The sequence below is a fragment of the Alicyclobacillus pomorum DSM 14955 genome (assembly GCF_000472905.1).
GTDB lineage: Bacteria > Bacillota > Bacilli > Alicyclobacillales > Alicyclobacillaceae > Alicyclobacillus_A > Alicyclobacillus_A pomorum.
Genome location: NZ_AXAR01000010.1, coordinates 1 through 57,671, shown reverse-complemented (window position 1 = coordinate 57,671; position 57,671 = coordinate 1). Strand labels below are relative to the sequence as shown.

The window sequence follows — 57,671 nt, the reverse complement described above, 5'->3', positions numbered from 1 at the left end:
GGACCCGGCTGGAACAACTCACGACGCAGTACGAGAGGGCCGAGGCCGCGCTGGCGGAAAAACTGCAGGAGCACCAGTTCGTCACGGTGGCGGAAGCGGAAGACGCGATGTTGGATGATGCAGAGTTCGAAGAACGGCAGGCGCGGGTACAGGCGTACGCCAATGGGATGAAGCGGTTAGAAGCGCAGAGAGAGCCACTGTTGGCCCAGCTTGGCGACACGAGAATCCAACCGGAGGAATGGCAGCAGGTACAGGAGCGGCTCGCAGATGCAGACAGGCGGTGGAAGGACGCCGTATCGGCAGTGGGGGCGGCGCAGGAGGCGCTCACAGACGTCTGCAAGCGGCACGAGTCGTGGAAGAAGCTTGAAGCGAGGCGCGTACAGTGCGCCGAGTTGGTCGGGCAGCTGACCACATTGCGCCAGGTGTTGAGCGGGAACCGCTTTGTGGAATTCGTGGCGGAAGAGCAGTTGGAGTTTGTGGCGCAGCACGCGTCGGAACGGCTGAAACAGCTCACGCGCAACCGCTACGCATTGGAACTCTCAGCCGACGGGCGATTCGTGATGCGCGACGACTTTAACGGAGGCGTGCGGAGACCGGCCACCACATTATCTGGTGGTGAGACGTTCCTCACGTCGTTGTCACTCGCATTGGCCCTGTCCACGCAAATTCAGTTGCAAGGCCAATATCCGCTGGAATTTTTCTTCCTGGACGAAGGATTTGGTACGTTGGATCCGGAACTGCTGGACGTGGTGATGAACACGCTCGAAAAGCTGCACATGGAGAACATGACCATTGGTGTCATCAGCCACGTGCCAGAACTTCGACAGCGACTGCAGCGGCGCTTGGTGGTGCACCCAGCGGAACCCGCGGGGCGGGGGACACGCGTCTCTGTGGAACGGGCTTGAGGTATAAAGCGCAAGCACGGTGATAGTCGAGCAACTTGAAAATACCACGATGCATGAAGGGAGGTGCCAGATGGTGCCTCCCTTCGTTGTGTAATTTACACCAGGGTTGGGAATCTATAAGCGTGCGACGAGCTGATCATTCAATTCTCAGGGAGCACATGTCACTTGAAAACGACGCAGCAGCTTTTAAAGAGCATAGATCCGTCATTTGACGTCGTGGTGCGACCGATACCAAATGCCCGCATGGATGTCGTATTCATTTCCACCATTGTTGACCTAACAAGGGTAGAGGAACGGTTATTGGGGCCGCTCACTCACATACCTCGCCAGCGGCGGGGCGATGTGTCGGATTGGTTGGACAATACGTTGCGATTGTCAGATATCAAACGGGTCTCGAACGTCGATGACGCTGTGAAGGCTCTGTTTGCCAATTACGCTGTCTTGTGCTTGCAAAGAGAGTACATCATCGTGGGGGTGCAAGGGCTCAGTCGAAGACAGCCTCAGGAACCATCGACGGATATCGCCATACGCGGTCCTCGAGATGGGTTCACGGAATCCATTGATACCAATGTGTCTCTTCTGCGTACGAGGCTTAAGGATCCAAAACTCATCTTCGACAAATTTATTATCGGAGAACGGACGCGAACCACGGTGCTGTTGGCGTATGTACGTGACTTGGCCCATCCAGACATTGTTCGAGAAGCGACTGAGCGCATCCAGCGGGTGAAAATTGATGGTCTGCTCGAAAATGGTGTTTTGGAGCAGTGGATTGAAGATAATCCCTGGAGCCCGTATCCACAGATACAATCAACAGAGCGCCCGGACAAAACAGTAGCCGCCTTGCTGGAGGGGAGAATCGCCATTTTAGCGGACGGGACGCCTTTTGTGCTGTTAGCTCCCGCCGTCATGGTCTCGTTTTTTCAAACGACAGATGATTACTCACAACGATGGTGGTCAGGCACAGTACTCCGTCTGATTCGGATATTTGCCTTGATGGTATCTATTTTTGCTCCATCTTTGTACATCGCGCTCACCATGTATAATCCTGAGTTGATTCCGTTGACCATGGTGCTGCAGTTGGCCGCAACGCGGGAAGGAATTCCTTTACCGATTGTGATGGAAGCTCTGTTTATGGAGCTCATGGTGGAGTTGGTTCGCGAAGCAGGCAATCGAATGCCTCATCAAATGGGACAATCCTATGCGATTGTCGGTGGCTTAGTGATTGGCAATATTGCGGTGCAAGCCGGCATTGTCAGTCCGATGATGGTCATCGCTGTCGCTCTGACGGCGCTCGGTGCATTTGCCATTCCGAACTACGAAGCCGCTTTTGTTACTCGAATGATACGTTTTCCCATGTTGATGGCCACGTCGTTGTTTGGAATTATTGGCACTTTGGGGTTTGCACTCATCTTGTGTGCCCATTTGTCGACGTTGAAATCCTTTGGCGTACCGTATTTGACACCCTTTTCACAAATGAATGTTCCGGACTTGAAAGACACGCTGGTTCGACCCCCTGTTCAGGTCACGACCTCCCGACCCGCTACGTACTGGAGTCCTCGTAGTTGGTTGCGGAGAGCCACGTATCGAACGAAGAGGAGTAAAGCATGATGAAGCAAGTCAACCGGAACGTATTGGCCATTCTGCTATTTGAATGTTTATTGGGAACGGGTACGGCAGAATGGATCCCCTCTTGGACTGAGGAGCTCCACTCGGCGGTATGGGCTCTGTTTACTTTGTATGTGCTGCTCATGTTTGGGGTTGGTTTGCTGATGATTCGTCTGATGCAAAGCATGCCGAAGGAATTCGCTGGCTGCACCATGTTTGATTATTTTTTCGGTCAAAAGGTTGGCGCCGTTCTCAATGTGTCCCTGATAGGCACTTTGTTAACTTATACTGGAAAATCTCTTTTGTTGGGTGTGTCATTGATTCATTACGCAGCGCTGCCCTACACTCCCACCGTGGCGTTGGTTCTGTTGAGCCTTTTCGTCTCGGTTCAACTGCTGAGTGCAGGATTCGAGGCCATGCTCCGATTTCAGATTGTACTGTTTTGGCCTGCTTTCATTTTGGCCACCATCTTGCTGTTGATTTCCTTTCGAACTTCGGATTTTTCAAATTTACTACCTGCTGTACCAACGACTTGGAAGCCTGTCGTTCACTCCGCGCCGAGAGTCATGCAGCTTTTACCCGGTCTGATTCTTCTTGTCGTATATCTTCCTATTTTTAAAAAATTTGGCATGTCTGCTGACAATTCAAATCGTAGCTTTGTTTACGCGAGCATCGGCATTGTCTTGTTGCATGCATTGAACTTACTCGCCGTGTTGGCTGTTTTGGGACCGTTCGAAGCTTCCTCGTTACAGTGGCCTGTGTTAGAGATGATTCGAATTCAAAAATTGACAGGTCCATTCCTGGAACGATTGGATTTGATTTTCCTGCTACCCGTATTGATTTCGGTCGTATCCGCGGTGAATCTATATGCGTACGGAGCCTACTATGTATTGTCTCATTACACGAAACCATATCAGCGACAAGCACTGATCTTCATATTTACGACTGTGTTATTGCTTACCACCCTACCGAGTAATAGCGAACGATTCAATGATGTTTACGGAGTCATTGTTACAGCATTTGAGTTGATGTTCTTTAGTCTCATGCCTTTCATGTGGCTCAGAAGCTACATGAGGGTAAGAGAAAGGCGTATTGCAAAATGAAGAATCGCCTGTGGACATTGCTGCTTTGCACCATTCTGACTTGTTTGTTGCCCGGTTGTTGGGATGGTGTTGAATTACAGAAGCGAGCCGTGGTGTTGATGATGGGAATCGACCCCAGTGACCAAGATGACCATGGTGTCAAAGTGAGTTTGCAACTGGCACGGCCACAAAGTTTCAGTCGATCACCACAAGGCTCAACGAGTTCAAGAGAGGACAATACCGCCGTAATTACCAAGAGCGGGACAGAGGTAACCGATGCTTTACGCAAAATTCAGCTTTCGATTGACCGCAACTTGTTTTTTGGTCATGTTCGAGCAGTTGTAATCAATCAAGTCATCGCTCAGCGTGGGATGCTGCCCGTGGTGAGTCCGGTGTTGCAGTCTCGTATCACACCGAGAGAATCTTGGCTGTTTGTTTCCTCGAGTCCTGCTCGGGAAGTTCTGGAGTACACGCCAGCACTAGATGCCATTCCGTCCACGTACTTTACGAACTATTTTGAAAACCGGTTATTACTCAATCGCCCATATGAAGTCACTTTAGGCGGCTTTCATCAAAGATTGGTGACGCCTGGAATACAGCCCTTTGCCATCTGGATTGGACGAGGAAATGACGGACTCTCTGCACCTCGGATTGAGGGGATTGCGGCCTTTTCGGCGGATGAGTTTGTCGGTGGACTCAATACGCAGCAGGCTCTCGGTTGGCTGTTCATCCAAAATCAGTTTCCAAAGTCGCCGTTGTCATTTCAATGTCCCACCAAAAAAGATGGACAGTTTGTTGTGAATGTAAAATCCGTCAAAAGCACCTTGCGTATGATTCACCTCAAATCGAATGAACCACAAGCCATCGTCCACCTGCGTTTGAAAGGATGGGTTGAAGGTGGAGCTTGTGTGATTGAGACCAACCAAATGGAACTAGAGCAGTTAAGGCAACAGGTGAAGAACGAGGTGAAAAACGTGGTGGAAACCAGTATCCAACAGTGTCAAGCAATGAACACAGACATATTTGGAATGGGTCGAAACGTGTACCGTTATTCACCTCGGGATTGGCATGGAGACAACGAATGGGATCAAACGTTTCGAAAGGTAAAGACAACCGTGCAAGTTGACGTTCAACTCGACTTTTTACAGGCATATAAAAAGTCAGCCTTGCCGCTGGTACGTCAGTGAGCGATTTGTACGGTGCAGGGTTCGGTATTGTTTTCGTTGACAAAATAGGGCTGTCCTCTTCCCATTTTACGATGGGATTTGGGACAGCCTCATAATCCTAAACGACGATGTAGCTCGGAGCGAAACTGGGGCGTCTCGCTCCTTGTACCGTCAATCCGTTACAGAACGACGATGTACGCCTCAATCCGCGATTCGTCCGGGAATTGCAACTGAATGTTCAGCTCTTGTGGGTTAAAGTTGTGGTACTGCGCCAGGTACTCGGCAATGGCGTCGACCATCTGTTGTTCGGACAACTGGACGGTGCTCCAGCCGATATTCGCATCGGCGCCGAAACCGCGGCCGGGTTCGAACCACAACTCGACTCGCACATCCTCTGGCCGCCGCCCGTGGTGGTTGGCCGCATAGACGCAGCATGCGTCCACGACGTCTTGCTCCGACATATGAAGTTGCACTCGTTCACACACCCCTTGTTCTCATTATCTCCGGAAGAACAGCCTGCGGACAATGCGATACACCACGTACAGAAGCAACAAGTCAATCAACAGACCGAAGATGGAGAATCCGTGGTAACCGTATCCGCCCCCCCAGCCGTAGTAGCCGCCGAAGGGATGAAACAAGTGGCCCATCAAACCGCCAAGCAGCATGCCGGACCCGAACGAAAACAAGTGCGATCCAAACCCACCCAAACCGGTACGGGTTGTCGCACCTCCGTACGGAGTACCGTAGGTGCCACTATATCGCGAATAGGAGCCGCCGACGCGGGACGATGGTGCCCTCGAACCGGAGCGATACGAACGAGCGTACACATCGTTCGTCGCTAGCCCTTGTGACGTCCCTGTCGTAGCCACGCTATGAGAAGCCGTGGGGACCGGAGCCCTGTGCGTAACTGCCGTTGACGTGGAAGCGGACGCCGACACCGGTGTCAGCAGAAGCATCAACGATGTTACCATCGCCACAACTTTTTTCAATTATTTTCCCTCCATATCGATAACACCTGTGGATGTGGATTTGCGGGCCAAACGGTTTTCGTTTGGTACTTCAGACTCCTTGTCGTTTGTGCTCGCGCATCATCCGCAGGCTTATGATAACTGTATTCCGGTTTCCGCCTGACTGCAACGTGCGCAAAAGTCACTGGAAGTATACGTAAGCGCTGCAGGTGAACGGGGCGTACACCGGCAAGTGCTATCTCCTTCGCACTCACTCGCGCGCCTTCAATCTCGTGATTTCACAAAGGCGTTCCAATCACGGCGCAGTAAGGGGCTGTCACCGGACTGGTCATCGGCCAGCAGGTGAAGCCCCTCTGTTACGTGATGGTCGGCACGCGGGTTGTCGTGCCCTTCGTGGTAGCAGATCCGTCGCTGATCAGAACCTTGTACGCAACAATGAGTCCAATCAGCCCCAGACCGGCGCTGATGACACTGAGCGATTGCGCGAACAGGATGATTTTCGCGGACGTCCTCTGCGCGGCGGATAATGGCGAAGTGGAGTTTGATGTCGCCATGGTACTCCCCTCCTATCCTGCAGTAGATGCCCTTCCATAGGGTGGCGACATGGACAGGAGGACAAAAGCGAATAGACGATTTGCAATATCTCTGATATGTAAAGTTTCCGTTTGTTCTGCGAATTATGCAGGTTTTTCTGATATAATGGCGGCGAAATGGTATAAGCTTCCGCTTTACAACTTTCGTCGCGAAAGATGCTACTGCGGCGCGAAAAAGGGGCGTTTCGACGGACCCATGATTGAGTTTCAAAGCGTCTCGAAAGTGTATCCCAACGGGACCGTCGGCTTGAAGGACATTCAGTTGACGATTTATCCCGGAGAGTTTGTCGTGATTGTCGGACTGTCGGGTGCCGGCAAGTCCACGTTGCTTCGCTCCATCAATCGGCTGCATGAAATCACCCACGGTGAAATCCTCATCGACGGCAAGTCCATTACGGCTGCACGCGGCAAACCGTTGCGAATGCTTCGCCGCGACATTGGAATGATCTTTCAAAATTTTAATCTCGTAAAACGATCCACGGTCCTTCGCAACGTCCTTTCTGGACGCGTCGCCTATCATTCCACGCTGCGCACGCTGCTCGGGCTGTTCCCGAGGGAGGATGTGGAACTTGCTCTGAAAGCGCTGGAACGCGTCAACATTCGCGACAAGGCGTTCGTGCGCGCGGACCAACTGTCAGGCGGTCAGCAGCAGCGCGTATCGATTGCGCGGGCATTGGCGCAAGGCGCGAAGATCATTCTGGCAGACGAGCCCGTGGCGTCCTTGGATCCACTCACAACGAAACAGGTGATGGATGACCTCAAGCGGATCAACCAGGAAAGTGGCATTACGACGATGGTCAACTTGCACTTTGTGGATCTCGCCCGAGAATATGCCACCCGTATCATTGGATTGCGCGCGGGGCAACTGGTCTTCGACGGACCAGTGGAAGCAGCCACGGATGAAGCGTTCGCCGAAATCTACGGTCGTCCCATTGACAAGGACGAGCTGCTTGGGAGGAACGGCGCATGATGACGGTTCCGTCCAAAGTGGCCACGCGAAGCAAATCGGCGCTGACCACGGTCATCCTCTTCCTCCTTCTGTGGGGAAGTGCAGTCCGCACGCACACGGACCTCGGACACCTGGTTTCCGGTATTGGCAACATGGGGGATTTATTTGCCGAGATGGTCCCACCGCACTCGAAATATGCTCAGAAGATTGTGAACCCACTCGTGCAAACGTTGCAGATGGCGATTCTCGGCACATCACTCGGTGGGATTGTGGCTTTGCCCTTTGTATTGCTGGCGGCGCGAAACGTTACTCGGGCGCCCTGGTTGTCCTGGCCTGCACGGATTGTCCTGAACCTCATCCGAACCATTCCCGACTTGTTGCTGGCCTCCATCTTCGTCGCGATTTTCGGAATCGGCGCATTCTCCGGCGTGCTCTCTCTCGCGGTCTTATCCTTTGGCATCATTTCTAAGTTGTGGTACGAGTCGGCAGAGGCTATCGATGACGGGCCGCTGGAAGCCATGACCGCCGTCGGTGCCAACAAATTGCAGTGGATTGCGTTCGGCGTGGTGCCCCAGGTGCTGCCCATTTTCACTGCCCACTTGCTGTACACCTTTGAAATCAACGTCCGCGCGGCGACCATTCTCGGACTCGTCGGCGCTGGCGGTATCGGGCTGTACCTGAACAACACACTGGGTCTCTTCCAATATCAGAACACGTCTGTCATTGTCATTGCGATGTTGATGATTGTGTTCGTGATTGACTTTACCAGTACGAAGCTTCGGGAGCGACTGTTATGACCACACAGACTGCGTTGCAAACGCCTGTCAACCGATACGGGAAGTGGTATAAGGTTGGCGTCCTGGTGTTGTTGGTTGCACTGTACGCCTGGGCTGTGTCTGGTATTCCCTTCACGGGGATACAGTCGACAGCGGGGGAAGTCGCGAGGTCCATTCTCTACGGCATGTTCCACCCCGACTGGGGATTCGTCTACCAGCCGGGTGGCGAAGACCTTTTACGCGGTCTGCTCGATACCTTGTCCATCGCGTTTTTGGGTACGTCGGTGGCAGCCATCCTTGCGGTGCCGTTTGCGTTCTGGTCTGCACAGAACTTGCACAAGTACAAGACGGTCAGTGGCTCTGGCAAGGCCATCTTGAGTTTGATTCGGACCTTCCCAGAAGTGGTGGTCGCACTGCTCTTCATTAAGGCGGTCGGGCCTGGATCGTTTGCCGGTGTATTGGCGCTCGGTCTGCACTTTGTGGGTATGCTCGGCAAGTGGTTCGCGGAGGCGATGGAGAGCATAGATCTTGGGCCGATGGAGGCGCTCACGGCCAGTGGGGCAAATCGCCTGCAGGCGTTGTGGTTCGCCGTGGTGCCGCAGGTGATGCCGCACTTTACGTCGCTGACGCTGTACGGTTTTGAAATCAGCGTTCGGTCGGCCACCATTCTTGGCATCATCGGTGCTGGCGGCATCGGCACACCGCTCATCTTTGCCCTGCAATCGCGGTCGTGGAGCCGCGTAGGCATTATTTTGCTGGGCATCATCGTCATGGTGACCCTCATCGACTACCTCTCTGGTTTTCTGCGCAAGAAGCTGGTGTGAGGATTGGAAAATGGCGTCGAATAATAATTTTGCAAAACGAAGGGAGTTTGTTCACGGTGTCAAAAATCACAACGTTTCTCATGTTCGATGGCAAGGCTGAAGAAGCAATGAAATTTTATACCTCTTTATTTGACCAATCAGAAATACATCGTGTTGTTCATCATGAAGATGGAACAGTATTACATGCTACATTCACATTAAAAGGACAAACGTTCATGTGCATAGACAGTAGAGTGAAGCATGAGTTTACGTTTACTCCTTCAATCTCACTGTTTGTATCGTGCGATACAGAGAAAGAAATTGATGAACTTTTTGAGAAGTTATCACAAGATGGACAAGTTCTCATGCCGTTAGCCCCTTCTCCAGTGAGTAAAAAATTTGGGTGGGTTACAGATCGATACGGTGTTTCTTGGCAACTAGACCTCGCAAACAACCAGTAAGAAATAAACATAACAATAAAGACAAAAGAGCGGCCTCGCCATACATTGGCGAGGTCACCTGCATCGATGCTTTCAAGGACTGCGAGGCTGTCAAGGGAACCTGGGGTAGCTGCAAATCGATGGGATGATTACTGGTTGTCGAGTTCCTTTTGATACGCGCGTGCGATGTCAAACACGTGATCATCTGCCACTTGATAGCCTTCGTGCGTGTAAATGGACTCAATCATCTTGTGGCCTTCCGGGTTCTTCTTCGCGTCCGCAATGTCCATGAACGCTTGTTGTATCTTCCTCACCCACGTTGGATCCATGTCGGGACGCACACAGATGGTGTCGTTCGGAATCGGTGCCGTGTAGTACAGTGGGGTGGTGATGTCGAAGATGTTCGGAATGTCTTTCTTGACGATGTTTCGGGCATCGTCGAACACGGCAGCAGCGTCCACTTGTTTGTTGACCAGTGCTTGAATCGCTGCACCGTGGCCTTGCATCACATCGCCTTGGACATCAGTCACCGGATCTACACCCGCCTTCTTCATTTCAACGGCCGGCCACACGTATCCAGCGGGTGACGTCGGGTCTTGCCATGCAATCTTCTTGCCCTTCAGGTCTTTCAGCGATTTGATGCCGGAGTCTTTGCGCACGAGGATCATCGCTTGGTACGTGGTGACCAGTTGATGGGTTGGCTTTCCATCAGGGTGATGTACGCCATAGCGCTCAGCCTGCAGGATAATGTTGGCGGCGTGCTTTTGGTCATGAGCAATGATGTATCCAGAAGCGGGGATGAAGCCGATGTCTATTTGCTTGGAAGCCATAGCTTCAATGATAGAGTTGTACGTGGTAGAGACCGACACGTGAACGGGGATGCCCAACTTGTCTGAAAGCAACTGTTCCAGTGGGTGACTCTTGGCTTGCAAGTCTGATGCGTCGTTCTGTGAAGGCACAAACTGCACGTTCAACTCCTTCGGGACGTACGTCGCCGCCGCCTTAGAGCCCGTGTTGTCGTTGCCGGTGTTATGGCCCGATCCGCACCCTGCCAACACGGTGCCTGCCAATGCGAGAGACAGCCCCATTCCAGCGAGTTTCTTCAACATGAAGCGCTTCGACCCCCATATGAATGACGTCGTTTGGCATCACTATAGCATAGGTATATGCCTAGATTTCTAAATTTTTATAGATATCAGATGAATTTGCGGTTAAGATCAAGTGAGAGGAGCGATGTGCAACATCTCGCTCGAATGGTTCAGCACGCGCAGATGTTGCCTGTGTTTTGCAAATCTCTAGTAATGGAAGACACACAAATGGGTGGAATCCGAGATGACCTCAAGCGGTGAGCAAGTTTCGCTGACCATTCTCTATACAAGCGACGTTCACGGGAACGTCTTGCCTTTGCGTTACGCGGACAACCAGCCGATGGATCTGGGATTGGCGAAGATTGCCACGCTCATTCAGGACTTTCGCCATCGGTCGGAGAATGTGCTCCTGATTGACAACGGTGACGTGATTCAGGGAACACCGTTGACTTACCATCACGCGAGGATAACACCGGATTTGCCCAATCCGATAGTTCAGGTCATGAACGAGTTAACATACGATGCTGCAGTGTTTGGGAACCACGAGTTCAACTACGGCTCGCAAATCTTGCAACGAGTGGTGCACGAATCCAAGTTTCCTTGGCTGTCTGCAAACATTGTCAAAACGGGGACGGACATTCCGTACTTCGGTACGCCGTATCTCGTTCGAGCACTGAAGAGTGGGGTGCGCGTGGCTGTCCTCGGGTTGACGACCCAGTACATTCCGAACTGGGAAAATCCAGCGCATATTGAGGAGATGGACTTCCTAGACGCGGTCGATACATGTCAGCGATGGGTGGCGAAAATCCGCAGGGAGTCGGGTCCGGATGTGATGGTTGTGGCTTACCACGGCGGCTTCGAGAGGGATCTGGACACCGGTCAGCTGACGGAGCGGTATACAGGGGAGAACCAGGGGTACCGGTTGTGCTCGGAAGTGAAAGGGATAGACGTGCTGCTCACGGGACATCAGCATCGGGCGCTGTCGGGCACGGTGTGTGGTGTCACGGTCATCCAACCCGGATGTAACGCGGCGTGGTTGGGAAAAGTTGACGTGTTGTTGGAACGGACGGGAAAAAAGTGGAACATTGTGTCGACAAGCGCGGAGTTGGTCGACGTAGCTGGGACAGCCCCGGACCCGAAGGTGGTTGAAGTCATCCGACCGTATGAGGAGCAGACCCAAGTTTGGCTGGACCAGCCGATAGGGCGGATTCTCGGTGATATGACCGTCAAGGACCCGATGGCCCTGCGCCTACGTGACAATCCACTGATTGAATTCGTCAACAAAGTACAGATGGAGACAGCGGGGGTGTCCATTTCGAATGCGGCTCTGTTTGATAACCAGTGTCCCGGGTTCCCAGAAGACGTCACTGTGCGCGACGTGGTGGCCAACTACATTTACCCGAACACACTTCGCATCTTGCGCGTGAAAGGGCAGGACATTAAGGACGCTCTGGAGCGGTCTGCGGCGTATTTTGCACCGTACGATGGGTCGGACATTCAAGTGAATCCCGCGTTCACAGCACCGAAGCCTCAGCATTACAACTACGATATGTGGGAAGGCATTGAGTACAAGATCAACATTTCACGACCACTCGGAGCACGCGTGGTCGAGCTCTTGTACGAAGGGCAACCCTTGGATATGGAAGCGGATTACGACGTCGTGATGAACAACTACAGGGCGGCAGGTGGCGGCGACTACGAAATGTACAAAGGGAAGCCGGTGGTGCAGGACATCCCAACGGAAGTACCGGAACTGATTGTCAGTTACATTATGGAAAGAAAAATTATCCCTGCTACGGTGAACCACAACTGGGAAGTGATCCACGACGAGAAGTCATTCACTTAGGACTGGGAACTATTGTAAGCAGAGGGGTACACAGAGCCCCTCTGTTTGCGTTACTTCTTCGCCATGGCAATGACTGAGGTCAGAAATTTACGGTTGACATCCCGTCAGCGCATCTGTAGATTGTTTGTGGAAAATTATTTTCTATAATGTGCGGATGGAAGAGCATCAAGGTTGCCTGCCGGACCGTGGGCAAACCATAGCGAGGAGGCCACGAGGTGCTTTCAGTGGGGTTGACACTGGTATTATGTATCGCTGCAGCGTTTGCTGACGTCATCGGCGGGGCGATTATCGTGCTGCGTCGATTGACAGAACGGCAAATATTATGGACGACAGCACTCGGGGCCGGATTTCTCATTGGTGCAACATTTTTGGACCGGTTGCCGGACGCCGTCTCCGAACTGCCCACTACGGCTCCGTTGTACTTGGTGATAGGGTACCTAGCGATGTTGCTATTACATCAGTTTGGAGCTGGACACGCCCATGAAAATCACGCCTCGGTCGCCGTCAGCCAGTCGGGGGCCGGGGATGTTCTCCATGCACCAGCGGATGGACCGATTTCGTTGAGCAGGAAGACGGAAGTTGTCACGTTTGTTGGCATGATTGTGCACACCTTTATGGACGGTGTCATCGTCGCGGGTGCGTTCGACGTGAACTTGGGCACAGGCGTGCTTATGTTTTTGGCCATTACGTTGCACAAAATTCCAGAGGGCTTCAGTATGGCGACCATCAGCCTGGCCGCTGGGGAATCTAGAAAGACGGCGTTGGCCGCAGCGAGTGGACTGGCCGTGTCGACGCTGGTTGGAGCTGCGCTGACACTGTGGGCCGGGAAGTTTGACATGTCCTTGGTCAAGGTGATTATGGCGTTGGCCACGGGAACGTTCATCTTTATCTCCACCACTGGCATTGTACCTTCGCTGAAGGCCTCCGGTGAGCGTAGGGTCGTGTACGTTGTTATATTGGGGGTCGTGTTGTTTTACTTATCGCTTCGCTTCGTACAAGCGATAGGGCTGCAGTGACGTGTATATGTTTGACTGTCAAAGCGGCGGGGACAAGTCCCCGTCGCTTTGACGTTTTCGTGCACCATTCACAAACGCCCAGAATATTCATGTTCTATCACAAGCCGCCCCGGCCTGTGGCGAGTCGTGTCAGCGTGGCGGTGTCCGCGCTGTCCGAGCCACGGGAAGGGGCGTGTCCGCGTGCAGACCTCACCGTCCGCCGTGTGAATGTAAACTTCATGGATACGGGGTGTGAACGATTGGAACACGGAACAATGTACGACCAACGTCAACTCTCGAGTCTCGCCGAGGAATACGAGTGCAGGTCGGCGCAAGACATCTTGCGAGGGGCGTTTGAGCGAGCTCCGAATATTACGTTTGCCTGCAGTTTCGGCGCCGAGGATATGGTGCTGCTAGACATGATTATGAAAATTCGCCCGGAAACTCACGTGTTCTACCTGGACACCGATGTTTTGTTTTCAGAGACTTATCAACTCATTGAACAATCCGTCGCCCGATACGGTATTGCGCACCTCATTCGAGTGAAGTCGGACTTGACCTTAGCGGAACAAGCAATGCACCACGGAGAGGAACTGTGGAAGCGGGATCCGAATCTGTGCTGCAACCTTCGCAAGGTCCAACCGTTGAAGCGCACCCTGAGTGGATATGACGCGTGGATTACCGGTATTCGGAGAGAACAGACACCCATGCGCAAACACGCAAAGCCGGTGGAATGGGACGCCAAGTTTCATCTGTTGAAAGTCAATCCCTTGGTTCGTTGGTCGCACGAAGACGTGTGGACCTACTTGCACGCGCACGGCGTCCCCTACAATCCGCTGCATGACGTCGGATATCCGAGCATTGGTTGCAGGCACTGCACCGCACCCGTAACATCGGGAGGCAATCCACGCAGTGGCCGCTGGGCTGGATTTGAAAAGATAGAGTGCGGATTGCACAAATGAGCGGTCTGTACCGCAGATGATGCCGCGGCAGCTCGCTGTGGTGTCTTGGCTTGCGCATTTTGCTATGGGAAGGGGAAATCGTCATGTCGGATCTGATTGCCGCTCACGGCGGGACATTGGTGCAGCGACAACTAACGGGCGCACTGCGGCGCGCTGCACTCGAGGACGCTGTTTACTATAAGAAGATTCCGTTGGACAACTGGTCGCTGTCAGACTTAGAGTTGATTGGCGTTGGTGCCTTTTCGCCGTTGACTGGCTTTGTGGGGAAAAAGGACTGGGAGAGCATTCTCGAGCGAATGCGCCTCGTCAGCGGAGAAATATGGACGATTCCAGTGACCTTGCCCATCACCGAGGAACAGGCACAGCAGATTGCACTGCACGAACGAGTGGCTTTGACCGGGCAGGATGGCGCTGTCTACGGGATCATGGAGGTGGAGGAGGTCTTTCGGTACGACAAGACCTGGGAGGCGCAAGCCGTGTTTGGCACCACAGACGAGGCGCATCCTGGGGTGCAACGACTTCTCTCCCGTCCTCCCTATTACGCGGCTGGCCCCATCTGGCTCGTCAATCGCGTGGAACCGGCAGAGTTTGCAACGTACTACCTGGATCCTGTTCATACGCGTATTGCGTTTTCAGCGCGCGGCTGGCGAACCGTTGTCGGTTTTCAGACGCGCAACCCCGTACATCGCGCACATGAGTATATTCAGAAGTCCGCGCTGGAAATCGTCGATGGACTGTTTCTGAACCCGCTGGTGGGCGAGACGAAACCGGACGACATCCCTGCGACCGTACGGATGAAAAGTTACCAGGTTCTGTTGAAACACTACTATCCGGTGAACCGGGTGTTTTTTGCTGTGTACCCCGGAGCCATGCGGTACGCAGGGCCTCGGGAGGCGGTTTTCCACGCACTGGTCCGCAAGAACTACGGTTGCACGCATTTCATTGTCGGACGCGACCACGCGGGCGTGGGCAACTACTACGCTACGTACGATGCCCAGAAGATATTCAGCCACTTTTCGCCGCAGGAGCTCGGCATTACACCGCTGTTCTTCGAAAACAGCTTCTACTGTCACAAGTGTGACGGCATGGCGTCCGAGAAAACGTGTCCCCATCGTGCTGAGGATAGGTACATTTTGTCTGGTACGAACGTACGCGCCATTCTACGCGCAGGCGATAAGCCATCCACAAAATTCACGAGGCCGGAAGTTGCAGAGGTTCTGGTACAGGGCTTGGCGGAAGAGAGCACAAGTGTCCCGACCAGCTCTGCCCGGTAGGTTCCCCTGTACGCACAAGCATACAGAGACAATCCCAGTGTCATCATGGATACACTGGGATTGTCTCTGTCCACGTTTCTGTTTTCTCATTGAGGTGACAAAAAGACCACCGTGCAGGTGATCATTGATTTGCCTTCAGTATGTGAATCTCTTCTTCTAGAAATGTGAACTTCTGGCGATGTAGGTCTAACCGTTGTTTAACATCACGTATCTCAGACAGCAATTGTTCGTTGGTGTCGAGTACGGCCTGCTGGGTGATCTTGATTTCATTGCGTAACTCAATTAGTTCTCGGTCAATACGGTCAAGACGGGACTCCATTTGATTCAGACGGGAATCCATCTGGTCAAACCGAGAATTCATTTGTTCTTGCATTTCTTTTAGAGCCGCCAGAATTGCATCCATAAAACGACCCCCAGAACATGGATGACTCAAGGATACCACGAAACCATGTACATCGTAACAGCTCATCCGAAAGAAGTATGATAGGATGCAAATGTGTGTGGGAGTTTAGAGACATGGGGTGGAGCAGTTGCAAATGAAGACGCTTCTTGCAGTGGCGGTGACGTTGGTATTCTGGTCTTCGGCGTTCGCTGGCATCCGTGCCGGCTTGTTCGGAGGCTATTCTCCTGGGCATCTCGTTTTGTTGCGCTTTCTCAGTGCGTCACTGGTGTTTGTGGTGTACGCGCTGGTACGCAAGGTGAAAGTTCCCGAACGCAAAGATTGGCCGCGGGTGATTGGGCTCGGTGTTTGCGGCATTTCGATTTACCACATTGCCTTGACGTTTGGCGAGATGACGGTCCCTTCCGGGACGGCGAGCCTCCTGATTGCGGCGGCCCCGGCAATCACAGCGCTCATTGCGGCCGTTGTGCTCGGAGAGCGCTTGAGTGGAACGGGATGGTTCGGGATTTTACTCGGCTTTGCAGGCATTGCTTTGATTACGTTTGGATCCGGGGAACATCCAGGATTTACGAAAGGTGCGCTGCTGATTTTGTTGTCTGCGCTTGCGACTTCTATGTTTTTTGTATTTCAAAAGCCGTTGTTTGCGCGCTATTCGGCGATTGACCTGACCGCGTACTTTACCTGGACTGGCACAGTGCCAATGCTCGTCTTTTTACCTGGGTTTTGGCACGATGTGACGCACGCAACTGCTGCCGCGACCTGGTCCGGCATCTACATCGGCGTGTTCCCGGCAGCGATTGCCTACGTGGCGTGGGCGATTGCCCTGTCCAGTGGGAAGACCGCAGGGGTCACCAGCTCCTTGTACATCACTCCTGTTCTCGCCATTCTGATTGGTTGGATCTGGCTTGGTGAAATCCCCACCGCGCTCTCTATCGTTGGTGGCATGGTCGCACTGGTCGGTGTCATCATCGTGAACTTGTGGGGGAGTCGCAAGGCTGTAGGGACAGCCAAGCCAAACGCTGACATGCCGCAGGTGTGTACTTCATATCCATCTCAAGGAACGGAGGGATGAGACGTGAAGTTGACGGAAAGTGAAATTGCTCAGGAACTGGCCAAGGTCGCCGATTGGACCCTGGATCAGAAGAGCATTGTCCGGCGTTACCGGTTCGAGTCGTTTCGCAATGCGATGGCGTTTGCCAATGCGGTGGCTGACATTGCTGAAGTCAAGAATCATCATCCATTCATCGCGATTGACTACAAGTTTGTAACCTTGCGCCTGACCACGTGGCACCAGGGTGGGCTGACCAAAGCCGACTTTGAGGAAGCGACTCTGTTTGATGAAATCTACGCAAGCATGTCCTCTGGCGCGTAATGTGATAAACGAGCGCTTTGTATTGTGCTGAATCCGTTGTTTGTCGTTATATTTGAAAATTACTGAAACAAATCAGGTGAGACAAAAGCCGACCACGGGATGCCCCATGGTCGGCTTGTCACGTGAATCGGCTCACTGCAAACAGCAGTACACACAAAAGTAGGCTCAGTCCTGCCACGGTTACGTCTCGGCGTTTCCACGGCATGGTGGCAGGGCGCGTGTGACTGCGCTCGGACGCCGCATATCCGCGGGCTTCCATGGCGGTGGCCAAGGTATCTCCCATCTGGACGACGGACAGGAGCAGCGGTACCACAATCGCTGGGACATCCCGCAAGCGAATCCGTCCAAACCGCGCAGAGGACTTGGCTCGCGCTCGAACAATGCGGGAGAATCGCTGCCACTCTCCCCACATCAGAGGGATGAAGCGCAACGTCAGTGCCGCGCCGAGTGTGATGGCTTCCACGATGGCGGGCCTCCACTTCCACCCCCAGAGCCGCTCCAGACCTTGTTTGATTTCCAGCGTCGTTGTGGTGGTGGTCAGTGGCACGCTGAGTATAAGGATCAACAGAATTTTATAGAACGCGAGGAACGTGTGTAGCCCTCTAGACCAAGCGTAACCAATCCCGAACCCGCCTGCTCCATCACCGAATCGCAGCCCGGACAGTGCGACGGAAAAGGACAACATCACGAGAAATGGGAGCGCGATGCGGTACTGCTGCAAGGAGACGCCAGACGTTGCGACAACGCCGATGATCAGCGCGGCGCCGAGCAGATACCCGGGTACCGAGTGCTGCGCGAGAATGGCCACGGACACCACCAGGTACGATAGCCATTTTGCGCGAACATCGGTTTGTTGCAGCCATGTCTTGCGTCCAGAACCGCCCGATGGAAGTACGTCGTCGAAGAATGCCGTATCAGGGAACTGAACGGAGTGATTGGAAGCCACTCCATGCGCTGACCCATCGCCGACTGGACTCATCGCGGGTTCCTGCGTCACGTGTACCGCGGCCGTTTGACGGCGAATTTGTTTCGAGATTCCTTGTGTCAGAGCAGGTCCACCAACGCCCGCCATGACCGGTTGCGGTTGCACTACTTCGAGCAGCGCGTGCGCAAAGTCGGCTGGGTTGGTTGGAACCGCAGGCAGTCGTATTCCACGCTGGCGCAGCGCTTCAGCAACGGCCATCGCGCTCGGTAGTCCAACACCGCTCTCCAGCAGGATGTCCGGTTTCTGATAGAGCTCTTGCGGCGTGCACACGGCTGTCACTGTTCCTTGCTTGAGAATCAGCACCTGATCCGCAATGGGCAACAGGGCGTCCAAATCGTGTGTGGCGACGACAATGCAACCGTGCTCTTTTCGCTCATCCCGCTGTTGAACCAGGTAGTCGACCAGGTGTCGGGTGGCCTGCGGATCGAGCCCTGCGGTCGGTTCATCGAGGAACAACCAGGCGGGCTCGGTCACCCAAGTCGAGGCGAGCGCAACCCGGCGCTTCTGTCCACCACTCAGGACCAGCGGGAACTTGGGCAACACGTCGCGGGACAGTTGAACATCCATTAGGGATTGCTCCATTCGCTGCTTTGCATCGGCATGGGACATCTTGTAAGGGTGCAGTGAGTAACGCAACTCTTTGTCCACGGTCTCCGCGAACAACTGTGCCTCTGGGTGTTGAAAAACTACGCCGATATCAAAGAGAACTGTGCCATTGACCTTGCTGCCCGTCCACAGCGGTGTTCCGTCGTACAGAATGTTGCCCGAGGCCAGAGGAAGCAGGCCGGAGATGGCTTGTAACAAAGTCGATTTTCCGGAGCCTGGCTCGCCTATCACCAGGATAATCTGACCATCCGCAAACGTGGCGGACAGGTTTTGTAGGATGAGCCGTTGGTGTGCTCCTGTGGCAGCCACCGACAGGTTTTGCAGGGTGATGGTCATCGCGCCATCACCGCCTTGGCCAGCGCCTCTGGCGTCAGGGGCAGGTCTGTCAGTTCCATACCAGCGTTTCGCAACTCGTCGGCGACTTCCACGACGAATGGTCGAGAAAATCCGAGTAGTTCACAAGCGCTCGGCTGGCCGTGCATCCGCTCGAAGAACGCGCGCACCGGCCCGTCATAGACTTTGTGGCCGCGGTCGAGCGCAATCACTCGGTCAGCGTAGGCCAGCTCGTCAAGCCATTGCGTGACCCAGAGGACAGTGACACCTTCGTCTCGCAGGCGCTTGGCAACTTGTAATAACGCCAAGCGAATGCGGGGACTTTGCATGGCAGTCACCTCGTCAAAGACAATGCCTGTCGGGCGCATGGCCAGCGTTGCCGCCACGCAGAGCAGTTGTTTCTGCCCTCCGGACAAAGTTTCCACGGGCGTATCCGGAGAGACCCGCAGTCCAACCGCCGATAAAGCAGCCGCCACGCGGTTCGGGATGTCGTGCGGAGGGGTTCCGATGTTCTCCAGGCCAAACGCGATGTCCTCAGACACCGTTTGACCGACGATTTGCGCATTCGGGTCTTGAAACACCAAGCCCACTTTCGAATGACCCTGGTCGCTTGGAGAAATCACGACGTCCCCGCGGGAAATCGGGCATAATCCGGAGAGTACGCGGCCCAACGTGGATTTACCGCTTCCGTTGGTGCCGACAACAGCCACCCATTGGCCGCGTGGAATCGCCACGGTGAAATCCCGCAAGGCGTACTCGACCTGGCCATCGCGGGCGTAAGCGACGCTGACGTCCTTGCACGAGATATGAATCGACATACGTCCTCCTATTGCCTTTTGCATCTGCAGTGTGTATTCTATCAACGAAATTGTTAACTTGATTATGAATACAAGTTAACAAAGAGGAAGGAGATACGCAATGAAGACACGTGGCATTGTCTTAAGTGCACTGTTTGCGGCATTATTGGCGGTTTTCAGCTTTGTGCAGATTCCAATTCCATGGAGCCCAGTACCGGTCGTTCTTGAAAACATTGTACCGATGCTGGCAGGGGCGCTGCTCGGACCTTTGTACGGGTTTTTCAGTATTTTCCTGGTGATTCTGTTGACAGCCATCGGCGTGCCCATGCTTGGCGGATCCGGTGGTATTTCTCACCTGCTCGGTCCCACTGGTGGGTACATCATCGCTTGGCCGTTCAATGCGTTGTTGACCGGCTTGGTCCTTTCGCGACTGAAAGCTAAGAACACCGTTCTGAACTTCATTCTTTCATTTGTCGTCATCACCGTATTCGGTGCTTTGTTCACATATGTGATTGGCGTGCCATGGCTGGCAGCGGTGGCGAAGATGTCCATGTCCAAGGCGATGGTGGCGGGTTGCTATCCATTCCTCCCTGGGGACATTGCCAAAGCGTTTGTGACCGCCGTGATTGCCACAGCCGTTCGGCGCGCGTATCCCGCAGGCATCATTGGCTCTTCTTCAAGCGGTGTTGTCAAACTCGGTGCCTAATCACTTGAAGGGTCAACGTCACTGCATAACTTTGGACGCTTTGGGAGACATTGATTGTCGAGTTCGCGATATTGCAAGGGAGGCTCGACAAAGTGAAAGCAGTCGCTGTAGAACGTGGATTGGAACCTGTGAAACAATACCTGGAGCAGCAGGGTTGTCAAGTGTTAGATGTTGACAATGACGGCAGCGCGGTCGCGCAACAGGCGGCCTGCATGTGCATCACCGGTGCGGATAAAAACATCATGGGTATGGAGGACATCATTGCGGACATTCCTATCGTGTCCTGCGACGGACTCTCGCCGGAGCAAGTCTACCAACGTGTGAAGAACTACCTCCAGTGACCGGGACCCACCATCCACAAGCATCACCGGAGCGGACCTCCGGCAAAGCGGATGGTGAGACGCCACCCCGTTTGTGAACACCGCATTTCCCGATGGCCAGAGTGTCGGAAAACGGCACTACTGGTCATTTTTTGTTCGTGGTTTGAACATCGCGACGAACGATGTGAGCGGAATGTTGCAAATGGCCCGTCGAGAATCCCGTGACTCGTGGCCGTTCATGGTAGACTAACTGTGATGGCGTTGGAGCAGGGGGCGTTACCATGAACATCGTTTGCTTTGGAGACAGTGTCACACGCGGGATTTCGTACGTGAAAGGACGGCTGCGGATTGTCCGCGAAAACTACCCAGCTTTGTTGCAAAAGGCGCTTGGGTCCTGGGCGGAGGTCGTAAACCAGGGGGTTTTCAACGACAACTCGGACTTGTTGGTCGCCCGACTGGAGAAAGACGTGCTGAGCCATCATCCGGATTGCGTGCTGATTGCAATCGGCGGAAACGACTGTAACTTCCGCTGGGAAGAGGTCGCAGAGCGTCCGAATGACGAACATGAGACCATTGTTCCGCTCCCGCGGTACTTGGACAACCTGGCTCATTTGGCGGAAAAGATCCGCGATGCGGGGGCTGTTCCAGTGTTTTTGAACCTGATCCCACTGGATCCTGCGAGGTATTATCGAATGTTGGCGAAGCAGTACGGTTCGGCCATTGCGCACTGGATTGCGCTGTGTGGCGGCATTAAACACTGGCACGGACTCTACAACCGAGCGCTGCAGCAGTTGGCGGAAAGCTTGGACGTGTTGATGATTGACGTTCGTTCCGCATTCAAAGAAGCAGGGGACCTGGATGGACTGCTCAGTGAGGACGGAATTCATCCGACCGCAGAAGGGTACCACGTTCTCAGCCGGACAGTGGCGGAAAACCTTCAAGGCGTTTTCCCCTCCCTTCAGTTTGCAGAGTGTTGACGCGCTGACCCTCCTGCGTGCCTGTCACTGATGTCTGCTATCAGCGATTTGCAAAACGCGGGCAACATCTCGTCGCGCTGAACCGCTCAAGAGGAATGTTGCAAATCGCTCGCTATCACAAATTGGAGGTGCCACGTCATGCAAAACGCCATTACGCTCATCCACAACGGTTTGACATTACGGGGAATGGAGCACATCCCTGACACACCGTCGCAGGAGCCTGTTCCTGCTGCCATCCTGTTCCACGGATTCACAGGGACCAAGTTGGAGCCACACCGAATGTTTCTCAAAATCTCTCGTGCGTTGGAGCGCCTTGGAATTGCCAGCTTTCGCTACGATTTTTCTGGCAGCGGCGAAAGTGACGGGGATTTTGAAAACATGACCCTCTCGGGAGAAGTGGCGGAAGCGCACGCGATTTTAGACAGCGTCCAAGCAGACCCGCGGGTAGATGCGTCCCGCATCAGCTTGATTGGCCTCAGCATGGGTGGGTTGGTCGCAAGCCTCGTCGCTGCGGAGAGACCGGATGATGTACATAGGCTGGTGCTGCTGGCTCCAGCGGGAAGTATGCCACAGTACGTGCGCGCCATGGCATCCCACCCTGATGTCGATGTCTCGCGGGGGTATTTCGATTACGCCGGGAACCTCGTCGGCTTCAACTTCGCGGCCGACATCGCCGCAGTGGACCCGTTTGAGAGAGCCAAACCGTATACCGGACACGTGCTCATTGTGCATGGAACCGGTGACGAAACGGTTCCGTATCAGGTGTCGCAGAACTACAAAGACCAGGTGTACGGTGACCGTGCGGAACTACGGCTGTTGGAAGGGGCGGATCACACCTTCAACAAGATGGAGTGGGAGCAGGAAGTGATTCAGTCCATTTGCTCCTTCTTGGCACCTGGGTCGTGATACAGATGTCACGGCGTCTCACGGTGCGACGTGTTCCCAGCCATGAGCTGAACGGCATGTCTCAACACCGGGAGTACGACATCTAAACATTCTGCCACCGCCTTGGGACTACCGGGCAGGTTGACAATGAGCGTGCGGTTGCACACCCCTGCGACTTGTCGAGACAACATCGCGAACGGCGTCTTTTTCAAACTCTCCGCCCGCATGGCCTCCGCAATGCCAGGAAGCGATTTGTCAATCACGTCGAGCGTGGCTTCGGGTGTGACGTCCCTTGGTCCAATCCCCGTCCCGCCGGTCGTGATGACGCAGGAGATGTCTTCCAACGCGCACAGCCGACGCAGGGTCTGTGCAATGACGAAACGCTCATCGGGTACCACTTCTCGAACGGCGACAGTGAACCCTGCGCCCTCAAGCATCTGTTGTGCCGTGTCTCCGCTGACATCGACGGTTCGAGCCCCGTTGCTCGCCGAATCACTGACCGTGACCACCGCAATTCTCACGCCCATGACTGTCCCACCTTTATGACATTGCATACGTTGTACTGATACTTTCGACAATACACGATTTTGTCGTGATCTGCGAGGCAGGAGCCGCCGCCACGGGGGATCGTGACGGCGGCTGATGTGTGGAAGGTCTGTGCGGATGTCACGCGGTTGACGGCGACAACATGGCGACAACCCGACTGACATCCAACAGATTTACGGCGACCAGGCGACGGCCTTTACGATACACGCTTCGCCGGACGAAACCTGCGTGTTGCCAGGGTCGGCGGCAGTCCTATCCTTGCCGCGCGCCGCTGCAACTTGGCCAGGTTGTCGAGGCCCATCACACATTGGATGAGGACGGCCACGTCCGGTGGGAGTGTCAGTCGCTTGTCGGGGGCGAAGAACCATTGCCCGTTGAACACGTACTCGTACAGAGATACTTGGAACGCACACTCAATGTCTCCCACGGTACCAGACACGTCCACCACAAGGTGGCTGTCGTACGTATGGGTTATGACGAAGCCGTTCAGCGTCAAGAACTCTGTCACAGCGTGGTACTGTTCCGCCGTGGGCCCGAACCGCAGCGAAAATTCGGCTTGCTTCGGGAAGTGGCGAAAATCCGGCGACGACGAATCGTACAAGCTTTGCACGAACTGCTTCATGTCTTCTGTGTCGCGCAGTTTCAGTGCGACCACAAAGTTCATCCGCAGCTCCGTGGCAAGGTGCCCGACCTGCTTCGCGTGAACGGGGATACCAGGTGGCCGGTGCACCTTCGACGATTGAGACTGGACGGCGGCCAATGACGGGGATTCAACGAATGCAACGTCAGCAACACGGGCGGCGGTAGAGATGTCGTGCTTCGTGAATTTCAATGGTATCGCCTCCATTCAAGGGATTGGCTGAGTACGGTCGCGATCCGCATTCAGCACTGGGAAGTTTTCTGCGCGCGCTCCACGGCGGGTTCCAGGATTGTGGATGGATCTCGCCGGTGTACTTCCTTCCCACTGGAGACATTCGCTGCTCACGTGGCACGTCCTTGCGCCAGAGATATGATGAATGCAGGCGCTGACGGCGTCGTTCGAGGAGCCCAGGAGGCGGCTGACCCACGGATTGGGCCGTGTTATGAGTCATAAAACGGTGTGCCTTGGCAGGTGCTGGATGATGCCCTTGAACATGGAGTTCTTCTCAATGTAGTCGCGGTATGACTGCAGCGCAACCTTTTGGTAATGTATCGCTTCGCTCTTCACGTTTTGCCGTTCGTAGATTTGCGCGAGAACTTCTGCAGCCAAAGCGTGTTCAATGTGCAGATTGGTGCCCGCCGTGATTTCGTACGCCTGTTTCGCCGCCTGCAACCGCTCGTCTTCGTCCGGCAGGTACAGTGCCGCAATCAGTTGGGATTGGGCGATTTGGTGGCGGTCGTTGGTCAGTTCTGCCGCGTGGACTGACTTGTGAATGGCGTCTACGACCAGTTTCACGTCTCCTTCATGTTGATAAATCTGCACGAAGGCCAAATACATTGTGCACTGCGTGCGAATGTCTCCCGACGACGCGGATGTGTGCTTGGCTCGATCCGCCCAAGCCTTGGCAAGTTCGTACTGCTCCAGGTGAGCAAGGATACCAGCCAACGTCGCTTCAATGCGGCCACGGTCCACCTCAGAAATCCCCCACTTTCCCGAGATTTCGTAGCACAGTTCCAATGTGTCACGGGCATCTTCGAGCCGCCCAAGCCGGCCTTGAATACAACCCAAAAGTCCCAGAGACTTGCTATATCGGCCGAAGTCGAGGTTTCGATGAAACGTTTCTACCGCGTTTTTCGCGTACCACAGGGCGAGTCCCTGCTCGTCGTTTTCCGTATACAAGTAACCAAGGTTGTAAAACAGTCGTCCGCGTACGTCTTCACGCAGGGCATCCGCCCTTCTCTCCGCATCCCGCAGGGCCGCCTCCGCCTGTTGGTATTCCTGAACAAACAGCAGACTACTGCCTAGCAAAAACGAGGCTTCCGCGTAAAAGGGGACGTGGTCGGGCAAATGCTCGCGGATCATGATAGATAACTCTCGTGCTATTTCGAACATTTGGTTCGTATAGTAGTGGTAACAGAGATGAAGCGCGACCTGTCCATGGGTTTCGTTCCAACGTCCGCGACGGGTCCGGAGCACGTCGAGTAGGATAGAGTGGTTTGATGCGGAGACGTCTGCGATGGTTATCCGTCCAGACTGAAGGGCTGGCACATATTCTGCTAACAATGGTTCCTCCAGTCTATCGACGAGGATGGACAACACGTCCGCCGGCGGCAGTTGCTTTCCACTCTCTATCAGGCTGATCATGGACTGGCTGCCCAATCCCTGCCCGAGTTCACTTTGTGACATGTGCTTGCGGATGCGGGCTTCGCGGACTCGGTAGCCGATAATCAGTGCGAATAACTCTCGTTCTGTCTCGAACACCATGGGCGTCGCCTCCATCCCAATACGTAGAAAGGTGTGGTGCCTGATGAAATGGACAAAGAGAGTTTTAGGGCTTGTGGCATTTGCGACGTTGTTCGCGACTTCATTTGCAGTCGTTGCGGAAGCTGGTATATTCATCCCTACTGTTCCCGAGCCAATGGTGGGATATCAAACAACCCACTTGCCGTAGGACTGCCTCCGCCTAAGCACCGCAGGCCACTCGCTTGCGGTGTCTTATTTTGATCACGTACGCCACTCTACTACCGCTACGATTCGCGTCTCTCCTCTCCAATCCTGCTGCCCGTCAAGCTTCGTCACGCGTCGACACCCGCCGTGTCTTCCCAGGTGGAACCCCGCCTTCTCATCAATTTCTAGCCAGGGTTCATAGGAATTTTTCATTCCATGTGTAATTCAATAGAGAGTTTGCAACGAAGTTTCTACATCTGCCGGTCGCGGTGGATCAGACCTTGGAGGAAGTACATGATGAAGATTGCGAAAAAGACGTTCACGGCCATTGCGTTGTCCGGCGCCCTGGCGACCGCAGGAGGGGCTGCATGGACCCCGGCGACAGCGTGGGCGGTGACGTCCACCATGAGGTCGGGTCCTGTATACGTGGACAACAAAGTATGGCGAACGGTGCCGTACGTGACTGCGAATCAAACGACGTTTTTTGGCATTTGGTACTTGCAACAACTATTGAAAGTGTACGGGATAGGCACAACGTGGGACGGAAAGACGTTGTCTGTGGATGCACTGCCGCACATCGACGGATTGTCAACCTTTACGGTGAACGGCAAACGGCAGAGCGCTTGCCCCACCATGACATACAACGGCGCCACTTACGTCAATGTATCGTCACTGGCGTCTTCCACCGGAGCCAAACTGTCTTACGACGGAACATGGAAGTCTTTGAACCTCACACTCCCGGCCGACGTGAAAAGACAAACACTCACCGTCGACCTCAAACCAGGTTCCAGTACGTCGTCTACGGTGCACTTGGCTACCGTGTATCCTGCGTCAACGCAGGCATCCATGGGCACAGGATACGTCAAAGAAAACGGGCGCCTGTGGAAATCGGTTCCCATATTGCGCCGCGATGGAACGACGTTTTTTGGCGTGTACTACCTGCAACAGTTTCTGAATGCCCACGGGATAGGGAACACGTGGAACGGGAAAGCGTTGTTTATCCAGCAACTTCCCCGCATTGTCTCAGGCGCCTCGCTGCAGATTGGGTCAGCTTCGCAGCCGACCACGCTCGTGCAGTGGGGGAGTGCGTGGTATGCCTCTGCGGATGCCCTCAAGGCGCTGGGTATCACCGTGCAGACACAGAGCGCGACGCACGACGTAGCTGTCACAGTTCCGGCCTCCGCGTTTGTCGATGTAGACGGCCAACTGGAGGGTGCCGATGGCCAGCCGATGGTTGGCAAGGTCGCCATTGAAGATGCGTCCGGCGCCGTGCACGTCGTGGATACAGACAGCAACGGGCGATTTGATGCATTTCTGCAAGCTGTCGGCGGGTATTTGATTGGCGTGGAGACCCCCTTCGATGGTTGGACGGGACAGTCCATCGCACTGGGGGGCCAAAGCCCTGTGACGGCAACCGATGTGCAGAAAACGAGTGTCATTCAAGGGAAATTGTCCTTCACGGGGCCATCGTACCCCGTTTCGGAGGTGTCCCTGCGCAATGTCATTACGCATGCACACTACTACGCAAAAGTCGGGTCCAACGGGACCTTCTCGGTCACTGTGCCGGAAGGTGCATACGAAGTATACGCGGTTGTCACTGCGTCGGACACGCTGTACCTTGTGCAGCCATTTGTCACCACAGGGGAGACGACGTCTCTCACCGTAAAAGTTCCGGCATTGGCGACCGCTGAGAAGGTAGAATCTGCCCACGCGATTGTCACCGCAGCGGATTCCAGTGTGACCAAGGAAGAACTCCAGTCCGTGGCGGATCTGTTTGAACGCATTTATCCGCTGGATGTGTCGAGGACGGGGTTGAAGCCGTCGGAAAAGATGAACATTGTCCTTTACGGAAATGCCAGCTCTTACGAAAACCACTTCATCAGCGAAGGGTACTCGGCGGACGAAGCCAAGCAGATTGCCGAAGAGTCGGTCGCGGCGGAGGAAGGAACCAACAAGATCAGCGTGTTGATGCCCTCGTACGAATCGGTGGACGGAATGAACATCTTGGCGCACGAGTTCACCCATTCGCTGATTGCCACCGTGTCCAACAAGATAGAGAGCTGGGCCAACGAAGGCGTGGCCTGGGCCGACGGGATTGCTGGTGAACTCGACCAGAGCCCCGACGAGCTGTTGCTGGACGGTGAACAGTGGTACGAGTGGGTGGACATTGTCGCACACCAACAAAAGGGCGATCTTTTGAAGCTGGGTGCCGCCAATCCGCTCGATGGTAACTACAACGTAGAGGACCAGGACTATTTCGCCGTACAGCAGTTGATCAATCGCTTTGGCATGAACAAATTTATGCAGTATGTGAAGGCCATCGATTCGGATCCAGACGCGTTCCAGCATACGTTCAGTGAATCATTTCAGCAGTTCTCGGATGAAGTGACCCAGAAACTGAAGCAGTTGGCAAGTCAGAGCGACTCCTCGTTCACGATGCGACTGAAGGTCTTGCCGGGAGGGCCGAGTCAGATCTACGTCATTAACAGTCAAGGACAGACAGTGACCATCTCCGGACTGCAGGAAGGGAAAGTCTACTCCATTGTTTGCAACAGCGACGGGACGGTCACTGTCCCTAGTGGACTGACCGAGAAGCCGTCTTCCAGTCTGTCTGTTGTCTACGATGGAGACTGGTACATCGGCACAGGGAACGATGGAACGTTGCCGCGGCAGGAGTTTGAGGTCGCCTATGAGTACGGGCATCCGTTCTTGGTACAAGCGTTGCTGTACTCGAGTGCTGGAGACTTGGAACACGCCTATCCGGCGACGGCGGTTCCGGACGGCATCCAGTTGATTGGGTTGGACGCCGCTGCCAATTCGTGATGTGATTTGCTACAATCAAAGATATTGCGAGGGAGTCTGCCGAAGGGCAGGCTCCCGTTCTTGGGGGAAACAACGTGCAGACATACAATGCGCAGAAGAAGTACATGGAATGGCTGACATATCCGGAGCATCCAGAGGACATCGCGTCCGAACTCGCCGCGCTTCAAGGCCACCCGGAAGACCTGGAAGACAGGTTTTACCGGGAACTTGCCTTTGGCACCGGTGGCTTGCGGGGGATTTTGGGCGCTGGAACGAATCGCATGAACATCTATACGGTGCGCCGTGCCACATGGGGGCTGGCTCAACACATCCTCGCACGCGGTGGGGCTGACCGAGGTGTAGCCGTCGGATACGACTGTCGGAGGTATTCTGCCGAGTTTGCGCTGGAGGTTGGCTTGGTGTTGGCCGCAGCCGGGATCAAGGCGTACGTGTTTGAACACCTGTGCCCAACTCCTGAGTTGTCGTTCGCAGTTCGCCACCTTCAGGCTGCTGGCGGTGTCATGATTACGGCTAGCCACAACCCGCCGGAGTACAACGGCTACAAGGTGTACGATGAAACCGGTTGTCAGATTCTCGAATCCGATGCCTCGGCCATCATGCAGCAGATTGACCGCGTGGAAGACTGGTTTTCCGTGCCTGTGATGGACCGTGCGAAGGCGGAAGCAGCTGGGTTGTTACAGTGGATTGGCCGCGCTGTGGACGATGCGTACGTTCAGACTGTCCTCGACACATTGACGCTGCCGACCGTGTCGAAAGAGGCCAGAGCGGCCCTCCATGTCGTGTACTCACCCTTGCACGGAACGGGTAACGTCCCAGTTCAATCCGTTTTAGCGAGGTCGGGATTTACACAGGTTGCGGTCGTGTCCTCACAGGAACAGCCGGATGGGGCCTTCCCGACCGTCAAGAGTCCCAACCCAGAGGAGAGGTCGGCATTCAAAGAGGCACTGGCGCTCGCGGAATCGCAGGCGGCCGACATTGCCCTCGCGACGGACCCCGATGTGGATAGAGTCGGTGTTGCCGTCCGCGGAAAGGATGGCCAATACACGTTGCTCACGGGGAATCAAGTCGGTGGGCTGCTCGTGAACTTCTGGCTGTCTCAGAAGGAACAGTTGGGCACCTTGCCAGGGAACGGGATTGTGTTTAAAACCATCGTGACGTCCGAGTTTGGCGCCGAAATCGCGCGGCGGTTCGGGGCGACGGTGGAGGATACCCTGACGGGGTTCAAGTACATCGGGGATCGGATTGCGCATTATCAACAGGATGGTTCCCACGCGTTCCTCTTCGGCTACGAGGAGAGCTACGGTTACCTCGCCGCAGACTTCGTGCGGGATAAGGATGCGGTGCAAATCTGTTTTCTCGTCTGTCAAATGGCTGCCTTCTACAAAGCGCAAGGCAAGACGTTGTTGGACGTGCTGGGAGAGTTGTTCGAAGAAGTCGGGTACTTTGCGGAGGCACTGATCAGCGAGACGCTGCCTGGAGTGGATGGCATGGAGAAAATGGCCCGTATCATGGATACGGTCCGGAAGCACGGGGTCTCCGTGGATGGCCTCTCGCTGGTCGCGAAGGAAGACTACAAGACGTCTGAACGCTTCGTCTATGAACCCGGCGGTAACGCACCCAAGCAGGTAGAGCGTCTGACGCTGCCTAAGTCGGACGTGTTGAAGTTCACGTTTGCGGGCGGCGCCTGGTTGGCCATTCGGCCGTCGGGGACGGAACCGAAGATCAAGATATACCTTGGTGCGCGAGCAGACACCGAGCCAGCGTGCACGGAAGTGCTCAACCACTTGCGCAGTGCGGCGGACGCCATTCTAAAACTTGCGTAGGACATGGAGAGGCGTGTGCCACGCCTCTAGACACTTGTGGGTCGCTGCGTTTCGCACCGGTTGGAGACTCGTAAGCGTGCCCGCCTCCTTGACTGTGAGGCGGGCTGTTTTTGTATTGTCGGCCGCATGGTGACGTGTCAATGGTGATTCCGGGAAGCGGCGAAGGCGTCCGCGAGCTTGGCGATGTCAGGAATCCCCAACCCTGTCGCTTGGTTGTAGACGGTACCCGGCTTGCCGGTGTAGAAACCGTTGTCGTTGGTGGGGCCGGTGGTGTTGAGCGGCGTGAACGGCGATGTTTTCTGCAAGGCAAACCGGTAGATTTGCGGGTTCCAGAAACCGACGCGCGTTTGGTCGCTGCTGTTGATGAGTGCGGACAGGCCACACAGTTGCGGCGCGACAAAGCTGGTGCCGCCGTAGGTGGCGAATCCTGCGTTTGTTCCGGGCGCTCCTGGATCGCTAAAGTAAACCAAATATCCCGTGTAAGGGTCTGCGTTCATGGAGAGGTCGGGCAGGTTCCGCCCCTGGCCAGTGCCTGTTACAATGGTCGGTTGCGCGTCTCTCGTCAGGGAGGACCCATCCGCAGTCGGCGTAAACTGCTTCACGCCGGTATAGCGATTGACGCCGGGTACCCCTCTCTGGTAGTCCGGGGTTGCGAAAAACTGGCTGAAGCCACCGCCGCCGCCCACCAGGTAACGGTTGACCCAGTCGTTGGGGTCATTCAGTCCGCGCGCGTCGAAGTACTGCCAGAGGTAATCCCATCCCCAGGCACGTTCGGCATCATTGCGCACGTCCAACCCTGTAGAACTGGAGTGGAAGTGGAACGGCAGCGTTGTGCCTCCTGCCGCCGTGATGTACGGGCTGTCCGCAGGATTGTCGACCGACAGGGAGGCGGCGCCTGGAATGCCTGACGACAGGCCGAACTCGCGCACCGCGTCGTAGGCCCCTTCATCTCCAGCTGCCGCGAACATGGAGATGCCCTGCGCAGCGGCCTGCATGTAGAGTTGGTTGAACACCTCTGCATATTCTGGCGTCTCGAGCTGCTGCTGGACGAGATAACTGATGGCCGTCTCACTTTCTCCCCAGCTGACGGAAATTTGTTGCGCCTGGTTGTCGTTGATAGCCTTCGCGAAGCCGTCGACAAATCCTGTGTCGCTGTTGGGAGCAACGTATACGCGAATATTTGCTTGAGGTGCGAGAGCACCGGATTGTTCCACGTCCAGCGAGGTTTCATCATAGCCATTCCAATCCGATCCGCCGTCGACGTTGACTTTGGTGATTCGGCTTGGCTTGACGTGGATGCCCATCTGGTTCCAGAAGTCGTATGCGTCTTGCTCGTTAAAATCTGCGAGCGTGACAATACCGATGGTCTGTCCGGCGCCGGTTGCTCCCTTATCGTACAATGGCTGCACGTGGTAGTGGCTGACGAGATCTTGCGGTGTCAGGTTCAGCGGGCCGGTGGGGGTGGAGGTGTCGCCGTTGTCCATGCGCTTGATGGCATTCGAATGAAAGTCAGAGTAGTTGCTGAGGCCGAGGATGCACAGAATGTCATTCGCGATGTTTGACGGGGCCTTCGGCGCCTGCGGCGTCGCGTGGAATCGCTTGCCGTGGTACGTCGCGTTCTTCAGCACAATGCTGAACGCTTTGTTGAACTGGCCTGCGGTCCCGCTCGCAGTGACGATGAGATGGTCCGGATAAACGGTAGATTGGATACCGAACGCCTTGAGATAGCCGACGATGGCGAGAACTTGGGCGTCACTTGGGGCGTACTGGCGAGCAAAGTCTGTTGGGCTGAGATAATGGCGGAAATTCCGGCTGTTCGGATCTGTGGTCTGATTGATGAATTGGGCCAGCGCGTTTTTGTTCTGCAACTTCATCACGATATCGATAGTGACTGGTGTGTTGGGGTCGAGATCTCCGAAATAGTTTGTGTTGTTCAACACGCCCGAGCCAACGCCCTGCGGAATGGATTGATTCGTGTCGGCTGCAGCAAACGTGGGAATTGCGGTGAGGCTCATCGCACTCGCCAACCCGATGATGGCCAGACTGCGGGTGAGTTTGGTCATACGAGCTCTCCTCTTTTCTGATGAGTTCTGCGTGGCAATGTGTTGCAGCGTCTACAAGTACAAATGTACATGGACACGTCAGAAAAGTATGTCTTTTTCTGTCGAGAGCACGTGTCTTCAGATGGCGGTTCCGCAATGCGCGTTGTGCAAAACTCCACTACAGTGGTCGTCGATCCGTCAATTCGCTGCAAAGGTCTCTACAAGTGCGCAAAAAAACGCCCCAGAGACTGGGGCGTCGTTTTGTTATTTTTCTTTAAAACTTACAGACGGGTAACGTTAGCCGCTTGCGGACCACGTTGACCATCGACGATGTCGAATTCAACACGTTGGCCTTCTTCCAGAGTACGGAATCCTTCTCCCAAAATCGCGGTGTAGTGTACGAACACGTCGTTCGCACCTTCAACCTGAATGAAACCATAACCCTTTTCTGCGTTGAACCACTTAACTGTACCTTGCACTAAAAATGCCTCCTACTGCAAGTACCATGTACTGGCACTGTCCCCGGTACCATTCCGTACTCTTGCCAAGTTCATTGTACTCGTAGAAATTTTTACTTCGATCCCAACATAACACGAATGCCATTGTAAAGTCAATCAAAAATTGTGAATCAAGTTCCGAAAACACGCACGTTTCAATCTGTATGCATTCCGGCTACACTACAAGTATCGACGATGGCCTCAGAATGGGGGAAAGACATGGCCCGCCGCTCGGATAAATGGTTTCATCTTACCATTTCAGCTTTTGCCATTGCATTGACCGCTGTGGCATCGGGGACGTTGGTGTACGAACACAACCCAGAACAGGTGCAGTCCTGGATCCATGCGTTGTCCCACATGAAATCAGCCCAATCGCCGTCTTCAGACCATCGCAGTGAACCACCGGCCGATACTTCTCATCGCGTTCAGCCGACGAATGCCACAGTTTCGTCAAACGGCACTACGCCCTTGCCCACACCGCACGTGGATGCCGCCGAAGCGGTTCACGTCACGGCGTATGGGCACGATGTTCCGGTTGGCAAAGTGAAGAGCGTCAACCAGCTGTTGTCTGACTACCACATTGTCGACACGGTGTTCCGTACGCTACAAATGAGCACGAGCGGCCCGGTTCACATATATCTTGCGCAAAATGCCACGGATTATAAGGATGCACTCAATTCACTTGGCGTCTCGGTCCAAGACGCTCAACGGTATTCGCAAGATACCGGTGGGTTTACAATGGGCCGCGATATCGTGGTGCCGCTGTATCAAAACACTTCGAACGCCGATTTGGCCAACACGCTGGCACACGAATTAACACACGCGTTTCTGAATGCCTATCTGAATGCCAACGTGGACAACCTTCCGAGCTGGGTCAATGAGGGATTGGCTGTGTACAACGGCATGAAGGTACAAGCGAAGGTGGAAAATCCGGTTTCGTATGGCGGTTACGCTCGGCAGATGGCAGAGAGTGTCATGAAGGCTGCGGTCTCTGGCAACCTCGTTCCGCTTGCGAAAGACGAGGCACAAGTGTTGGCAGGGAACGCGTCGTACGATTTGGAACTGCAGGATTGGTTGGCCATCAGTTATCTTGCGCATCAACATGGAGAAGCATCGCTGGCAAAGTACTTGCAGGCCATGAAACAAGGTATGAGTTCCGACGCGGCATTCCAAGCCGCTTTTGGAGGTACGCCCGCCGCGCTGAACAGCACGTTGAGCTCGCTGCTGAAACAAGCTGGTCGGACGAGTGATGATGGCGTTGCAGTCACTGTAAAGGCGAATCCATCGTTTCAAGGTTATATTCGGGTGCTGCAACACGGCAACACCGTCTGGCACGGTGTCAAAATGTCTGCAGGGCAAGAACAGTTGATGGTTCTCCCGAATGGCACGTTGCAAGGCAACGGCAAAGCAGAGGACACAACACAAGACAAGAACCCGCCGGACGATATCACGACATACATGGATTTGGATCCAGACAAACCGCTGTATTACAACGGAAAAGCAGTGAGTTACTGCGGCTTCGCGCTGGATTACCATTATGGAATGTACGGCTTTGTCAACGCTTGGGTGACACTGAATGACGGAAAGTCCATCTACTTAGAAGATCCCTCACTGTTTGGAGTGACAGTGACGAGCGTCGTTGAAGTAGACCGGAAAAACCCGATTCTGCCGTTGTTACAGGCGGCTCCATGAGAAGTTGGCGCGTTCAATTGGAATACAGGGTGGAGGATGGTGCAGGGACAGAGGCGGAATGACTTTCGGCCAGCATCATGCCGGCGATTTCCGCGTCCAGGCATTGGCTGGCCTGGATGACCCGTGGATGAAGTAGGTTTCCGTTGTATTCCACGACAATTTCGTACAATTTTGCGCGCAGCGTCTCAACACGCTGTGTGGTTCGCTCTTCCACGACTCAGCTTCCTTCCTGACCGTAACGACTTATGGAATCAGCCAATCACGGTTTTCGATTGTAGTATTTCAAAGGTCGTTTTTCAACATGCCCACAACCTTGGCTGGGGAATGGGCTCCGTATAAAATATGTGGTACAGGTACGGGACATGCCTATCCTCTTGTGAAGGAAGTGCAATATGACGCTAGGAGCTCAAGTTCAACAAGACGCGGTCGTTCACGTATTGGGCGTCCGCTTTCATACACTGACCCGCCAACAGGTGGTGGAACAACTACTTCATTGGATTGACGAAAAGACCCGGCGCATGGTCATCACGGCTGGTCCGGAGTTCGTCATGCAGACGCAGAAAGATGAGGAACTTCGCCACATCGCTCACGTGGCCGACCTGGTCACGCCAGACGGTATTGGCGTGGTGTGGGCCGCAAACCGGAAGAAAAAAGTCGTTCAAGAGCGAGTGACCGGCGTCGAGTTGGTGCAGGAGTTGCTAAATACCGCAGAGCAGCGCCACCAACCGCTGCGCGTCTTTCTACTCGGTGCTTCAGAATCGTCTTTAAAAGCTTGTTTGCGGCGGTTTCGCAAAGATTACCCTTTGTGTGAGTTTGCGGGACGTAATGGATATTTTAGAGAACGAGACCTACCGGAGATCATGGGGCAGATTGAATCGTTTGCCCCCCACGTCTGGTTAGTCGGGCTTGGTCAGCCCAAGCAGGAGAAGCTCATTTATCATTGGCTCGGCAGCTTACCGCCTTGTGTTGCCATCGGTGTCGGAGGCAGTATTGACGTCTGGGGAGGAACCGTCAAGCGCGCCCCTGCGGCGTTTCGAAAGTTGAATTTGGAGTGGTTGTATCGTTTGCTCAAGCAGCCGTCTCGCTGGCGCCGACAGCTCGCATTGCCGCGGTTTGTTTGGCATGTTTTGCGTAAAGCGGGCCACGATACCTAATTGGCCAACATGTGAACAGTCTGACCTCCAGGGCGAAGGACCACACTAGGTCTACCGGTAAAACGCCGGAAATCTTCACGTTGGAGGTGCTGTGGATGGCCAGGGGATCGAAAAGCAACGCGTTACTGTACTCAGGTGCACACAAGGCGCTGGACGACATGAAGTACGAAATTGCCGCGGAGTTCGGGCTTGCCGTTCAGAAGGGAAGCGGTGAAGATTACTGGGGACATATCACCACTCGCGAAGCCGGAGCTTGTGGCGGCGAAATCACCAAGCGGTTGGTCGCATTTGCGCAACAGGCGATGGCAAAACCGCAAGGCTAAAACAGAATGAACCATTATTTGTTGATAGGGCGGGCATGTACCCGCCCTAAGTTCATTGACGCACGGCGTGAAATATAATACCATATGCTAGGTTTGTTTACCGTATTACACGGGATTGAAGGAGGGGTTGCCCGTGGCGAAACGTTTGTTCACCTCGGAGTCCGTAACGGAAGGCCATCCGGATAAAATCTGTGATCAAATTTCCGATGCTGTATTGGATGAAATTCTCAGCCGAGATCCATACGCTCGCGTAGCATGTGAGACGTCGGTCACTACAGGATTGGTGCTCGTCGCTGGCGAGATTACCACATCTTGTTACGTGGATATACCAAAAATCGTTCGCAAGACCATTGCGGACATCGGGTACACCCGAGCAAAGTTTGGGTTTGACGCGGAAACGTGCGCCGTGATTACCTCAATTGACGAACAGTCTCCAGACATCGCGCAAGGCGTAGACCAAGCTTTGGAGGCGCGTCAAGGTCAGACGGACGCAGAAATCGAAGCCATCGGCGCTGGCGACCAGGGGTTGATGTTTGGCTTCGCTTGCGATGAGACGCCGGAACTGATGCCACTGCCGATTTCGCTCGCGCACAAGCTGTCTCGCCGATTGAGCGAAGTCCGCAAAGATGGGACTTTGCCGTATCTGCGTCCGGACGGAAAGACTCAGGTGACCATTGAATACGACGGGGACAAGCCTGTCCGCGTGGACACCATTGTCATGTCGACACAACACGATGAAAATACAGAGCTCAGCACCATCGCCGAAGATTTGCAAAAGCACGTCATTCAACCGGTGGTTCCGAGCGAGTTGTTGGACAAAGACACCAAGTATTTCATTAATCCCACAGGACGTTTCGTCATTGGCGGACCGCAAGGCGATGCTGGCTTGACCGGGCGGAAAATTATCGTCGACACATACGGCGGTTATGCTCGCCACGGTGGCGGGGCATTCTCCGGAAAAGATCCGACGAAAGTGGACAGAAGTGCCGCGTACGCAGCTCGCTACGTAGCAAAGAACATTGTTGCCGCTGGGTTGGCCCGGAAATGTGAAGTTCAAGTAGCCTACGCGATTGGCGTTGCGCGTCCGGTGTCCATCTCTGTGGATACCTACGGCACGGGCACCATACCTGAAGAGAAAATCGTGGAACTCATTCGCAAGCACTTCGACCTCCGTCCGGCGGCCATCATCCGCGACTTGGAGTTGCGCCAACCGATTTATCGGAGAACGGCAGCGTACGGGCACTTCGGGCGGACCGACTTGAACGTGCCATGGGAACGGACGGACAAGGCGGAAGCACTGCGTGCTGACGCGAAGAACATCTAAGTTTTTTCGAGAAAAAGCTTGGGCGACCCTCATATATGTCATGGTTGACCCGAATCTATTAGCATCACCCTTACCCCATTGCTGTGGCGTTGACGATTTTCGTCGACGCCGTTTTTTTATCCATTGAATGATTTTGAAATTATTAGTAGAGAGATTTACCGACGACGAGAGAGATGTTGTGTTCAGAATGTGCTGAACCTGTGATTCGTCGGAATTTTGAAAACTGACAAGGAGGAAATTTTGGATGCAGTCCAGAATTGAATTCGCAACTTGTTTCACACCGTAGAGGGAAGTGGTGAACAGACATGGGAACCATCCGTGTTGCCATCGCTGACGACAACGAAGCGTTTCGTGAAACGTTGCGAGACGTATTGCAATTTGAACAAGATATGCAGGTGGTAGGTCTCTGGCGGAACGGCGAAGAAGCCTTAAAGGGATTGGAGGAAGTCCACCCCGACGTCCTGTTGCTCGACATCAACATGCCCATTCTAAACGGCGTGGAAACCACCAAACAAATGAGCGAGCAGTATCCGCATGTCCGCATTGTCATCCTCACCATGCACGACGATGAAAGCTATGTCCTGGAGACGCTCAAATCCGGTGCTTCAGGATATCTGGTGAAGGACGGTTCGGTCTCCGAGGTGGTTCGTGCCGTGCGTGAAGTTGCCGCAGGTCGAGCGATTGTGCACCCTCAAGTCACCCAAACCGTGATTGCGCAGTTCAAGGAACGGTATGCGACTAACGACTCCTGGCGAGAAGTGCTCACGGAACGCGAGATGGAAATCCTTCGTCACTTAAAGTTTGGCAAGTCAAACGAAGAAATTGCAGAAACGTTGCACATCACACCAAAGACGGTCAAAAACCACATCTCTAGCATTCTTGCAAAACTGTCTGTCACCGATAGGACGCAAGCCGTGGTCATCGCCTTGCAGAAGAAGTGGCTGACAACCTAGCCATCCTATCCTAGGCTCGAACGCACGCTCGACATATCCGAAAAGAGCGCCTTTGTGGGTCCTGTTTCAGTTCCACTCCCAGTTGCTCGGCATATAATGCTGCAGGGGGTGAGGGCCATGGTGGAGGCTCTGATTTTCTGGGCACTTGCAGTATACGGGGCTCTCGCAGTGGTGCGGCAATGCGTCCGCAGTATTCAACGCCGCGCGCAGCGGAATCCCCATCCTCTCACAATCATCCTGATTGTTCAACACGCTGAACGGGACATTGAAGGCACGCTACGTACCTTGATGATCCGCACCGCACTTGGCACTCGCGAACGCCGCATCCTCGTTTTCGACGTCGCATCGCAAGATGATACCGGTCAGATTGTGCAGCGCATGACCGCCTGTCACGACTGCATCGACTACGTTCGCGTCGCAGACGACTCTGAGTTGCTCCATCAATTGAAAGCGCTTTGTCTGCAGTCCCCTCGCGTTGGTTGTATTTACGACCTCCGCGTCAACGGCATGGTGCGGGACGTCACTCGCGACGTCGCGTGGTTGTGCGAGTGAATTGATTTCAATCTGATTCTTTCCATCCCCTGTCGACACCGGTCGAGGGGATTTTTGCGTCATTTGCCATCGAAAGACACCGACCGTAGGGTGTTCCTGAAAATTTCCGGGACAAAATTCCTATCTTTTCGACAGACTCTAGCAATTATTTCAGAGACGGAATATTCTTTATATATTGACGCAAGCGACTCTTAGCACATCTCATACACTACAGCACTTCAGAGTGGGAGAACGAATCCATTTCTGAGGAGGAACCACCGATGCAAAAAGTCAAAGCAGGTCTTATTTTGGGCGCCATTGTACTGTTTTCAGTTGCGGCGCAGGCAGGATGGTCGCTGACACCGTGACTTCGAGTAAATAGGCCGGGAACATGTCCCCGGCCTATTTACGCACCACATACTGTCAAATGAGGTGGGAGCTTGGCGTTTCAAGCCTGCGTCGTACTTACTGGATTGATAATAGGTTGGCTCAGGAAGGGAAGTCTTTGGGCAATTCCTAACGTGCGCTTGCGGGCGCTCCGGATCTTACCAGTTGCATATGGACTGCAACATGTTTCCATCGCGTACTTAAATGGGCTGGCTTATGAACTCGTACTTGTGCTTAGTTACTGTGTCCTTCTGGTCTTCTGTCTGATCAATGTTCGCGTTCAAGGTTTGTTATGGGCAGGGGTGGGAACTGCCGCAAACTTTCTCGTGATGTTAGTAAATGGGCTGCGGATGCCAGCTTATGTGCCAGCGGTACAGCACATGGCGCCGAGCTATGTCCCACTCCTTCTGAGCGGGCATTATGGGAAGAGTGTGGCAATGTCATCAACTACTCACCTAAATTTTTTAGGAGACATTTTTAGCTTTGCGATACAACCCGTAAGTCTCATCAGCGTTGGAGATATTCTCTTTGCCATAGGTTTGGTTCTACTGATACAGCATGCCATGCGCGCAGAGAAGGGGGTGGACAAGATTGGTGGCAAGTCGGAGTCTTCCATCACTCCTTAACTGCATGTATGCGTTGGGCCTTCTCTTTGCACTCGCTGCATGGACTTGGTCACACTTTTCATCCCCGTCTATTCCAGATTGGGTTGTCATGTACACCCTGACTGGCCTGCTGCTGCTTGTTGAGCGGTTCCGGATCATGGTTACGCCAACTGACAACATTGGCCTAGAAACTGTTTATCTGACCGGTTTTTCACTCTGTTATCCAATTTACCTCGTCGTATGGGCTGGCATTATGTACGGCATTGTGTCCAGCTTACGTTACAAATCACGATGGTACACTCAGGTATTTAACGGAGTCTGCTTTACTACTTGTACTGTGCTCGCGGTTGAAGTAGTTCGTTTCGTTGCGAACCCAAGTGGAGAACTACCAGAAAAGAGTTTTGTTTTCATACTGCTTTACGGAACTTGCGATTAAGGACGAGCTGACGGGTCTACATAATCACCGGTATATTCAGTCTCTCATTGACGCACTCATTGAGCAGAAGCGCTCTTTCGCCGTACTGATGTTGGATGTGGACCACTTCAGAAGGTATAACGAGGTCTGGGGACATGTGCGTGGAGACGCAGCGCTAAAGTCCATTGCTGACATTCTTTCGCAAAACCGTATTGACGAAGAAGAAATAGCTAGATACAGCGGCGAAGAAATTCTCATTGTCTTGCCCGACTATGACATCGCACAGGCCAACGTAAAGGCGGAACGCCTTCGACTGGCCATTGAAAACACTCAGTTTCCCGGCGCAGAACGGATACCTGCCAAGAAGCTGACTGTGAGCATCGGTATTGCGCATTATCCCGACCAAGCGGAGTCGAAGAGCGAGCTATTGATGAAGGTCGACGACGCACTGTACAACGGTAAGTTCACAGGCCGCAACAAGGTGTCTGTGTATACGTCTGTGCTCGACGACATGCAGCGTGAACTCAGGATGGACGAAGTCGACCAGGAAATTGTGAAAACCATCAAGGTGTTCCTGGCGATTCTCAACTCGAAAGACAGGTATACATACGCGCACACCGAGCGCGATGTCGTGTATGCGGTGGCTTTGGCCAAGCGGATTGGGCTACAGGAAGAATCTATTCGCTATTTGCGGTTTGGGGCGTTCCTTCACGACATCGGCAAGGTCGAGGTGCCGATTGAAGTGTTGACCAAGCGTCGGCCTTTGACGCGAGAAGAGTGGAAAATCATGAAGAGCCACGTCGAACTCGGGGAGAATATGGCGAAATCGATACCCAGCCTCGCCCCGTGCCTTCCCATCATTCGCCACCACCACGAGCGATTTGATGGAACCGGTTATCCGGACGGTCTGAAGGGCGAGGAGATCCCGCTGGAAGCGCGGATTTTGACCATTGCTGACAGTTTCGACGCCATGACTACGAGTCGACCTTATCAGCGCAAGCGCACAATGGAAGAGGCGTTTGAAGAGCTCAGGGCTTGTGCTGGGCGTCAATTTGATCCAGACCTCGTCGAACCGTTCATCGAGGTCGTCCGGGAGACGGGACTCATCTCCCCAGACGAAGAAAGCCTCGCATGACGCAGGTGAGCAGTCGTATTCAAATGGAGGGACAACCGAGTCTTAGGTTCGGTTGTTTGCTTGCACCAACAACTTCTGCAATTCCTGAGTGAGTTCCAATCCTTTGCTCATTTGGCCAGACTCCATCTCGCACTGCACCCACTGAGCCACGACATAGGCTGCAAATTTATGTAATCCCTCCTGCATCAGCGCCTCTTTGGTGTCCTGGAAGATACGCATTCCCTCAGACACTTGGCCTAGCGCAAAATGAGCTCGTGCCGCTTTGACCTCCAAGCGGTGGCGTAGCCCGTTCTGCCAAGAAGAGAAACCAGGAATCTCCGATTCGCACGATGCCATGAAATCCTTGCACCGCCGGACTTGCTCCAGCGCGCCCACAGCGTCACCCTGCTCCAGGTGCCGCGCAATATGGTGAAGTTCTGCTTGCAAGTGGATGGCTGGATCCATGGTGGTTGTCGCCATCGCCGCTTGTTCCCACGGATCAGTCTCCTTGTCTGCCGTCGGCTGCATTGCCCATGCCACAAGTGCTTGCTCAATCCACTGCGTCGTGTGGATAACGGAAATCGCGCGCTCCAACGCCAACTTGGCTCGAGCGGAATCACCAGCCTCCAGGGCACGCACACCGTCTGACACCAAGGCGTTCGCGATGTCCCGAACGCGTCCAAAACCTTTCGTCAATTCTGCGGCACGTGTGGCCATCTTCAAGGCGTTGGACGTGTCTCTCATTTGCGTGTACAGTTGGTGTAAGCACGTGCAGACTTCGGACAGTTCAGCTTGCGCCTCGACAGACCCCCACTCGCCCTCTGCCCACAGTGTCTCTCCGATATGCAGTGCCTTTTTCCACTCGTGCATTGCACCGTCCGCATTGTCTATGGCAAACTCTACGTAGCCCGACTCCTTGCAGACAGAAAACAGAAGTTTCCTGTCTTGATGCCGGAGTGCCTGCTCTCGCAAGTCTTCCAGAAGCATGATGGCTTCGTAAGACCGGTTCAGCATTCGGCATGCCCGCGCCAGGTAGAGGTGGTATTCTTGGTAGTCCAGGCCAGGGGGGAGGGGGGGGTCGACCGAACGCAGCGTGCTTTCGGCCATCTCCGGCTGCTTTAGCAAAAGGTAGTACTCTGCCAGCCGCAGGTAGGTGGTGAGGGTAAACTGATCCTGAAGTTCGTTTAGGAAGTGTTCAACAGGCAAGCCCAACCGATTGGCAATGGCGGTCAGCAGAGGATAGGAGGGTTTTGCTTTGTCCGCTTCAATCTGGCTGATCATGCTTGGCGTCACCAGGTCTTCCGCTAAATCGCCTTGCGTAAGGCCGCGTTGGAGTCGGGCTTCGCGAATCTTTTCACCGATGCTAGGCATTATCATCACCGCTTCAACAACGATATTAAGCGCCAAAAATAGGTTTTCTATTCCGATATTAGCATAGTCTGAGCGACCAATGACGCACAATTTGCATTAGTGCAGATTTTTCGTACAGGTTCCATAGTATGTACTAGGCACGCTTCACGATGTTTGATGTAATGAGAGTGAAATACCGACAAAGAGGGATCCTATGAAGAAGATAGCTTTTGTGACAGACAGTACGGCATACTTGACGCCGGAGCAAAAGGAGAAGTACAACATTACAGTTGTACCGCTCTCCGTCATCTTTGAGGGCAAGGCCTATCGGGAAGGAGAAGACCTCGGCACTGCCGACTTCTATGACAGGATGGCCGCCTCGAAGACGCTTCCGACGACATCACAGCCGCCTGTAGGGGAGTTTGTTGCTGCATTTGAACGGCTGTTGAAAGACCACGACACAGTCATGTGTCTGTTGCTCTCCGGTCAGTTAAGTGGCACGGTCCGATCCGCCGAGACGGCCGCCTCCATGGTCGACGGCAACGTCATTGTGGTGGACTCTCGGATTGCCAGTTACGGCATTGCGGGGCCTCTACTGGATGGCGCGGAATTGGCTCGGCGCGGAGGAACGCCCGAGGAGATTGTGGCGCTCTGGCAGCGGGCGATTGAGAACACCACAGCCCGGTTTGTGCTCGATACGCTGGACAACCTGCACAAAGGTGGGCGCATTGGTGGTGCAGCCGCTGTTTTCGGCGCGTTGCTGCAGATCAAGCCGATTTTGACGATACGCGATGGCCGTGTCGAGCTATTTGAAAAGGTACGTACCCATAAACGCGCGATGGAACGCATCCTGAATGAATTCCATGAGGTTGCGAGCCAGGGTACGCCACTGCGCGTGGGCGTCGTCCACGCCCAGCGGGAAGCGGACGCGATAGCCCTTAAGAACCAGTTGGTCGAACAACACCCGAACATCTACGCAGAAGTCGCGGAACTGGGACCGGTGATTGGGGTACACACGGGACCTGGGTTGCTCGCCTTGATTTACTACCCGTCGGAGGTTGTGCCAGAGTGAGCCCACGCATGACACTGCAGACGCGCAGGTTCCTGTTGCGCCGCGTATGGAATCTCGTGTTGAACGCGATTTTCCTGGACGATAAGGAAGCTTGCCTGCTGTGTCAAAGACCCCTCTATCCGAGTGCCAGTCACTCCTATACCAATGGGAATTCTTCCAAGGCAGATACCATCCCAGGTATCTGCCTGTTTTGCATACAGGACGTTTCGCCGACTACGCAAATTCATCATATACGACGGATTCGCCTTGGCGCCTCTGCGGGCAGCGTGGGCTCTCAGAGAACCATGCCCATTGTTGCCGCGCGACGATACGAGGGAGCCATTCGCAATGCCATCCGCCAGTGGAAGTACGATGGTGCGATTGCGCTCACGCCGTGGTTCGCTACTTGGGCGGCTGAAGCGTACAACCAGTTCATGGCCGGTAACGAGAGAGGGAATGAAGCGTGGTTGAACGCACGTCCGACGGTGATGATTCCCGTTCCGACCTCTCCAGACCGTTTTCGTAAGAGAGGGTACCACCACGTGGGCATGCTGGCGGATGAAGTCGCTCGAATTCTGCACTTGCCTGTTGTGGAGGGACTTACGCGCCGCCCGAATCCACACGATGAATTCACGCAGTCGCAAACGGCAAAAAATGCGCGGGAGCGTCTCCAAGGACTCAGGGGCGCTTACCATGTGAAATCAGGTGTGAACGTTGCGGGGCAGTCCATTCTTCTCGTGGACGACATCGTCACCACCGGGGCCACGCTGTACATGTGTGCATGTGCTTTGCTCTCCGGTGGTGCCGAGCGGGTTGCAGCCCTCGTGCTCGCAGACGTGGAGTGAAGGTGCTAGATCAACTTGTTTGTAAAGAACGCGATGCCCTTGCTCATGCCAGGAATGGCCGACTTGTCGTCCGAGGCATTTGCCACGTACCGCTCCTTGCCGTCTTTGTCCAAGAAGTAGATGAAAGAACTATGCACGACGTCTCCATCCGGATTCGGCTTTACGTAAACGCTATACGCTTTCCAGACCGCTTGAAGAGAGGCCGTGTCTCCGGTGACAAAGTGCCAGTTGGGTAACTTGTCTAGGCCGTGTTCCTTCGAAAACGCCAGTGTGTCTGCGGGCTTTTCATGATACTGATTGACATTCACCGCAATGTACACGACGTCGTCCGACTTTGCGCCGAGGGAGTGATTCGCTTGAATCACTTCCTGAGAGACGATGGGGCACACGTCCGTGCAGACCGGGTCCATGAACTGCAGAACCACAGCTTTGCCTTTGAAATCAGACAGCGAGATTTGTTTGCCATGTTGATCTGTCAGGTGGAAGTCGGGCGCTTGTTTCTCGGACAAGTCGGCGAGTCTTAATGTTTGGCGAAGGGCTTGTTCCTGCTTGGCTTGCTCCGATGATGTGTGGTACCAGTACCAGCCGCCACCGAGAGCAACGGCCGCTGCGACCACTGTGATGGCGCTTACAGTTTTGGATAGAGCCACGAGAGACACCTCTTTCAACACGTCGTGAGTGCCTTCATTATGACACAATCACCTACGTTGTTTGCTCCAAAAGATATCTACAGATTCGACAATCCCTTGAAGGCATCCGACGCACAAGCAGCATCCTTCTCAGTGCCTCGTTGTCAATGTCGTCAATTTTTGCTAGTAGAGGTAGGCTTTCAATAGATATAATGGAGGGCAAAGGAGGGGATGGCGGTGCCAATCGCAAATTGCAAACGATGTGGCCGCATCTTCAGCCAAGTCCGGAGAAACATTTGTCCCGCCTGCATTGCCGAAGAGGATCAGGCGTGTGAGACGGTGCGAGCGTACCTCCGCAAGAATCGAGATGCCACCATGACACAGGTAACCGAGGACACTGGTGTTGCAACGGAGTTCATCATCGATTTGATTCGGGACGGTCGACTGATTTTGCGGAACAACCCGAATCTAAACTATCCCTGCGAGCGGTGTGGCAATCCCACGCAGGCGGGAAGGTATTGTGCGTCTTGTACGAAGGAATTGAGCGCTTCACTGGCTGCGGCCAGCGCCAAGTTGCGCATAAAAATGCAGCAGGAGAAAAAGAGACCGGGATCTGTCCCGAAAGAGTAGTTGTCACAACTGTGGCCGAGCAGGCGGAAGATCAGCTGACTCGGGATGCAGCGCTCGCCTTGCACAGCACATTAGCCAAAGTGGTAGAACAGAATACCACATTGACACAGTGTCTTGACCGACGTAAGTCGGAGCTACAGAAGCAAATGACCCAGGTAGAGCATGCGCTTCAAGTCACGAAGCGATATTATCCTGTTTCCCAAGACCATGGTCGTGGCGCTCATTTCGATACTCAGGGTTAACTTCAAGGAGGAGTCACCATGTCTGTCAATCCACAAGCGTACGCACGGTATAAGGCGATGTCGGTACAGACCGCGAGTCCGGATAGACTGCTCATCATGCTGTACGACGGCCTGTTACTGGCGATGAGGAGTGCAAAGGAACAGATTCTGGCGTCCAACTTGCCGGAAGCACACCGCCAATTGGTCAAAGCCCAGGACATTGTCCACGAATTGAGAAACACGCTCAAGATGGAGTACGAAATCTCGCACGCGTTGGCAGCATTGTACGAGTACTTCCTGCGTCGCTTGACCGAAGCCAACGTAAAAAAGGCGGTCCATCCGATTGATGAGATTTACCCTCGTGTGGAAGAACTCCGGGAAGCGTGGGTTCAGGCGTCTATGAAGTTGAGGACGGAAGCTGCCATGCCGGTGTCTTCGGCTGAATAAGGGGAACGTATGGATGATGGAAACCGAGTGTTAGACAAGAACACGGGCGAAGTGATTCAAAAGTTTCCACCGGAAGGACTGCGCAGGTTTACGGAATCCCGTCAGATGCCTGGATTGGCGTTGAACGTGCAGTCATAGGTGCTGTCTTAAAAATATCATCACATTCTTTATATCCCCTTAAATTATCTGACAACGACTCCTCCTGCTGATGTATAATACATACACAGAGGGAGGAGTTGATGTTTATGAACATTCAAGTACGCGGTGACCATTTAGAAGTGACTCCGGCGCTTCAGGAATATGCAGAGAAGAAAATCGGTCGCTTGGCAAAGTACTTTGATGCTCCACCTGAACGCGATGTCTCCGTCACCATGTCGGTGGAACGAGGGATTCATCGCGTAGAAGTGATGCTCCAGGTACATGGCGTGCTCTTTCGAGCGGAGGAAAAGTCCAACGACATGTACGCGTCGATTGACATGGTCGTCGACAAGTTGGAGCAACAGATTCATAAACATAAAACCAAACTCAATCAACGGTTCCGAGAGAAGGGACTGCGGACCAGGATTAAGACGTCCAGTGAAAACGGTAGGTATGCGGGGTATGCGGTAGCGACACAGCAAGATGAGGACGAAGACCTTCTGGAAGAGCTGGTTCGAGTAAAGCGCTTTCCCATCAAGCCGATGGATGTGCGGGAAGCCATGATGCAGATGGATTTACTCGGACACGATTTTTACGTATTCACGAATGCAGCGACAGATGAAGTGAACGTGGTGTACCGGCGCAAGAACGGTACGTACGGGTTGATTGAACCAAATTGATGCAACGAACCACAAGGGCTACGCATTAAAAATTAGAATAATTGGTAATTTCAAAACATAGACAAGCATGGGCACTGGCGACGTCGCCGGTGCCCTTACCTGTCTTTGCATCAGGAAACATCTGCGTTCATGATAAGATGTGGACAACTTGACATGGCGGGGGATTTGTATACACGTGCGTAACCACATTTTGTTGGTGGAAGACGACAACAGCGTGGCTTATTTGCTTCAACAGCATTTGGAGCGGTTTGGATTCCGTGTGTCTCGCGCACAAAACTTGCAACACGTAGACGACGAAGTGAAAACATTGGGGCCGGATTTGGTGTTGCTGGACATCAACCTTCCCTACTTCGATGGCTTTTACTGGTGCCGTCAGATTCGCATGTTTTCGAAGGTTCCCATCATCTTCGTGTCCGCACGCGACAGCGCCATGGATCAGGTGTTTGCATTGGAACACGGTGGAGACGAGTACATCACCAAACCGTTTGAAATAGACGTGGTCATTGCAAAAATCCGTGCGATGTTGCGCAGAGCGTACGGGGAGTACGCCGAATCACAGGGTACCCAGGTCTGTGACGTATTTGACATTCGAGGCACGCGGATTGATCTGCGCCGAGCCACCATGGAAAGCCGGGACGCAACGGAGTCGCTGACGAAGACCGAGTTGGCCTTGATGAGATTACTCCTGGAGGCGGAGGGTGGTGTGGTTAGTCGCGACACGTTGCTGGAAGCGTTGTGGGATGACACCGACTTCGTGGATGACAACACCCTCACCGTGAATGTGGCGCGGCTGCGCAAGAAGCTGGCGGTATTTGGGTTGCAAGGCGCGCTGGTGACGGTGCGCGGCCTCGGATATCGTTTCCAACCGTACGAAGGAGATGTCACATGAGTTTCTGGACCTTTCTTCGAGATCAATGGCGCGTGGCGCTATTCTACGTCATGGGAGACTTCTTGCTGACGACGGTTCTGGTTTTGGCCGCGGCGGAATCGGGTAAGCCCATTCCCGGAGACCTGGTTGCGTATGCCAGTGTTCTCGCTTTGTTTGCCCTAGGTGCGTACCTCGTTTTGGAGTATTGGATCCGCCGCCCGTTTTACCGGGATGTCCATGCGCGGTTGTCTCGGGAAATGTCCATCTCGGAAGGGGATGTCCCACTGGTCGCGGCCACTGAGGAACAGCGGCTGTTCGGGCAATTGCTCAGCGCATATCACGCGGTGTATATGAGAAATCTGGCTGCGCTGGAGGAACGCCAGCGCTTCTTTGAGACATTTGCAACTCGGTTTGCCCACCAAATGAAGACACCCGTGACGGCCATTCGCTTACTGGAACAGGAAATGCGGCAGGCCGCAGACAAAGGCGGACGGTCACGGCGTGCGGAGAGGGTGGAAGAGGGCGGATCATCTCATTACTCGGTGGAAGAAGCGCTGGCCGGATGGTCCGGCGATACCTTGCAGCGCGAGTGGATGGACCAATTGGCCGAAGAAGCGGCCCGGATGGAGGCTTCGATTGACGCCATGATGTACACCGCACGGCTGAACTCGTTTTCGTTCGACTCGCACTTGGAAGCGGTGGATGTGCCTGTGGTGTTGCGAGATATCGTGAATCAGCACAAGGCGGAATGGATACGGCGAAAGATCTATCCGAAGTTGGAATGCCCACGTGAGCACGTATGGGCCTTGACGGACAAAAAGTGGTTTGCGTTCATTGTGGAGCAAATCGTGCGCAATGCGCTTCAGTACGGACACAAGTTGGACGAGCAGGGTGACCACGTGGCCTGCACGTTTTGGTTGCGCGTTTTTGATTGCGGTAACGAGATTCAAATTGACTTCACGGACGAGGGCATTGGCATACCAGAGCGCGACGTGCGACATGTGTTTGAGCCGTTTTACACGGGAGCCAACGGTCGGATGCACTCGCGAGCGACGGGCATGGGACTGTACTTGGTTCGGGAAGTGGTGGACAAGCTCGGACATCGTGTGAGCGTGCGGTCGAAAGAAGGAGACGGGACAACGGTCACGGTGCGAATTGCGCGGTCAGACTACTATCACCCTGCTTCTATGATGTCCTTGTCCTAGTGTGGGAGCTCCACATCCAAAGGCGTGTACCGTAGGAGTCGGATGCCACCGACTCCTATCTTTATGTCGCCGCCGCGTTTGTTATCATCCACAATCTATGTGACAAAACTGTAAGATTCATCGTCTGCATTGTAAGTTTCGAACAAGGCGGGGCAGACCGAAGCCATGGCATACTCACATCAACGGGCGATGCACACGCGACAAATCCAGTGATGTGCGTAGGAGGTTGTCATTTGTGAGTGTACTGAAGGCAAAACACTTGACCAAAGTATATGGCGCCAGGCATGCAAATGCGGTCACAAAGGCGTTGAATGGCATTGACCTAGACGTTGAGAACGGCGAGTTTGTGAGCATCATGGGGCCGTCTGGCAGCGGGAAAACGACATTGCTCAATATCCTGGCCGGGATTGACAAGCCGACAAGCGGTGAGTTGTGGATACAGGGTCAGGACATTGCCAAGATGAAGGCGTCTCAGCTCGCGTTGTTTCGTCGGCGCCACTTGGGGTTCGTGTTCCAGGACTACAACTTGTTGGACAGCCTGACTGCAGCTGAGAATGTCGCGTTGCCGCTGGCGCTGGATGGCAAGCGCGGAGTGGCAGTGCGGAACAAGGTGCTGGATACACTGAAGTTCCTCGGTATGGAGGCCAACGCTGATAAGTATCCGTATGAGATGTCTGGTGGACAGCAACAGCGAGTGGCGGTAGCTCGGGCTGTGGTCCACAATCCGGCACTCATCCTTGCCGACGAACCGACGGGTAACTTGGATTCCGCGTCCGCGAAAGCGCTGCTCGAAATCTTTCAGCGGTTGAACCAGGAGCACGGATCCACCATCCTCATGGTCACGCATGACCCGTTCGCGGCCAGCTACAGCCGCCGCGTGGTCTTCATTAAGGACGGCCAGGTGTTTTCGCGATTGGACGCGCCCCGCACACGCGAGGTGTTCTTTCAGGAGATATTGCAGACACTGGCGGTATTGGAGGGGACCCGCAGTGACATGGCGCCAGCTCGCATGTAAGATTACGCTGCACAACACGCGGCGCTACCTGGGGTACCTTGCGTCGAGTGCGCTCGCCGTCCTGGTGTTCTTTATGTTCTCATGCTTTTCCCAGAACAACGCCGTGAAGCACGGGTATATGACGCAAAGCGCGGCGTACGTGTTCGGTGGCTGCGAGTACATCGTCATCTTCTTTGCAGTGCTGTTCATCTTGTTCTTCCACGCTGCGCTGATTCGGATGCGGAGCAAGGAGTTTGGCTTGTTTCGCGTTCTCGGCATGGGGCCAACTCAAGTGTGGCGCATGGTGTTTACGGAAAGTGTGTTCCTCGGTGTGCTGGCGATGGTCGTTGGCATGGCGGCCGGTACGTTGTTTTTAAAGCTGTTCCTGATGGCGATGGGGCGGATTTTGGAACTCCCAACCACCATTCCATTCGAAGTTCCAACCGGTGCTGTGGTCTCTACCGTTTTCATCTTCGGCGTTTTATTTGTCGTCGAGGGTTGGCTCACAGCATCGCGAGCGGCCATGCGGACGCCGAAGTCCCTGTTGCTGGCCGATAGGACGAGACAAAAACCACCGCGTACCTCTTGGCTTGGTGTTGTAGCCGGCCTAGTGGCGCTCGGGCTGGGCTACTACCTGGCCGTGGGCCACAGTCTGCAGTCCACCACCATGTACTTTTTCCCGATTTTGATTTTGGTGTCCATAGGCACGTACCTGTTGTTCAGTCAGATTTCCGTCCTGGTCTTAAACCTCTTGCGAAAGCGCCCGTTGAACGGAATTCAGTTGTTGGTGACGGGACGCTTTGCGCACCGGATGAAGGACAACGCCCGTGTGTTAACGGTGGTCACGCTGTTGTCGGCGGTTGTGCTCACCAGCATGGCATCCATGTTTAGGTTTCAATCTATTCTCCATCAAAATTCAACCCATATCGATCCGTTCACCGTCATGACGGTCAACCGCCAATCGCAACCAGGGCCGCTGACGCCGGAACAAGTCCAGGCCAAACTCCGCGCCGCGGGCACACCTGCGTCACAGATGGTCAGTGCGTCTGTGAGTGTGGCCACTATCAGGGGACAGTCTCAGCAGCGTGGCCTGAAGGTCGTCCTGGTATCTGAATCTACGTTTGAGCACGTTCGCCAGGCGCTGGTGAACGCGGAGCCGGCATTGCGACCGTATCTCAAAGCACTGGCAGCACCGCAACCGGGGCACGCCAACTTGTATGTACCTTATCCTCTGGTCATGCCGAGAATATTCACCGATCCGCACATCCGTGTGATGGGTGTTCTACATTCGAATCTGGTCCTCAACGGACAATCCGACACCCGCATTTTTAACGAACAAGGGGATGGCGGATTGCCAGAGTTCGTACTTGTGGTCTCTGATGCCGACTATGTGAGCATCACATCCAGTTTGCCGGACAGCGCGAAGTACACCCTGCACGGGTTCAGTGTGCCGAAGTGGAAACAGTCTCAGGCTGTGGTACAGGTACTCAAGTCAGAGTTACCGAAATCGGGGTCAATGTACCTGACCGACCGCATCACGGCGGACAGTCAGACCAGACAGATCTTTTCCGTGATGCTGTTTGCTGGGTTCTTCATCAGCGCGTTGTTCCTGTTGGCGTGTGCGAGTGCCATTTACTTTCGAATCCAAGCGCAGTACGAAAGCGACCGCAGCCAGTACTTCAGTCTCCGGCGCATGGGCATGCAGCGCCAGGAAATGGGGCGCGTTTTGACCGCGGAGCTTTTTCTCTTGTTCTTTGTGCCAGTGGGGGTGGCGTTGGTGCACAGTGCCTTCGCGATGGTAGACTTCTCGCATCTCATCACGCTGCATAGGTTGGACGGATCCACTTGGCCCATATTCTTGGGCGTGGTCGGGATCTATGCCCTGTTTACAGCTGTATATTTTATGGTCGCGAGAGCGAGGTATCTCGCACAAGTGGCAGATTCCAGGAGTCGCTGATCCGAAGCCGTGCACTCCATATGTCCCACCCGCATACGATGTACCACGGTTCTGGGCAGCTGCCTAGAAACGAGTGGCGCATCATGGGAAGGGGATGGCGTGCGTGATTGTGCTGGCGTGGATTGGCCAAATCCTGTTGTTTTTCATTGGCTGGAAAGCGTTCCATTGGGGGACGTCCAGTGTGCGGTCGATGGCGACGCTGGGCTTGCTGGGAGAAATCGTTGCGAACGTCGTGTTAGGCATCCTTTTACTGATTGCGCTCAGCAATATTCACTCCGCGTGGTGGTTGATGCTGATTGTCGGGGCCATCATTGGTATCATCACAGGCAAGATAGCCGCTCAGTCCTCTGCGGGATAAACCAAAAGTAAGGCTTTTCATTCCAATGGCAGTTGTGGTCCACCGCTTCTTCATTGTACAATCTTACGATGGGAGACGTATTGGCGGCAGCCCACAGAGGACTGTACGTGAAGTGCCCATACGTAACGGTTGTCCGGCACGGGAAGTGACCCATCAACAAGCGTGGCGGTGAGGATGCGCGAAAATTTCAATCTGCATGTACTTTGACGGTACATCAGATGGGATTTTCGCGCTCGCTGCGCAAATGCAGGCAAGTAATGCTTCGCCGACGGACAAGCTAGTGATGAGAGGGGTGTGACCTCCAGGTGGGACTCCTGAAACAGGTGTTTGACAGGAACGAGCGTGAAGTGGCCCGGTTGCGCCGCATGGTAGCTCGGATCAACGCGCTTGAACCTGATATGGAGAAACTGTCAGACGAACAATTGGCTGGCAAGACCGTTGAGTTTCGGGAACGGCTTGCCAATGGAGAAAAACTGGACAACTTGTTGTTTGAGGCGTTTGCTGTCGTGCGCGAAGCTTCGAAGCGCGTCACAGGCCAACGCCATTTTGACGTTCAGCTGATGGGCGGCATCGTCCTTCACCAGGGCCGTGTCGCTGAGATGAAGACGGGTGAAGGGAAGACGTTGGTCGCGACGCTTCCATCGTATTTGAACGGATTGACCGGCGAAGGCGTTCACGTCATTACGGTCAACGACTACCTGGCTCGGCGCGACGCGGAGCTCATGGGTCGGATTCACCGGTTTCTCGGCTTGACGGTGGGGTTGAACGTCCACGACATGTCGCACGCAGAAAAGCGCGAAGCGTACAACGCGGACATTACCTACGGAACCAACAACGAGTTCGGGTTTGACTATTTGCGGGACAATATGGTGATGTCGCTGGACGAAATGGTGCAGCGCAAGCTCCACTACGCCATCGTCGACGAAGTGGACAGCATCCTCATTGACGAGGCGAGAACGCCGCTCATCATTTCCGGTCCTGCGGAAAAGTCTGCGGATTTGTACTTCCGCGCTGACCTGTTCGTCCGCAGCCTGAAACCGGAAGACTACAACGTCGACGAGAAGATGCGTACCGTCAACCTGACGGAAGACAGCGGTGTAGTCAAGGCGGAGAAGTTCTTTGGCGTGTCGAATTTGTTTGATCCGGCCCACGTCACGTTGATGCACCACATCACGCAGGCCTTGAAGGCGCACTTCTTGATGAAGCGCGACAAGGACTACGTGGTGGCTGGCGACGAAATCATCATCGTCGACGAGTTTACCGGCCGCCTCATGCAAGGCCGCCGCTACAGCGAAGGGCTGCATCAGGCGATTGAGGCCAAAGAAGGCGTCAAGGTTCAGAACGAAAGCAAGACGTTGGCGACCATCACGCTGCAGAACTACTTCCGCATGTACGAAAAACTTGCCGGTATGACCGGTACGGCGAAGACAGAGGAAAAAGAGTTCACAGAAATCTACGGCATGGACGTGGTGGTGATTCCGACCAACCGTCCGATGATCCGCAAGGACTTGACAGACGTCATTTACAAGACGGAACGCGCCAAGTTCAATGCGGTGGTCGAGGAAGTCGTCAAGCGTCACCAGAAAGGACAGCCGGTTCTGGTCGGTACGACGTCCATTGAAAAGTCGGAGATTATATCCAACCTGTTGAAGCGTCGCGGCGTCATGCACCAAGTTCTCAACGCGAAGAACCACGAACGAGAAGCTGAGATTGTGGCGCGGGCCGGCCAGCGGAACGCGGTGACCATCGCCACCAACATGGCAGGCCGCGGCACGGACATCATCCTCGGCGAAGGCGTTGCGGAACTGGGCGGATTGCACATCATCGGCACGGAGCGGCACGAAAGCCGACGGATTGACAACCAGTTGCGCGGGCGTGCAGGGCGTCAGGGCGATCCTGGATCGTCCCAGTTCTTCCTATCTCTCGAGGACGACTTGCTACGGTTGTTCGGCTCTGACAACATCGCGCGCTTGATGGACAGACTCGGTCTCGAGGAAGACCAGCCGATTGACAATAAGATGTTGACCAGCGCGATGGAGCGCGCGCAGCGGAAAGTCGAAGGCAACAACTACGACATCCGGAAACACGTGCTCCGCTATGACGACGTCATGAACAAGCAGCGCGAAGTGATTTACCGTCAGCGCAGGCAAATCCTTGAGCAGGAGAACCTCCGCGAGATTGTGGAAGGTATGGGCAAGGATCTAATTGAGCACATTCTGGACGTGTACTGCTCCGAGGAGCAGGTACCGGAGGACTGGAACTTGGCCGAACTCATCGCGTATGCAGAGCGTCACTTCCTGCAACCGGGGCAAGTGACGGAAGAGGAACTCCGGAAACTGTCGCGCGAAGAGTTGTACGAGAAGCTCGAACAACTCATGATTGCCAATTACAATCAGCGCGAACAGGAACTGGGTCCGTTCCTGCGAGAACTGGAACGGGTGGTCGTGCTGCGTACGGTAGACCAGAAGTGGATGGACCACATTGACGCCATGGACCAGTTCCGCCAGGGTGTACACCTGCGCTCCTACGGCCAGGCGGATCCGCTTGTGATCTACCAAAAGGAAGGCTTCGAGATGTTCGAGGCGATGATTCACAGCATCGAAGAGGAAGTCATCCTGTACGTGTTTAAGGCGAGCGTGCAGACCACACCGCCGCCCATCCCCATCCACGAGGGCGTCCCGGTCCAGGGTGGTTAAGTCCCGTAAGGACGTCGTAAACTTGTTGTGACATGGCGTCACCGTATGGTGTGGGCAATGTAGATGGCGATTTGTTCACGCCATTGCGGAGACCGCCAGCATACAATAGATTCAGACTTTGGGGTGTGGAGTCTTCTGTGGCCTTTCCACACCTCGTTGATGAAGAGGTGATTGAACAGTGGCAGAAACGTTTGGAGAACTGCGCACAGAGGTTCAAACTATGGCTAAGCGATTAGCGGAAATCGGGAGGTCTCTTTGACGTAGCGGCGAAGGAAACCCGCATTGCTACGTTGGAAGAGAAAATGGCGCAACCGTCGTTCTGGGAAGACCAGAGCGCTGCGCAAAAGGTGATTTCGGAGCTCAACGGCTTGAAGTCCGTCGTTGAGAAAATGAACGTGTTGAAGGCAGCCCAGGAAGACCTGGAAGTGACGCTGGAACTGGCGGCGGAGGAGAACGACATGGATTTGTTTGCCGAAGCCAACGAAGCCGCCGCGAAGCAAAACGAGGCCATTGGCAAGTTCGAGTTGGAACTGATGCTGTCTGGGCCGCATGATAAGAACAACGCCATTGTCGAACTGCACCCAGGCGCGGGTGGCACAGAGTCGCAGGACTGGGCAGCCATCCTGCTTCGCATGTACACGCGATGGGCGGAAGACAAAGGCTTCAAAGTGGAGACGCTGGACTATCTCCCCGGTGATGAAGCCGGTGTGAAAAGCGTAACGCTTCTCATCAAAGGGCACAACGCGTACGGGTACCTCAAAGCCGAGAAGGGCGTTCACCGCTTGGTGCGCATCTCGCCGTTTGACGCATCCGGACGCCGCCATACGTCTTTTGCTTCACTCGATGTCATTCCGGAACTGGACGACGACATTGAAGTGGAGATTCGCCCGGAAGACCTTCGGATTGACGTGTTCCGTTCCTCCGGGGCAGGTGGTCAGCACGTCAATACGACCGATTCGGCAGTTCGTATTACACACTTGCCGACGGGCATTGTGGTATCGTGTCAGAGCGAACGGTCGCAGATTCAGAACCGCGCCGTCGCTATGAACATGCTGAAGGCGCGTCTCTACGAGAAAAAGCGCCAAGAGCAAGAAGCTGAACTGGCTGGCATTCGCGGTGAGCAAAAGGACATCGCGTGGGGCAGCCAGATTCGGTCGTACGTGTTTCATCCGTATTCGCTCGTGAAAGATCATCGAACCGGGTACGAAGTCGGGAACGCCCAGTCTGTTGTGGACGGCAACCTGGACGGCTTCATCGATGCGTACCTGCGCTGGCAGCTCGCGATTCAGCAGGGCAAGGCGACAGCCACGGTCAACAATGATCTCGACGTGTAACACCGGTTCATACGTGAGTGGAAATGGGCAGCGTATAGCGCTGCCCATTTCGATTTCACGGATGGTTCGATGCCATACGCCTGATGGCGCGGAAATTGGGATGTGGAGGGTGTCAGAGCACGCCACGCGTCATGTATCGGCTGAATGGAGCATTTGCTCGTGACTTCGCAGAAACTTTTTCAGAAGCATGGAATCATGTACAAAGCCCACGCATAGACTATGCGTGGTTAGGATCAAATTTCCTGTTGATTCTATCTGGCGAACCGTGCTATATTATTCGACGTCGCCGCTGTGGCGGCGATGAAAAATGAAGCAACAAACCGCGTCACATCAGCGTTTCTGAAGTCGGCAGCGACCATGCCGGAAACAATTTCCGGTGGATCTCCAAGAGAGATTCGTGATATATTGGTCGACGTCGCTTCGAGAACCAGTGAAGCGGTCGGACAGCAAAACCAAACATTTCCGCTTTACTTGAATGAGTGGAATGTGGTAACATAGTTGAGCTGTCTCGGGGCNGAGACTCCGGTCAAAGCTCCAACACAGAGTGGTTCCTTGAAAACTAAACACGCGCAGAGAGTGATTCAAAACACGCAAGTGTTTCGTCGGCAATCCAGATGCG

57 protein-coding genes (1 of these 57 running past the window's edge) are annotated in these 57,671 nt (G+C 54.3%); 42 read left to right on the top strand and 15 right to left on the bottom strand.

Annotation, left to right across the window (positions count from 1 at the left end):
- The 4 genes from YWK_RS0111365 to YWK_RS0111350 form a co-directional block, all read left to right on the top strand.
- Positions 1 to 905: the 3' end of an AAA family ATPase gene (locus tag YWK_RS0111365; RefSeq protein ID WP_026964895.1), read on the top strand. The gene continues 2,716 nt to the left of window position 1, outside the view; 905 of the gene's 3,621 nt are visible here — the last part of the coding sequence; the start codon falls outside the window, past its left edge; the stop codon is at positions 903 to 905.
- Between the two features lie 165 nt (positions 906 to 1,070).
- A complete protein-coding gene (locus tag YWK_RS19570) occupies positions 1,071 to 2,513 on the top strand; it encodes a spore germination protein (protein WP_051375506.1) in 1,443 nt (480 codons plus the stop codon).
- Positions 2,513 to 3,613: a GerAB/ArcD/ProY family transporter gene (locus YWK_RS0111355; RefSeq protein WP_026964894.1), complete on the top strand. Its 1,101-nt coding sequence runs from the start codon at positions 2,513 to 2,515 to the stop codon at positions 3,611 to 3,613. Before YWK_RS19570 ends, YWK_RS0111355 begins: the two co-directional genes overlap by 1 nt.
- Positions 3,610 to 4,779: a Ger(x)C family spore germination protein gene (locus YWK_RS0111350; protein ID WP_026964893.1), complete on the top strand. Its 1,170-nt coding sequence runs from the start codon at positions 3,610 to 3,612 to the stop codon at positions 4,777 to 4,779. Before YWK_RS0111355 ends, YWK_RS0111350 begins: the two co-directional genes overlap by 4 nt.
- Positions 4,780 to 4,937: 158 nt before the next feature.
- Here YWK_RS0111350 and YWK_RS19565 read toward each other — a convergent pair whose 3' ends face one another.
- The 3 genes from YWK_RS19565 to YWK_RS0111335 form a co-directional block, all read right to left on the bottom strand.
- The gene (locus YWK_RS19565) at positions 4,938 to 5,231 is read right to left on the bottom strand and encodes a DUF2653 family protein (protein WP_051375505.1); all 294 of its coding nucleotides are present in this window, start codon (positions 5,229 to 5,231) and stop codon (positions 4,938 to 4,940) included.
- Positions 5,232 to 5,255: 24 nt separating this feature from the next.
- Positions 5,256 to 5,747, bottom strand: a complete 492-nt coding sequence (locus tag YWK_RS19560; protein WP_035466762.1) for a hypothetical protein — start codon at positions 5,745 to 5,747, stop codon at positions 5,256 to 5,258.
- Between the two features lie 335 nt (positions 5,748 to 6,082).
- Positions 6,083 to 6,280 carry a hypothetical protein gene (locus tag YWK_RS0111335; protein WP_026964892.1) on the bottom strand — a complete coding sequence of 66 codons (198 nt, stop codon included), beginning with the start codon at positions 6,278 to 6,280 and terminating at the stop codon, positions 6,083 to 6,085.
- Between the two features lie 235 nt (positions 6,281 to 6,515).
- Between YWK_RS0111335 and phnC the strand changes: the two genes are divergently transcribed.
- From phnC to YWK_RS0111315, 4 genes are read left to right on the top strand one after another with little or no spacing between them, the layout of a single operon-like run.
- Positions 6,516 to 7,289, top strand: coding sequence for a phosphonate ABC transporter ATP-binding protein (gene phnC, locus YWK_RS0111330; RefSeq protein ID WP_026964891.1), 774 nt, complete (start codon positions 6,516 to 6,518; stop codon positions 7,287 to 7,289).
- Positions 7,286 to 8,065 (top strand): phosphonate ABC transporter, permease protein PhnE, encoded by a 780-nt coding sequence (gene phnE / locus YWK_RS0111325; protein WP_415782813.1) that lies wholly within the window; start codon positions 7,286 to 7,288, stop codon positions 8,063 to 8,065. Before phnC ends, phnE (YWK_RS0111325) begins: the two co-directional genes overlap by 4 nt.
- Complete coding sequence (phnE, locus tag YWK_RS0111320; protein ID WP_051375504.1) at positions 8,062 to 8,868, top strand: phosphonate ABC transporter, permease protein PhnE; 807 nt, start codon at positions 8,062 to 8,064, stop codon at positions 8,866 to 8,868. The genes phnE (YWK_RS0111325) and phnE (YWK_RS0111320) overlap by 4 nt, the downstream gene beginning before the upstream one ends.
- A 47-nt stretch (positions 8,869 to 8,915) precedes the next feature.
- The gene (locus YWK_RS0111315) at positions 8,916 to 9,308 is read left to right on the top strand and encodes a VOC family protein (RefSeq protein WP_415782815.1); all 393 of its coding nucleotides are present in this window, start codon (positions 8,916 to 8,918) and stop codon (positions 9,306 to 9,308) included.
- A gap of 128 nt (positions 9,309 to 9,436) precedes the next feature.
- On the opposite strand, the gene YWK_RS0111310 is transcribed toward YWK_RS0111315, so the two are convergent.
- A complete protein-coding gene (locus YWK_RS0111310; RefSeq protein ID WP_026964887.1) occupies positions 9,437 to 10,396 on the bottom strand; it encodes a phosphate/phosphite/phosphonate ABC transporter substrate-binding protein in 960 nt (319 codons plus the stop codon).
- A gap of 223 nt (positions 10,397 to 10,619) precedes the next feature.
- Here YWK_RS0111310 and YWK_RS0111305 point away from each other — a divergent pair, with 223 nt between their 5' ends.
- The 4 genes from YWK_RS0111305 (at position 10,620) to sat (ending at position 15,452) form a co-directional block, all read left to right on the top strand.
- A complete protein-coding gene (locus YWK_RS0111305; RefSeq protein WP_035466761.1) occupies positions 10,620 to 12,221 on the top strand; it encodes a bifunctional metallophosphatase/5'-nucleotidase in 1,602 nt (533 codons plus the stop codon).
- Positions 12,222 to 12,436: 215 nt separating this feature from the next.
- Positions 12,437 to 13,237 (top strand): ZIP family metal transporter, encoded by an 801-nt coding sequence (locus YWK_RS0111300; protein ID WP_026964885.1) that lies wholly within the window; start codon positions 12,437 to 12,439, stop codon positions 13,235 to 13,237.
- A 254-nt stretch (positions 13,238 to 13,491) separates the two neighbouring features.
- Positions 13,492 to 14,178, top strand: a complete 687-nt coding sequence (locus tag YWK_RS0111295; RefSeq protein WP_026964884.1) for a phosphoadenylyl-sulfate reductase — start codon at positions 13,492 to 13,494, stop codon at positions 14,176 to 14,178.
- Positions 14,179 to 14,261: 83 nt separating this feature from the next.
- The gene (gene sat / locus YWK_RS0111290) at positions 14,262 to 15,452 is read left to right on the top strand and encodes a sulfate adenylyltransferase (RefSeq protein ID WP_026964883.1); all 1,191 of its coding nucleotides are present in this window, start codon (positions 14,262 to 14,264) and stop codon (positions 15,450 to 15,452) included.
- Between the two features lie 121 nt (positions 15,453 to 15,573).
- Here sat and YWK_RS0111285 read toward each other — a convergent pair whose 3' ends face one another.
- Positions 15,574 to 15,855 carry a hypothetical protein gene (locus YWK_RS0111285; RefSeq protein ID WP_026964882.1) on the bottom strand — a complete coding sequence of 94 codons (282 nt, stop codon included), beginning with the start codon at positions 15,853 to 15,855 and terminating at the stop codon, positions 15,574 to 15,576.
- 133 nt (positions 15,856 to 15,988) lie between these two features.
- On the opposite strand from YWK_RS0111285, the gene YWK_RS19555 reads away from it, so the two are divergent.
- Positions 15,989 to 16,924 (top strand): DMT family transporter, encoded by a 936-nt coding sequence (locus tag YWK_RS19555; RefSeq protein WP_051375516.1) that lies wholly within the window; start codon positions 15,989 to 15,991, stop codon positions 16,922 to 16,924.
- Between the two features lie 3 nt (positions 16,925 to 16,927).
- Positions 16,928 to 17,224 carry a 4a-hydroxytetrahydrobiopterin dehydratase gene (locus tag YWK_RS0111275; protein ID WP_026964881.1) on the top strand — a complete coding sequence of 99 codons (297 nt, stop codon included), beginning with the start codon at positions 16,928 to 16,930 and terminating at the stop codon, positions 17,222 to 17,224.
- 118 nt (positions 17,225 to 17,342) lie between these two features.
- Here the strand turns inward: YWK_RS0111275 and YWK_RS0111270 are convergent, their stop codons facing one another.
- Together YWK_RS0111270 and YWK_RS0111265 are read right to left on the bottom strand one after the other, a co-directional pair.
- A complete protein-coding gene (locus YWK_RS0111270) occupies positions 17,343 to 19,151 on the bottom strand; it encodes an ATP-binding cassette domain-containing protein (RefSeq protein ID WP_026964880.1) in 1,809 nt (602 codons plus the stop codon).
- Positions 19,148 to 19,966 (bottom strand): ATP-binding cassette domain-containing protein, encoded by an 819-nt coding sequence (locus YWK_RS0111265; RefSeq protein ID WP_026964879.1) that lies wholly within the window; start codon positions 19,964 to 19,966, stop codon positions 19,148 to 19,150. Before YWK_RS0111265 ends, YWK_RS0111270 begins: the two co-directional genes overlap by 4 nt.
- A 100-nt stretch (positions 19,967 to 20,066) precedes the next feature.
- On the opposite strand from YWK_RS0111265, the gene YWK_RS0111260 reads away from it, so the two are divergent.
- The 4 genes from YWK_RS0111260 to YWK_RS0111245 all read left to right on the top strand — a co-directional run bounded on the left by YWK_RS0111260 (position 20,067) and on the right by YWK_RS0111245 (position 22,854).
- Positions 20,067 to 20,651 (top strand): biotin transporter BioY, encoded by a 585-nt coding sequence (locus YWK_RS0111260; protein ID WP_026964878.1) that lies wholly within the window; start codon positions 20,067 to 20,069, stop codon positions 20,649 to 20,651.
- Positions 20,652 to 20,743: 92 nt separating this feature from the next.
- Complete coding sequence (locus YWK_RS0111255; RefSeq protein WP_026964877.1) at positions 20,744 to 20,992, top strand: YkuS family protein; 249 nt, start codon at positions 20,744 to 20,746, stop codon at positions 20,990 to 20,992.
- A 260-nt stretch (positions 20,993 to 21,252) separates the two neighbouring features.
- Complete coding sequence (locus tag YWK_RS0111250) at positions 21,253 to 21,948, top strand: SGNH/GDSL hydrolase family protein (protein WP_026964876.1); 696 nt, start codon at positions 21,253 to 21,255, stop codon at positions 21,946 to 21,948.
- 138 nt (positions 21,949 to 22,086) lie between these two features.
- Positions 22,087 to 22,854 carry an alpha/beta hydrolase family protein gene (locus YWK_RS0111245; protein WP_026964875.1) on the top strand — a complete coding sequence of 256 codons (768 nt, stop codon included), beginning with the start codon at positions 22,087 to 22,089 and terminating at the stop codon, positions 22,852 to 22,854.
- 8 nt (positions 22,855 to 22,862) lie between these two features.
- On the opposite strand, the gene YWK_RS0111240 is transcribed toward YWK_RS0111245, so the two are convergent.
- The 3 genes from YWK_RS0111240 to YWK_RS0111230 all read right to left on the bottom strand — a co-directional run bounded on the left by YWK_RS0111240 (position 22,863) and on the right by YWK_RS0111230 (position 25,783).
- Positions 22,863 to 23,360, bottom strand: coding sequence for a MogA/MoaB family molybdenum cofactor biosynthesis protein (locus YWK_RS0111240; protein ID WP_026964874.1), 498 nt, complete (start codon positions 23,358 to 23,360; stop codon positions 22,863 to 22,865).
- 215 nt (positions 23,361 to 23,575) lie between these two features.
- On the bottom strand, positions 23,576 to 24,211 hold the full coding sequence (locus tag YWK_RS0111235) for a protease pro-enzyme activation domain-containing protein (protein WP_026964873.1): 636 nt from the start codon (positions 24,209 to 24,211) through the stop codon (positions 23,576 to 23,578).
- Between the two features lie 255 nt (positions 24,212 to 24,466).
- Positions 24,467 to 25,783: a helix-turn-helix domain-containing protein gene (locus YWK_RS0111230; protein WP_026964872.1), complete on the bottom strand. Its 1,317-nt coding sequence runs from the start codon at positions 25,781 to 25,783 to the stop codon at positions 24,467 to 24,469.
- Positions 25,784 to 25,826: 43 nt separating this feature from the next.
- Here YWK_RS0111230 and YWK_RS22250 point away from each other — a divergent pair, with 43 nt between their 5' ends.
- From YWK_RS22250 to YWK_RS0111220, 3 genes are all read left to right on the top strand, one after another.
- A complete protein-coding gene (locus YWK_RS22250) occupies positions 25,827 to 25,970 on the top strand; it encodes a hypothetical protein (protein ID WP_211231400.1) in 144 nt (47 codons plus the stop codon).
- A 290-nt stretch (positions 25,971 to 26,260) separates the two neighbouring features.
- Entirely contained in the window at positions 26,261 to 28,789 is a 2,529-nt protein-coding gene (locus tag YWK_RS0111225; protein WP_026964871.1) for a hypothetical protein, read from the top strand.
- Positions 28,790 to 28,863: 74 nt separating this feature from the next.
- Positions 28,864 to 30,612: a phospho-sugar mutase gene (locus YWK_RS0111220; RefSeq protein ID WP_026964870.1), complete on the top strand. Its 1,749-nt coding sequence runs from the start codon at positions 28,864 to 28,866 to the stop codon at positions 30,610 to 30,612.
- Between the two features lie 137 nt (positions 30,613 to 30,749).
- Here the strand turns inward: YWK_RS0111220 and YWK_RS0111215 are convergent, their stop codons facing one another.
- Together YWK_RS0111215 and YWK_RS0111210 are read right to left on the bottom strand one after the other, a co-directional pair.
- Entirely contained in the window at positions 30,750 to 32,675 is a 1,926-nt protein-coding gene (locus YWK_RS0111215) for a S53 family peptidase (protein ID WP_026964869.1), read from the bottom strand.
- Positions 32,676 to 32,935: 260 nt separating this feature from the next.
- Entirely contained in the window at positions 32,936 to 33,133 is a 198-nt protein-coding gene (locus YWK_RS0111210; protein WP_026964868.1) for a cold shock domain-containing protein, read from the bottom strand.
- Between the two features lie 237 nt (positions 33,134 to 33,370).
- On the opposite strand from YWK_RS0111210, the gene YWK_RS0111205 reads away from it, so the two are divergent.
- Positions 33,371 to 34,843 (top strand): peptidase MA family metallohydrolase, encoded by a 1,473-nt coding sequence (locus tag YWK_RS0111205; protein WP_026964867.1) that lies wholly within the window; start codon positions 33,371 to 33,373, stop codon positions 34,841 to 34,843.
- A gap of 13 nt (positions 34,844 to 34,856) precedes the next feature.
- Here YWK_RS0111205 and YWK_RS0111200 read toward each other — a convergent pair whose 3' ends face one another.
- A complete protein-coding gene (locus tag YWK_RS0111200) occupies positions 34,857 to 35,057 on the bottom strand; it encodes a Spo0E family sporulation regulatory protein-aspartic acid phosphatase (RefSeq protein WP_026964866.1) in 201 nt (66 codons plus the stop codon).
- A 178-nt stretch (positions 35,058 to 35,235) separates the two neighbouring features.
- Between YWK_RS0111200 and YWK_RS0111195 the strand changes: the two genes are divergently transcribed.
- From YWK_RS0111195 to YWK_RS19540, 7 genes are all read left to right on the top strand, one after another.
- Positions 35,236 to 35,997 (top strand): WecB/TagA/CpsF family glycosyltransferase, encoded by a 762-nt coding sequence (locus YWK_RS0111195; protein ID WP_026964865.1) that lies wholly within the window; start codon positions 35,236 to 35,238, stop codon positions 35,995 to 35,997.
- A 95-nt stretch (positions 35,998 to 36,092) separates the two neighbouring features.
- Positions 36,093 to 36,320 (top strand): alpha/beta-type small acid-soluble spore protein, encoded by a 228-nt coding sequence (locus YWK_RS19550; protein WP_035466760.1) that lies wholly within the window; start codon positions 36,093 to 36,095, stop codon positions 36,318 to 36,320.
- Between the two features lie 127 nt (positions 36,321 to 36,447).
- Complete coding sequence (metK, locus tag YWK_RS0111185; RefSeq protein ID WP_156909129.1) at positions 36,448 to 37,644, top strand: methionine adenosyltransferase; 1,197 nt, start codon at positions 36,448 to 36,450, stop codon at positions 37,642 to 37,644.
- Between the two features lie 305 nt (positions 37,645 to 37,949).
- Positions 37,950 to 38,597 carry a response regulator gene (locus tag YWK_RS0111180; RefSeq protein WP_026964863.1) on the top strand — a complete coding sequence of 216 codons (648 nt, stop codon included), beginning with the start codon at positions 37,950 to 37,952 and terminating at the stop codon, positions 38,595 to 38,597.
- A 117-nt stretch (positions 38,598 to 38,714) separates the two neighbouring features.
- Entirely contained in the window at positions 38,715 to 39,149 is a 435-nt protein-coding gene (locus YWK_RS0111175) for a hypothetical protein (RefSeq protein ID WP_026964862.1), read from the top strand.
- 419 nt (positions 39,150 to 39,568) lie between these two features.
- A complete protein-coding gene (locus YWK_RS21070) occupies positions 39,569 to 40,141 on the top strand; it encodes a DUF5317 domain-containing protein (RefSeq protein ID WP_051375503.1) in 573 nt (190 codons plus the stop codon).
- Positions 40,142 to 40,485: 344 nt separating this feature from the next.
- A complete protein-coding gene (locus tag YWK_RS19540; protein ID WP_084453652.1) occupies positions 40,486 to 41,670 on the top strand; it encodes an HD domain-containing phosphohydrolase in 1,185 nt (394 codons plus the stop codon).
- A 42-nt stretch (positions 41,671 to 41,712) separates the two neighbouring features.
- Here YWK_RS19540 and YWK_RS21065 read toward each other — a convergent pair whose 3' ends face one another.
- Positions 41,713 to 43,020, bottom strand: coding sequence for a helix-turn-helix domain-containing protein (locus tag YWK_RS21065; RefSeq protein WP_026964861.1), 1,308 nt, complete (start codon positions 43,018 to 43,020; stop codon positions 41,713 to 41,715).
- 193 nt (positions 43,021 to 43,213) lie between these two features.
- On the opposite strand from YWK_RS21065, the gene YWK_RS0111150 reads away from it, so the two are divergent.
- Positions 43,214 to 44,071 (top strand): DegV family protein, encoded by an 858-nt coding sequence (locus tag YWK_RS0111150; RefSeq protein WP_026964860.1) that lies wholly within the window; start codon positions 43,214 to 43,216, stop codon positions 44,069 to 44,071.
- Complete coding sequence (locus tag YWK_RS21060; RefSeq protein WP_051375501.1) at positions 44,068 to 44,895, top strand: ComF family protein; 828 nt, start codon at positions 44,068 to 44,070, stop codon at positions 44,893 to 44,895. The genes YWK_RS0111150 and YWK_RS21060 overlap by 4 nt, the downstream gene beginning before the upstream one ends.
- 5 nt (positions 44,896 to 44,900) lie before the next feature.
- Here the strand turns inward: YWK_RS21060 and YWK_RS0111140 are convergent, their stop codons facing one another.
- On the bottom strand, positions 44,901 to 45,545 hold the full coding sequence (locus YWK_RS0111140; RefSeq protein WP_169727172.1) for an SCO family protein: 645 nt from the start codon (positions 45,543 to 45,545) through the stop codon (positions 44,901 to 44,903).
- A 216-nt stretch (positions 45,546 to 45,761) separates the two neighbouring features.
- Here YWK_RS0111140 and YWK_RS0111135 point away from each other — a divergent pair, with 216 nt between their 5' ends.
- The 11 genes from YWK_RS0111135 (at position 45,762) to prfB (ending at position 57,052) form a co-directional block, all read left to right on the top strand.
- The gene (locus YWK_RS0111135; protein WP_026964858.1) at positions 45,762 to 46,154 is read left to right on the top strand and encodes a TIGR03826 family flagellar region protein; all 393 of its coding nucleotides are present in this window, start codon (positions 45,762 to 45,764) and stop codon (positions 46,152 to 46,154) included.
- 260 nt (positions 46,155 to 46,414) lie between these two features.
- Positions 46,415 to 46,822, top strand: coding sequence for a flagellar export chaperone FliS (fliS, locus tag YWK_RS0111125; RefSeq protein ID WP_026964856.1), 408 nt, complete (start codon positions 46,415 to 46,417; stop codon positions 46,820 to 46,822).
- 9 nt (positions 46,823 to 46,831) lie between these two features.
- A complete protein-coding gene (locus YWK_RS22665) occupies positions 46,832 to 46,960 on the top strand; it encodes a hypothetical protein (protein WP_281172243.1) in 129 nt (42 codons plus the stop codon).
- A 107-nt stretch (positions 46,961 to 47,067) separates the two neighbouring features.
- Complete coding sequence (gene hpf / locus YWK_RS0111115) at positions 47,068 to 47,640, top strand: ribosome hibernation-promoting factor, HPF/YfiA family (RefSeq protein WP_026964855.1); 573 nt, start codon at positions 47,068 to 47,070, stop codon at positions 47,638 to 47,640.
- 175 nt (positions 47,641 to 47,815) lie between these two features.
- A complete protein-coding gene (locus YWK_RS0111110) occupies positions 47,816 to 48,529 on the top strand; it encodes a response regulator transcription factor (protein ID WP_084453649.1) in 714 nt (237 codons plus the stop codon).
- Complete coding sequence (locus tag YWK_RS0111105; RefSeq protein WP_026964853.1) at positions 48,526 to 49,713, top strand: sensor histidine kinase; 1,188 nt, start codon at positions 48,526 to 48,528, stop codon at positions 49,711 to 49,713. Before YWK_RS0111110 ends, YWK_RS0111105 begins: the two co-directional genes overlap by 4 nt.
- A gap of 235 nt (positions 49,714 to 49,948) precedes the next feature.
- Positions 49,949 to 50,728: an ABC transporter ATP-binding protein gene (locus tag YWK_RS0111100; RefSeq protein ID WP_026964852.1), complete on the top strand. Its 780-nt coding sequence runs from the start codon at positions 49,949 to 49,951 to the stop codon at positions 50,726 to 50,728.
- Positions 50,703 to 52,664: an ABC transporter permease gene (locus tag YWK_RS0111095; protein ID WP_026964851.1), complete on the top strand. Its 1,962-nt coding sequence runs from the start codon at positions 50,703 to 50,705 to the stop codon at positions 52,662 to 52,664. The genes YWK_RS0111100 and YWK_RS0111095 overlap by 26 nt, the downstream gene beginning before the upstream one ends.
- Positions 52,665 to 52,767: 103 nt before the next feature.
- Entirely contained in the window at positions 52,768 to 53,022 is a 255-nt protein-coding gene (locus YWK_RS0111090; RefSeq protein WP_026964850.1) for a hypothetical protein, read from the top strand.
- A gap of 305 nt (positions 53,023 to 53,327) precedes the next feature.
- Positions 53,328 to 55,718 (top strand): preprotein translocase subunit SecA, encoded by a 2,391-nt coding sequence (gene secA, locus YWK_RS0111085; RefSeq protein ID WP_026964849.1) that lies wholly within the window; start codon positions 53,328 to 53,330, stop codon positions 55,716 to 55,718.
- A 220-nt stretch (positions 55,719 to 55,938) separates the two neighbouring features.
- Positions 55,939 to 57,052 (top strand): peptide chain release factor 2 gene (gene prfB / locus YWK_RS0111080; protein ID WP_245578604.1). Its coding sequence is split into 2 segments (ribosomal slippage): positions 55,939 to 55,962 and positions 55,964 to 57,052, totalling 1,113 coding nucleotides; the frame shifts between segments, so codons are not numbered across the junction.
- Positions 57,053 to 57,671: the final 619 nt, after the last annotated feature.

Excerpts from the sequence above, each read along its gene's own strand:
- YWK_RS0111355 (WP_026964894.1), top strand. The coding sequence starts at position 2,513 with ATGAAGCAAGTCAACCGGAACGTATTGGCCATTCTGCTATTTGAATGT.
- YWK_RS0111350 (WP_026964893.1), top strand. The coding sequence starts at position 3,610 with ATGAAGAATCGCCTGTGGACATTGCTGCTTTGCACCATTCTGACTTGT.
- YWK_RS0111335 (WP_026964892.1), bottom strand. The coding sequence starts at position 6,280 with ATGGCGACATCAAACTCCACTTCGCCATTATCCGCCGCGCAGAGGACG.
- phnC (WP_026964891.1), top strand. The coding sequence starts at position 6,516 with ATGATTGAGTTTCAAAGCGTCTCGAAAGTGTATCCCAACGGGACCGTC.
- phnE (WP_415782813.1), top strand. The coding sequence starts at position 7,286 with ATGATGACGGTTCCGTCCAAAGTGGCCACGCGAAGCAAATCGGCGCTG.
- phnE (WP_051375504.1), top strand. The coding sequence starts at position 8,062 with ATGACCACACAGACTGCGTTGCAAACGCCTGTCAACCGATACGGGAAG.
- YWK_RS0111310 (WP_026964887.1), bottom strand. The coding sequence starts at position 10,396 with ATGTTGAAGAAACTCGCTGGAATGGGGCTGTCTCTCGCATTGGCAGGC.
- YWK_RS0111305 (WP_035466761.1), top strand. The coding sequence starts at position 10,620 with ATGACCTCAAGCGGTGAGCAAGTTTCGCTGACCATTCTCTATACAAGC.
- YWK_RS0111295 (WP_026964884.1), top strand. The coding sequence starts at position 13,492 with ATGTACGACCAACGTCAACTCTCGAGTCTCGCCGAGGAATACGAGTGC.
- sat (WP_026964883.1), top strand. The coding sequence starts at position 14,262 with ATGTCGGATCTGATTGCCGCTCACGGCGGGACATTGGTGCAGCGACAA.
- YWK_RS0111285 (WP_026964882.1), bottom strand. The coding sequence starts at position 15,855 with ATGGATGCAATTCTGGCGGCTCTAAAAGAAATGCAAGAACAAATGAAT.
- YWK_RS19555 (WP_051375516.1), top strand. The coding sequence starts at position 15,989 with ATGAAGACGCTTCTTGCAGTGGCGGTGACGTTGGTATTCTGGTCTTCG.
- YWK_RS0111270 (WP_026964880.1), bottom strand. The coding sequence starts at position 19,151 with ATGACCATCACCCTGCAAAACCTGTCGGTGGCTGCCACAGGAGCACAC.
- YWK_RS0111265 (WP_026964879.1), bottom strand. The coding sequence starts at position 19,966 with ATGTCGATTCATATCTCGTGCAAGGACGTCAGCGTCGCTTACGCCCGC.
- YWK_RS0111260 (WP_026964878.1), top strand. The coding sequence starts at position 20,067 with ATGAAGACACGTGGCATTGTCTTAAGTGCACTGTTTGCGGCATTATTG.
- YWK_RS0111250 (WP_026964876.1), top strand. The coding sequence starts at position 21,253 with ATGAACATCGTTTGCTTTGGAGACAGTGTCACACGCGGGATTTCGTAC.
- YWK_RS0111245 (WP_026964875.1), top strand. The coding sequence starts at position 22,087 with ATGCAAAACGCCATTACGCTCATCCACAACGGTTTGACATTACGGGGA.
- YWK_RS0111240 (WP_026964874.1), bottom strand. The coding sequence starts at position 23,360 with ATGGGCGTGAGAATTGCGGTGGTCACGGTCAGTGATTCGGCGAGCAAC.
- YWK_RS0111230 (WP_026964872.1), bottom strand. The coding sequence starts at position 25,783 with ATGGTGTTCGAGACAGAACGAGAGTTATTCGCACTGATTATCGGCTAC.
- YWK_RS22250 (WP_211231400.1), top strand. The coding sequence starts at position 25,827 with ATGAAATGGACAAAGAGAGTTTTAGGGCTTGTGGCATTTGCGACGTTG.
- YWK_RS0111225 (WP_026964871.1), top strand. The coding sequence starts at position 26,261 with ATGATGAAGATTGCGAAAAAGACGTTCACGGCCATTGCGTTGTCCGGC.
- YWK_RS0111215 (WP_026964869.1), bottom strand. The coding sequence starts at position 32,675 with ATGACCAAACTCACCCGCAGTCTGGCCATCATCGGGTTGGCGAGTGCG.
- YWK_RS0111205 (WP_026964867.1), top strand. The coding sequence starts at position 33,371 with ATGGCCCGCCGCTCGGATAAATGGTTTCATCTTACCATTTCAGCTTTT.
- YWK_RS0111195 (WP_026964865.1), top strand. The coding sequence starts at position 35,236 with ATGACGCTAGGAGCTCAAGTTCAACAAGACGCGGTCGTTCACGTATTG.
- YWK_RS19550 (WP_035466760.1), top strand. The coding sequence starts at position 36,093 with ATGGCCAGGGGATCGAAAAGCAACGCGTTACTGTACTCAGGTGCACAC.
- YWK_RS0111180 (WP_026964863.1), top strand. The coding sequence starts at position 37,950 with ATGGGAACCATCCGTGTTGCCATCGCTGACGACAACGAAGCGTTTCGT.
- YWK_RS0111175 (WP_026964862.1), top strand. The coding sequence starts at position 38,715 with ATGGTGGAGGCTCTGATTTTCTGGGCACTTGCAGTATACGGGGCTCTC.
- YWK_RS21065 (WP_026964861.1), bottom strand. The coding sequence starts at position 43,020 with ATGCCTAGCATCGGTGAAAAGATTCGCGAAGCCCGACTCCAACGCGGC.
- YWK_RS0111150 (WP_026964860.1), top strand. The coding sequence starts at position 43,214 with ATGAAGAAGATAGCTTTTGTGACAGACAGTACGGCATACTTGACGCCG.
- fliS (WP_026964856.1), top strand. The coding sequence starts at position 46,415 with ATGTCTGTCAATCCACAAGCGTACGCACGGTATAAGGCGATGTCGGTA.
- YWK_RS22665 (WP_281172243.1), top strand. The coding sequence starts at position 46,832 with ATGGATGATGGAAACCGAGTGTTAGACAAGAACACGGGCGAAGTGATT.
- hpf (WP_026964855.1), top strand. The coding sequence starts at position 47,068 with ATGAACATTCAAGTACGCGGTGACCATTTAGAAGTGACTCCGGCGCTT.
- YWK_RS0111105 (WP_026964853.1), top strand. The coding sequence starts at position 48,526 with ATGAGTTTCTGGACCTTTCTTCGAGATCAATGGCGCGTGGCGCTATTC.